Annotated in this window: 58 protein-coding genes and 4 pseudogenes (1 of these 62 running past the window's edge); 15 read left to right on the forward strand and 47 right to left on the reverse strand. The window is 49.0% G+C overall.

The genetic code is table 11. The features are described 5' to 3' along the window. The first annotated feature begins 265 nt into the window (after positions 1 to 265). Entirely contained in the window at positions 266 to 1123 is an 858-nt protein-coding gene (locus tag FE784_RS27410; protein WP_139605445.1) for an ATP-dependent DNA ligase, read from the forward strand. 459 nt (positions 1124 to 1582) lie between these two features. Here the strand turns inward: FE784_RS27410 and FE784_RS42485 are convergent, their stop codons facing one another. Continuing rightward, positions 1583 to 1711: a hypothetical protein gene (locus FE784_RS42485; RefSeq protein WP_281287166.1), complete on the reverse strand. Its 129-nt coding sequence runs from the start codon at positions 1709 to 1711 to the stop codon at positions 1583 to 1585. A 1259-nt stretch (positions 1712 to 2970) separates the two neighbouring features. On the opposite strand from FE784_RS42485, the pseudogene FE784_RS27415 reads away from it, so the two are divergent. Next, positions 2971 to 3345: pseudogene (locus FE784_RS27415) on the forward strand (transposase); the annotation flags it as partial. Between the two features lie 226 nt (positions 3346 to 3571). Here FE784_RS27415 and FE784_RS27420 read toward each other — a convergent pair. After that, on the reverse strand, positions 3572 to 4204 hold the full coding sequence (locus tag FE784_RS27420; protein ID WP_139605447.1) for an NAD(P)H-dependent oxidoreductase: 633 nt from the start codon (positions 4202 to 4204) through the stop codon (positions 3572 to 3574). A gap of 134 nt (positions 4205 to 4338) precedes the next feature. Here FE784_RS27420 and FE784_RS27425 point away from each other — a divergent pair, with 134 nt between their 5' ends. Then, a complete protein-coding gene (locus FE784_RS27425; protein ID WP_139605448.1) occupies positions 4339 to 4695 on the forward strand; it encodes a winged helix-turn-helix transcriptional regulator in 357 nt (118 codons plus the stop codon). 163 nt (positions 4696 to 4858) lie between these two features. Here FE784_RS27425 and FE784_RS27430 read toward each other — a convergent pair whose 3' ends face one another. Continuing rightward, positions 4859 to 5611: a hypothetical protein gene (locus tag FE784_RS27430; protein WP_139605449.1), complete on the reverse strand. Its 753-nt coding sequence runs from the start codon at positions 5609 to 5611 to the stop codon at positions 4859 to 4861. A 441-nt stretch (positions 5612 to 6052) separates the two neighbouring features. Between FE784_RS27430 and FE784_RS42100 the strand changes: the two genes are divergently transcribed. Next, positions 6053 to 6310, forward strand: a complete 258-nt coding sequence (locus FE784_RS42100) for a tyrosine-type recombinase/integrase (RefSeq protein WP_246132210.1) — start codon at positions 6053 to 6055, stop codon at positions 6308 to 6310. Positions 6311 to 6576: 266 nt separating this feature from the next. Then, a complete protein-coding gene (locus FE784_RS27440; protein ID WP_139605450.1) occupies positions 6577 to 6999 on the forward strand; it encodes a hypothetical protein in 423 nt (140 codons plus the stop codon). A gap of 6 nt (positions 7000 to 7005) precedes the next feature. Here the strand turns inward: FE784_RS27440 and FE784_RS27445 are convergent, their stop codons facing one another. Both FE784_RS27445 and FE784_RS27450 read right to left on the reverse strand, forming a co-directional pair. Then, the gene (locus FE784_RS27445; protein WP_139605451.1) at positions 7006 to 8079 is read right to left on the reverse strand and encodes a HAMP domain-containing sensor histidine kinase; all 1074 of its coding nucleotides are present in this window, start codon (positions 8077 to 8079) and stop codon (positions 7006 to 7008) included. After that, positions 8076 to 8750 carry a response regulator transcription factor gene (locus FE784_RS27450; RefSeq protein ID WP_139605452.1) on the reverse strand — a complete coding sequence of 225 codons (675 nt, stop codon included), beginning with the start codon at positions 8748 to 8750 and terminating at the stop codon, positions 8076 to 8078. The genes FE784_RS27445 and FE784_RS27450 overlap by 4 nt, the downstream gene beginning before the upstream one ends. Positions 8751 to 8915: 165 nt before the next feature. On the opposite strand from FE784_RS27450, the gene FE784_RS27455 reads away from it, so the two are divergent. Both FE784_RS27455 and FE784_RS27460 read left to right on the forward strand, forming a co-directional pair. Next, positions 8916 to 9857, forward strand: a complete 942-nt coding sequence (locus FE784_RS27455; protein ID WP_139605453.1) for an ABC transporter ATP-binding protein — start codon at positions 8916 to 8918, stop codon at positions 9855 to 9857. Continuing rightward, positions 9857 to 10558, forward strand: a complete 702-nt coding sequence (locus tag FE784_RS27460) for an ABC transporter permease (protein WP_139605454.1) — start codon at positions 9857 to 9859, stop codon at positions 10556 to 10558. Before FE784_RS27455 ends, FE784_RS27460 begins: the two co-directional genes overlap by 1 nt. 660 nt (positions 10559 to 11218) lie before the next feature. Here the strand turns inward: FE784_RS27460 and FE784_RS27465 are convergent. The 12 genes and pseudogenes from FE784_RS27465 to FE784_RS27520 all read right to left on the reverse strand — a co-directional run bounded on the left by FE784_RS27465 (position 11219) and on the right by FE784_RS27520 (position 23444). Continuing rightward, positions 11219 to 12262, reverse strand: coding sequence for an ABC transporter substrate-binding protein (locus FE784_RS27465; protein ID WP_176706555.1), 1044 nt, complete (start codon positions 12260 to 12262; stop codon positions 11219 to 11221). A gap of 95 nt (positions 12263 to 12357) precedes the next feature. Continuing rightward, positions 12358 to 14103: an AraC family transcriptional regulator gene (locus FE784_RS27470; protein WP_176706556.1), complete on the reverse strand. Its 1746-nt coding sequence runs from the start codon at positions 14101 to 14103 to the stop codon at positions 12358 to 12360. 685 nt (positions 14104 to 14788) lie between these two features. Next, positions 14789 to 15270 (reverse strand): annotated as a pseudogene (gene lspA / locus FE784_RS27475) (signal peptidase II). 68 nt (positions 15271 to 15338) lie between these two features. Beyond that, positions 15339 to 16409 (reverse strand): sensor histidine kinase, encoded by a 1071-nt coding sequence (locus FE784_RS27480; RefSeq protein WP_139605457.1) that lies wholly within the window; start codon positions 16407 to 16409, stop codon positions 15339 to 15341. Further along, the gene (locus tag FE784_RS27485) at positions 16406 to 17518 is read right to left on the reverse strand and encodes a winged helix-turn-helix domain-containing protein (RefSeq protein WP_176706557.1); all 1113 of its coding nucleotides are present in this window, start codon (positions 17516 to 17518) and stop codon (positions 16406 to 16408) included. Before FE784_RS27485 ends, FE784_RS27480 begins: the two co-directional genes overlap by 4 nt. Next, positions 17515 to 18288, reverse strand: a complete 774-nt coding sequence (locus tag FE784_RS27490; protein WP_139605458.1) for an ABC transporter ATP-binding protein — start codon at positions 18286 to 18288, stop codon at positions 17515 to 17517. The genes FE784_RS27485 and FE784_RS27490 overlap by 4 nt, the downstream gene beginning before the upstream one ends. Before the next feature lie 1214 nt (positions 18289 to 19502). Further along, entirely contained in the window at positions 19503 to 19730 is a 228-nt protein-coding gene (locus FE784_RS27495) for a tautomerase family protein (protein WP_139605459.1), read from the reverse strand. Between the two features lie 159 nt (positions 19731 to 19889). Continuing rightward, the gene (locus tag FE784_RS27500; protein WP_139605460.1) at positions 19890 to 20375 is read right to left on the reverse strand and encodes a GNAT family N-acetyltransferase; all 486 of its coding nucleotides are present in this window, start codon (positions 20373 to 20375) and stop codon (positions 19890 to 19892) included. A 268-nt stretch (positions 20376 to 20643) separates the two neighbouring features. Continuing rightward, on the reverse strand, positions 20644 to 21063 hold the full coding sequence (locus tag FE784_RS27505; protein WP_176706558.1) for a M23 family metallopeptidase: 420 nt from the start codon (positions 21061 to 21063) through the stop codon (positions 20644 to 20646). A gap of 409 nt (positions 21064 to 21472) precedes the next feature. Then, entirely contained in the window at positions 21473 to 21673 is a 201-nt protein-coding gene (locus tag FE784_RS27510) for a helix-turn-helix domain-containing protein (RefSeq protein ID WP_139605462.1), read from the reverse strand. 664 nt (positions 21674 to 22337) lie between these two features. After that, entirely contained in the window at positions 22338 to 22784 is a 447-nt protein-coding gene (locus FE784_RS27515; RefSeq protein WP_139605463.1) for a hypothetical protein, read from the reverse strand. A gap of 165 nt (positions 22785 to 22949) precedes the next feature. Then, positions 22950 to 23444, reverse strand: a complete 495-nt coding sequence (locus FE784_RS27520) for a nucleotidyltransferase family protein (protein ID WP_246132218.1) — start codon at positions 23442 to 23444, stop codon at positions 22950 to 22952. Positions 23445 to 24119: 675 nt separating this feature from the next. Between FE784_RS27520 and FE784_RS27525 the strand changes: the two genes are divergently transcribed. Then, complete coding sequence (locus FE784_RS27525; protein ID WP_281287171.1) at positions 24120 to 24407, forward strand: tyrosine-type recombinase/integrase; 288 nt, start codon at positions 24120 to 24122, stop codon at positions 24405 to 24407. A gap of 387 nt (positions 24408 to 24794) precedes the next feature. Continuing rightward, positions 24795 to 25372: pseudogene (locus tag FE784_RS42685) on the forward strand (tyrosine-type recombinase/integrase). Between the two features lie 1192 nt (positions 25373 to 26564). On the opposite strand, the gene FE784_RS27535 reads toward FE784_RS42685, so the two are convergent. The 4 genes and pseudogenes from FE784_RS27535 to FE784_RS27550 form a co-directional block, all read right to left on the reverse strand. After that, positions 26565 to 26786, reverse strand: a complete 222-nt coding sequence (locus FE784_RS27535) for a hypothetical protein (RefSeq protein WP_139605466.1) — start codon at positions 26784 to 26786, stop codon at positions 26565 to 26567. A 197-nt stretch (positions 26787 to 26983) separates the two neighbouring features. Then, the gene (locus FE784_RS27540; protein WP_139605467.1) at positions 26984 to 27610 is read right to left on the reverse strand and encodes a type 1 glutamine amidotransferase family protein; all 627 of its coding nucleotides are present in this window, start codon (positions 27608 to 27610) and stop codon (positions 26984 to 26986) included. Positions 27611 to 27748: 138 nt separating this feature from the next. Further along, a pseudogene (locus FE784_RS42690) lies at positions 27749 to 28422 on the reverse strand (helix-turn-helix transcriptional regulator); the annotation flags it as partial. Positions 28423 to 28477: 55 nt separating this feature from the next. Then, the gene (locus tag FE784_RS27550) at positions 28478 to 29047 is read right to left on the reverse strand and encodes a TetR/AcrR family transcriptional regulator (RefSeq protein ID WP_139605468.1); all 570 of its coding nucleotides are present in this window, start codon (positions 29045 to 29047) and stop codon (positions 28478 to 28480) included. Between the two features lie 147 nt (positions 29048 to 29194). Here FE784_RS27550 and FE784_RS27555 point away from each other — a divergent pair, with 147 nt between their 5' ends. Beyond that, the gene (locus tag FE784_RS27555; protein ID WP_139605469.1) at positions 29195 to 30124 is read left to right on the forward strand and encodes a ketopantoate reductase family protein; all 930 of its coding nucleotides are present in this window, start codon (positions 29195 to 29197) and stop codon (positions 30122 to 30124) included. Between the two features lie 1142 nt (positions 30125 to 31266). On the opposite strand, the gene FE784_RS27560 is transcribed toward FE784_RS27555, so the two are convergent. The 8 genes from FE784_RS27560 to FE784_RS27590 form a co-directional block, all read right to left on the reverse strand. After that, on the reverse strand, positions 31267 to 31497 hold the full coding sequence (locus FE784_RS27560; RefSeq protein WP_176706559.1) for a pepsin/retropepsin-like aspartic protease family protein: 231 nt from the start codon (positions 31495 to 31497) through the stop codon (positions 31267 to 31269). Beyond that, complete coding sequence (locus FE784_RS27565; RefSeq protein WP_218103823.1) at positions 31494 to 31754, reverse strand: hypothetical protein; 261 nt, start codon at positions 31752 to 31754, stop codon at positions 31494 to 31496. The genes FE784_RS27560 and FE784_RS27565 overlap by 4 nt, the downstream gene beginning before the upstream one ends. Before the next feature lie 269 nt (positions 31755 to 32023). Further along, complete coding sequence (locus FE784_RS27570) at positions 32024 to 32425, reverse strand: hypothetical protein (protein WP_139605471.1); 402 nt, start codon at positions 32423 to 32425, stop codon at positions 32024 to 32026. Positions 32426 to 32645: 220 nt separating this feature from the next. After that, entirely contained in the window at positions 32646 to 33314 is a 669-nt protein-coding gene (locus tag FE784_RS27575; protein ID WP_139605472.1) for a zinc dependent phospholipase C family protein, read from the reverse strand. 119 nt (positions 33315 to 33433) lie between these two features. Continuing rightward, on the reverse strand, positions 33434 to 33658 hold the full coding sequence (locus FE784_RS42965) for a tyrosine-type recombinase/integrase (RefSeq protein ID WP_139605473.1): 225 nt from the start codon (positions 33656 to 33658) through the stop codon (positions 33434 to 33436). Then, the gene (locus FE784_RS41160) at positions 33619 to 33846 is read right to left on the reverse strand and encodes a hypothetical protein (RefSeq protein WP_176706561.1); all 228 of its coding nucleotides are present in this window, start codon (positions 33844 to 33846) and stop codon (positions 33619 to 33621) included. Before FE784_RS41160 ends, FE784_RS42965 begins: the two co-directional genes overlap by 40 nt. 118 nt (positions 33847 to 33964) lie before the next feature. Next, complete coding sequence (locus FE784_RS27585; RefSeq protein WP_139605474.1) at positions 33965 to 34306, reverse strand: hypothetical protein; 342 nt, start codon at positions 34304 to 34306, stop codon at positions 33965 to 33967. A 237-nt stretch (positions 34307 to 34543) separates the two neighbouring features. Further along, positions 34544 to 35848 (reverse strand): arsenic transporter, encoded by a 1305-nt coding sequence (locus FE784_RS27590; protein ID WP_139605475.1) that lies wholly within the window; start codon positions 35846 to 35848, stop codon positions 34544 to 34546. Positions 35849 to 36124: 276 nt separating this feature from the next. On the opposite strand from FE784_RS27590, the gene yqeK reads away from it, so the two are divergent. Beyond that, positions 36125 to 36775, forward strand: a complete 651-nt coding sequence (gene yqeK, locus FE784_RS27595; RefSeq protein WP_139605476.1) for a bis(5'-nucleosyl)-tetraphosphatase (symmetrical) YqeK — start codon at positions 36125 to 36127, stop codon at positions 36773 to 36775. A gap of 207 nt (positions 36776 to 36982) precedes the next feature. Here the strand turns inward: yqeK and FE784_RS41165 are convergent, their stop codons facing one another. The 3 genes from FE784_RS41165 to FE784_RS27610 form a co-directional block, all read right to left on the reverse strand. Then, complete coding sequence (locus FE784_RS41165) at positions 36983 to 37318, reverse strand: YolD-like family protein (protein ID WP_176706562.1); 336 nt, start codon at positions 37316 to 37318, stop codon at positions 36983 to 36985. 119 nt (positions 37319 to 37437) lie between these two features. Then, the gene (locus FE784_RS27605; RefSeq protein WP_139605478.1) at positions 37438 to 37809 is read right to left on the reverse strand and encodes a YhjD family protein; all 372 of its coding nucleotides are present in this window, start codon (positions 37807 to 37809) and stop codon (positions 37438 to 37440) included. Next, positions 37806 to 38015: a WYL domain-containing protein gene (locus FE784_RS27610; RefSeq protein ID WP_246132212.1), complete on the reverse strand. Its 210-nt coding sequence runs from the start codon at positions 38013 to 38015 to the stop codon at positions 37806 to 37808. The genes FE784_RS27605 and FE784_RS27610 overlap by 4 nt, the downstream gene beginning before the upstream one ends. Before the next feature lie 203 nt (positions 38016 to 38218). Here FE784_RS27610 and FE784_RS27615 point away from each other — a divergent pair, with 203 nt between their 5' ends. Then, on the forward strand, positions 38219 to 38938 hold the full coding sequence (locus FE784_RS27615; RefSeq protein WP_139605480.1) for an SOS response-associated peptidase: 720 nt from the start codon (positions 38219 to 38221) through the stop codon (positions 38936 to 38938). Positions 38939 to 39255: 317 nt separating this feature from the next. On the opposite strand, the gene FE784_RS27620 is transcribed toward FE784_RS27615, so the two are convergent. The 5 genes from FE784_RS27620 to FE784_RS27640 form a co-directional block, all read right to left on the reverse strand. Next, positions 39256 to 40080 (reverse strand): glycerophosphodiester phosphodiesterase, encoded by an 825-nt coding sequence (locus FE784_RS27620; RefSeq protein ID WP_246132213.1) that lies wholly within the window; start codon positions 40078 to 40080, stop codon positions 39256 to 39258. A gap of 45 nt (positions 40081 to 40125) precedes the next feature. After that, positions 40126 to 41160, reverse strand: a complete 1035-nt coding sequence (locus tag FE784_RS27625) for an alcohol dehydrogenase catalytic domain-containing protein (RefSeq protein ID WP_139605481.1) — start codon at positions 41158 to 41160, stop codon at positions 40126 to 40128. A gap of 321 nt (positions 41161 to 41481) precedes the next feature. Then, positions 41482 to 42270 carry a DUF4184 family protein gene (locus FE784_RS27630; RefSeq protein ID WP_139605482.1) on the reverse strand — a complete coding sequence of 263 codons (789 nt, stop codon included), beginning with the start codon at positions 42268 to 42270 and terminating at the stop codon, positions 41482 to 41484. Positions 42271 to 42385: 115 nt separating this feature from the next. Beyond that, entirely contained in the window at positions 42386 to 43138 is a 753-nt protein-coding gene (map, locus tag FE784_RS27635; protein WP_139605483.1) for a type I methionyl aminopeptidase, read from the reverse strand. Positions 43139 to 43171: 33 nt separating this feature from the next. Next, positions 43172 to 43807: a serine/threonine-protein kinase gene (locus FE784_RS27640; RefSeq protein WP_246132214.1), complete on the reverse strand. Its 636-nt coding sequence runs from the start codon at positions 43805 to 43807 to the stop codon at positions 43172 to 43174. Between the two features lie 185 nt (positions 43808 to 43992). On the opposite strand from FE784_RS27640, the gene FE784_RS27645 reads away from it, so the two are divergent. Beyond that, on the forward strand, positions 43993 to 44508 hold the full coding sequence (locus FE784_RS27645) for a C40 family peptidase (RefSeq protein WP_246132215.1): 516 nt from the start codon (positions 43993 to 43995) through the stop codon (positions 44506 to 44508). A 131-nt stretch (positions 44509 to 44639) separates the two neighbouring features. On the opposite strand, the gene FE784_RS27650 is transcribed toward FE784_RS27645, so the two are convergent. The 3 genes from FE784_RS27650 to FE784_RS27660 form a co-directional block, all read right to left on the reverse strand. After that, complete coding sequence (locus tag FE784_RS27650) at positions 44640 to 45989, reverse strand: sensor histidine kinase (protein ID WP_139605484.1); 1350 nt, start codon at positions 45987 to 45989, stop codon at positions 44640 to 44642. Continuing rightward, positions 45986 to 46693 (reverse strand): response regulator transcription factor, encoded by a 708-nt coding sequence (locus FE784_RS27655; RefSeq protein ID WP_139605485.1) that lies wholly within the window; start codon positions 46691 to 46693, stop codon positions 45986 to 45988. Before FE784_RS27655 ends, FE784_RS27650 begins: the two co-directional genes overlap by 4 nt. A 132-nt stretch (positions 46694 to 46825) precedes the next feature. Next, entirely contained in the window at positions 46826 to 47446 is a 621-nt protein-coding gene (locus FE784_RS27660; protein ID WP_176706563.1) for a phosphatase PAP2 family protein, read from the reverse strand. Between the two features lie 154 nt (positions 47447 to 47600). On the opposite strand from FE784_RS27660, the gene FE784_RS27665 reads away from it, so the two are divergent. After that, entirely contained in the window at positions 47601 to 48467 is an 867-nt protein-coding gene (locus tag FE784_RS27665; RefSeq protein ID WP_139605487.1) for a class I SAM-dependent methyltransferase, read from the forward strand. 61 nt (positions 48468 to 48528) lie between these two features. On the opposite strand, the gene FE784_RS27670 is transcribed toward FE784_RS27665, so the two are convergent. Then, the gene (locus FE784_RS27670) at positions 48529 to 48933 is read right to left on the reverse strand and encodes a MarR family winged helix-turn-helix transcriptional regulator (protein ID WP_139605488.1); all 405 of its coding nucleotides are present in this window, start codon (positions 48931 to 48933) and stop codon (positions 48529 to 48531) included. A 285-nt stretch (positions 48934 to 49218) separates the two neighbouring features. On the opposite strand from FE784_RS27670, the gene FE784_RS41170 reads away from it, so the two are divergent. After that, positions 49219 to 49389, forward strand: a complete 171-nt coding sequence (locus tag FE784_RS41170) for a hypothetical protein (protein ID WP_176706564.1) — start codon at positions 49219 to 49221, stop codon at positions 49387 to 49389. A gap of 119 nt (positions 49390 to 49508) precedes the next feature. Here FE784_RS41170 and gyrA read toward each other — a convergent pair whose 3' ends face one another. The 6 genes from gyrA to FE784_RS27700 form a co-directional block, all read right to left on the reverse strand. Beyond that, positions 49509 to 51953 carry a DNA gyrase subunit A gene (gene gyrA / locus FE784_RS27675; RefSeq protein WP_139605489.1) on the reverse strand — a complete coding sequence of 815 codons (2445 nt, stop codon included), beginning with the start codon at positions 51951 to 51953 and terminating at the stop codon, positions 49509 to 49511. A 169-nt stretch (positions 51954 to 52122) separates the two neighbouring features. After that, the gene (parE, locus tag FE784_RS27680; protein ID WP_281287169.1) at positions 52123 to 54204 is read right to left on the reverse strand and encodes a DNA topoisomerase IV subunit B; all 2082 of its coding nucleotides are present in this window, start codon (positions 54202 to 54204) and stop codon (positions 52123 to 52125) included. 114 nt (positions 54205 to 54318) lie between these two features. Beyond that, complete coding sequence (locus FE784_RS27685; protein ID WP_176706565.1) at positions 54319 to 55317, reverse strand: ABC transporter permease; 999 nt, start codon at positions 55315 to 55317, stop codon at positions 54319 to 54321. Continuing rightward, complete coding sequence (locus tag FE784_RS27690; RefSeq protein ID WP_139605490.1) at positions 55310 to 56329, reverse strand: ABC transporter ATP-binding protein; 1020 nt, start codon at positions 56327 to 56329, stop codon at positions 55310 to 55312. The genes FE784_RS27685 and FE784_RS27690 overlap by 8 nt, the downstream gene beginning before the upstream one ends. Then, positions 56289 to 57089, reverse strand: a complete 801-nt coding sequence (locus FE784_RS27695) for a GDSL-type esterase/lipase family protein (RefSeq protein ID WP_139605491.1) — start codon at positions 57087 to 57089, stop codon at positions 56289 to 56291. Before FE784_RS27695 ends, FE784_RS27690 begins: the two co-directional genes overlap by 41 nt. A 170-nt stretch (positions 57090 to 57259) precedes the next feature. Beyond that, on the reverse strand, positions 57260 to 57671 hold the 3' portion of the coding sequence (locus FE784_RS27700) for a glycoside hydrolase family 18 protein (RefSeq protein WP_139605492.1). Its footprint extends 872 nt past the window's final position; 412 of the gene's 1284 nt are visible here — the last part of the coding sequence; its start codon lies beyond the right edge, outside the window; it ends in the stop codon at positions 57260 to 57262.

A 57671-nucleotide genomic window follows, 5' to 3' on the forward strand; every position in this document is an offset into this window, starting at 1 on the left:
ATTGCCCCCTAGAAAAACAAGGCATAAACGGAAATAACATTTTCAACACTAGTTTCCTATGTGGTGCTATTGTTAGGTTTTAACGATGAAAAGCCTGCAAAAGAAGATTAGAAAATGGGTATGAAGTAATCATGCCAAGTTATTCAACTAACGGTACGATAGTTCAATATAACCCCGCCAGCTTAAACCGAGCGGATTCGATTTCCAATACTTACCTGTCAAATGATACCAGACATACTGCTACAATTGAACGTAGGTGATTACTATGTTCATTTCTCCATTTCTTCTCGAAACGTCGAAATCCGCATTTGACAGTCCTGACCATATTTTCGAGCCGAAGATCGACGGTCATCGGCTTCTTTTATCGCGCCCGAACGGCCAGACTCACCTCTATACTCGCCAGAACAACGAATGCACCCAGCAATACCCCGAACTGTACGACATAGCCCAGGACGATATTCTACTAGACAGCGAGGTCGCTTGCGTGGATCGGGACAGTAGCCTGATCGACTTTGAATCGGTGATGGAACGATTCAGCCCCCGTAAAGCCGACAAGGTGCTCGGTCTGAGCGCTGCGCAACCAGCGAACTACATAGTGTTTGACATATTGCGCTACAAAGGCGAAGACTTGCGCGGCTGGCCACTGATGAAGCGTAAGGAGCTGCTTGCGGGCATCGACTTTGGCAATCCTCGGATCAGCGTAGTGCCCTACATAGAACGTGAGGGTGAACGGTTGTATCAGGAGATCGTTTCCCGCCAGATGGAGGGCAACGTCGCCAAGCGGAAGGAATCCATTTACGTGAGCGACCAGAAAAGTCTAAGCTGGTTGAAGATTATAAACTGGACGTACGTCGATGTCGTGTTAACGGGATGGAGAAAAGACGAGTTCGGGTGGCTTGTCGGGGTGCAGGCGGGCGAACGGATCAGACCGGCGGGCGTGGTTGAGTTGGGCGTTACTGCGCCGCAGCGGAAGGCGTTTTATGCTGCCATTCAGCCATATGTGACGGGCGAGGATAAGCATTATGTTTATGTTCAACCGTTAATTAAGGCCAAAGTAAAAATCCGGAACTGGACGAAAAAAGGACTCTTGCGGAGTCCTGTGTTTGTGAAATTTGCTACTTAACATCGGATTAAGTTCTTTCACGTAATTTTTTCAACTCAGACTCCAACGCAGCAGCACTAGTAGATAAATCAGTTACTAACTGATCATATACTTGTTCTGGTAAAGTAGTTTCAGAACTAAGCAATCTGATTTTGTTATATAAAGAAGACAGCGAGTTGATTGTTCCATCTCCGACTTCTTGTCCAATTAATGTTGAGCATTTTTCCCAATTTGCACTACTTAGAAACTTTATGTAGTCTTTTTACCAGAATAATAATTCTGTCTATTATCCTTTATTAACCTATAGTTTGCATCGAGTTCTACCTTTACTAACCTTAAGACAGCATAATTACCTGCCTGTCCTTTGCTCTTATCAAATTCATGAGTTTTATGAACTTGATAGGCTGCAACAATATAAGCTATGACACCGCCTATAAATCCGCCTATAATATTTCCAAGGCTTCCGATTAGCGACCCAACTTAATCTTTATCTGCAGCTTTTATACTGCCTATAAGAAGGTAGCTAAGGACAATTAAAGCTCCTGTTAATACTGAAATAAGTATTATCAAGAGCAGAGCCAGAAGAGAAAGATCTAACTTTCGTTTCATTTCATTCTCCTACATGTCATTATAGAGCCTCCGAATGTCATCGTCTTCAGAAGAATATTTCTGAACATCAGACATCCGAAGGCTTGATACGTTTCCCTGCTTTATTCCAATAGGTGCGTTCGTTGGAGTTGCGCCCTCATCACCCTTCACGATTCTTTTCATTTTGTGGCGAACGATTGTTTTTGCTGCCGAATCTTGCATTATAGTAAAATGTTGGTAGAAAGGAGGTGTTTGTTATCGCGCATATTGAAACAATTTACAATATCAGAGATTCAATGATTACAGTGTCGTAGTACAAGAATATGACAACGGAAAACTTGATGTAATGATCCTCCCTGTTGATTCCAATGTCGGTCATGTTGTAGAAACTGTTTCGTCCCGTCATCATGTCCTTAAAGGCTCGAAAGGTAGATTTGTAGCGCTATTTGTAGTAGGCGGCATTACTTTGATCATTGGTGGAATCGTCCTTTGGATTTACACTATTTCTTCGAACGTCAATGAAGAATTCGAAAAAAATCAATGCCAGACTAATAGGTCAATCGTTTCAGGGGGGACAAAACAATGACCGATAACTTTTATGTAAGAATCATTAAGCCACTTATTATTTGTGCAGTGCTTTGGCTTTTGTATTTCTTAGGCTTCGTACTCTATACAGTTCTTTTGGGACTAATCGTCGATAAGTTCTTTATGTCTGGTTTGCGGTTTTCTGAAATGAGGGTGTTCGAATTGCTTTCTTGGGGAGCTGTTGCCAGTCTCGTGTTGTCATATATCAATCTTCGAATCTTCTTCCCACTTCTGAAAACCAGACCAAAATGGTTTTGGGTTAACTTTATGATTTTGATTGCTCCCTCGTTGTACTATGCTTCTATCGTCCTTCGGAACTACCTGTGATCAGTAAAATGTCGCGTAGGAGTCCAGCGAGAGCACGATTTGCTTGTCGCTCAACCCGTGTACGAATTTCTTTTCATAAGGCTTCCGCGGCCTCCCCACGCTGTCTCGTAGTATCTGCATCAGGGGCGAACCGTTCAGCTTTCTCGCCTCCCATCAAAAATAATCCTTGAATCTATATAAATTGAAGCATTGAATTTCCAAAAATAAGCAAGGGATTTACTTATCGCCGTCGAACTGGTTTCGTAAGATTCTAGATAAGGCGGTGAACGGGATGACGAGCAAAGGCGCCCTGGCTGAAGTGGAAGAACGGCTGAGATCCACAAAGGACCGCCGGATGTACGGACGTTTGCAAACGATTCGGTTTGCACGAAGATGAGGCCTACAATGCCGAAACGTTTCTGTTTTTCCTCAAGAAGTTGCTCGAAGCGTATCCTTCGGGCGTGATTACGATGGTGCTGGACAACGCCCGCATTCATCATGGCAAATTGCTGAAACCGTTTCTGAACGAGAACAAGCGGCTAAACCTCGTCTTTCTGCCACAGTACAGTCCCCAGCTGAATATTGTGGAAGGACTCTGGAAGTGGCTGAAAGCCGATGTGGTGAACAATGTCTTCTACCACACGCTAGCCGAGATCTGTAAAAACGTCTCTTCTTTCATGAATGCAGTCATGCAGCAACCTCTAACCGTCATTGATCGGCTCTGTGTCCGGATGGAGCCTGATCATGTTGTGGAATTTCTTTAATTCAACTTATATAGATTTTCCTCTGGCACTATAATTTATTGAACCTTTTTTGAATTGGACTCCAACACAGCACTTACAAAAATTCTTTATATACTTTAACACGCCCGAACATTTTCATGTATGAGCGTGTTGTTATTTGTATATATCTCCTCTTGGTCCTATACGAACTACAAATTCGATTAGAGCGTGTCTTCAAACTGAAATGGTGCTTTTGTAACAGCCTCTATTAGAAACGATTGGCGACTTCTTTAGCACGTGCAATTGCTTTTTCTTTTACAAATGGAGCTTGCTCTGATAATGACGTTCCTTCCACAAAAATTGCCTCAATCGATTTAACCCCATAGAACTGTAAAACCTTATTCAGAAAGCTGTATCCCATTTCAAGTGGTACAAAAGGACCTTCCGAATAAACGGAACCGCTAGCTTGAATATGCAAGGCTTTCTTGTCGGGCAACAGACCTACAGGACCATTCGTGGTATATTTGAATGTCTTACCCGGAATTGAAGTCGCATCCGTGTATGCTTTCAAAACCGGCGGGATCGAGAAATTCCACATTGGAGAAACATAAACATACTTAGCAGCAGCCACGAATTGATCTACAATCGCCCCAAGACGATCTATTTTTGATTTCTCGGTATCAGACAGTTGATCGAACGTCGAACCCGACCGAAGCTTTCCCCAACCGCGTAAAACATCAGCATCGAATTGCGGAATATTCTCTTTGTACAGATCCAAATGAACAACTTCATCTGCTGGATTGGCTTCGCGGTACGTTTCGATAAATGCTTTTCCTACCGCGAGGCTAAAAGATTCCTGAGGATCAAGGGGATGTGCGGTGATATACAATACAGTTGCCATTAATCAAAACTTCCCTTCTGTAATCAGAATAGTTACACTTTCAATGGTAATCATATAATATTTACTTACTTATTTTAAGTAGGCACAATAATGTGGTATAGTATCAAAAAAGGTACTGTAAGGGAGGCTGATGTATGCAAAAGAACCTTGACCAATGTCAATTCGCTGTGGCGATGGATTCGATCGTTGGCAAATGGAAGCCGATTATCATTCATCATTTGCTGCAAGGTAAACCTTTGCGGTTCAATGAATTAAGAAGATTGCTGCCCGATATCACGCAAAGAATGCTTACGCTCCATCTGCGCGAATTGGAGGAAGAAGAGATCATTACACGAGTCGTTTATCCTCAAATTCCGCCGAAAGTGGAATATTCCATCACGGAATACGGCATGAGCCTGACCCCGATTATAGAAGCCTTACACCAATGGGGAGCGACCCATATCGAACGAAAAAAGCTCGGAGAAGCGAAAAAACAAATAGAACCTGACTAAGCGCCGGTTCGTATATCTAAGCTGGACAAAGCAAAATTATGCGAAAACAAAGCACAAAAAGCGAAGTGAGGAAACAAGGAAAACCCTTGATGCACAAGGGTTCAAGGCATTTCTGAGAGATCTAAAAATGGTTCGCATAATATTATGCTAGGCGAAGTCAAGACTACCACTTATCTTCACTCATTATAAAATATAATTCTTCAATATCCTGAAGATCGTTAATCTTATTTCTGTATAAAAATCCTGCCATACAAGACCCTGTTTCGACTCCAAAATGGTTTTCCTTAACCCCCATCTCACGCTTGATGACGTTCTCAATATACCTTGCAAAGCCTTCCTTCCATTCTTGCCAAACCATATATTCAACTTGCTCGCTAGTTAGATAGGCTTTTATCTCTTGTCTAAGGATGCAGAGTTCTTTCCTATCGTTGGCGACTAATGCTTTAAATAAGTCATTTACATACTTAACAAATTCTGTGTCCTCGTATGGGAATGGATACTGAAGTTCCCAGAAATAATCTTTGGTATTCACTGATTTTTGGGCTAGTTCAATCTGGGATCTAAGTTTCATCTCGCATGTCTCAAATTGATAACAATGCACATACTCATGGAAAACAATAATCTGATTTGCTATACTTTCAAAAACTTCCCCTGTAACTACAACAACTGAACGATTTTCGTAACACTCCAATGGAAAGGCAGCTCTTACTCCCATCGGTATATTCATGTAGTCTTTCTCCACATGTTTTAAAACGAATTGTTTGTTATCTTTATTGTAATCAAATATATTTATATTTCCTTCCTCCACAATGGCTATTGGATAATAGTTATGTAGTAGAGGGTGAACATGGTTTACCCTAATCTGAAGATCTTTTAGTCTTTTAAACTGATCTTTATACTTCTGAGAAATACTCAAATAACCCCCATCCCTTATGTCTTGATTTCGCCTACGTTCTTGCATTCATGAACCCGAAAGGCTTAAGATCCCGTCAGGAACCGGGTGGCTCTGTCACTTAGCCTTGCAGGGTTGTCCGCTGAATACGATCCCCGAAATCATCCTGCTGACCAAGGGACAGCAAAGCTGGACCGCAGCGTGAATTAGGTGTTATACGAGCCATCAGCAGAAAATCAGATCCTCCGAAATGCCGATAAACCCTTACGTATCAAAGGATTCGGTCGATTTCGGAGAAGCAGGAACACCCTGCAAATAACCCGGGTTATCTTGCATGTTTCACGAAACGGTATAACCGATTGTTATCCCTTCCGCTTTGCATATCCGCTTTGGTTCGCATAACTCCATAAGGAGGAAATGCGAAGTGCCGCACAAAAAGCTTCAAGCTGAACTCAGCTTGGAACGATGCCGTACAGTTGTTTCTTCAGGATTACCGGTATTCGGTTAAAGGAACTGTCGAATCTGCAAGTCACGGGTGTTTTACTGGATGAGGGTTCCCTGCGAATTAATCAGGGCAAAGGAAGGAAAGCACGACTTATTCCGATTGAGCGGATTGCCATGGGTAAATGGAGACGCTATTTGCTTCAGCGCGGCTCACTCGATCATAGCTATCTCTGGGTGAATTTAGACAACAATCCTTTTTACCTGGCGGCATTCGAATGATGATTGCACGCTATTACCAATTAGCCAATATTCAAGGTATTCAATGTTCCTGCCCCACTTTCCGGCATACATTTGCCAAGAAATACTTATTGAATAGTGACGACATCTTTAGCTCAAAACCATAATTGGCCACGTACACATCGAGACGACTGAAATGTACGTCGAATTGTTTAGCTGCGACTTGCAAACTCAGCATGAAAGGTTCAGCCCCATTGAGCATCTGGCCGGGGAATTTCCTTTGCTTCGGAAAGTGAGGTGAAGGACGAGTGAGCATCAGGCGTCGGCAAAACAAGCTGGAAAGTGCAGAAAATCCAAGCCTGGTCAAACAACAACTCAGCTTCGATGCTCTGCTTCATTCTTTTTTTCTCGATTGCAAGGCCAAAAACCTTTCGCCGCTGACCCTTCGTTTTTACCAAGACAGTGCAAAGCAAATGAAAGAAGCCTTTCAGGCGCAACAATTCCCGTTCAATGTTTATAAAGTGACGACGCGTGATGTCAAAAATTACTTTATTGCCTATCTGTTCGATCAAGGTAAATCAGACAATACCAAGGAGAACGAACACAAAGAAACTCATGCTTGTGAACCTCTCCCATCCATCTTGTTTAAAAAAAGAAAGCCATTGGTCTCTCCGTTGGTTGTTCGTCATCAACCATCCTGGGAGAACCAATGGTGTTTTCTTCTTTATTAGCTGCTATTACGCATTTACTTGTGTTTCCAAAGGCAGCTTGATCGTAAAAGTGGAGCCTTTTCCGAGTTCGCTTTGCACCTCAATCGAACCTTCGCAAAGATCGACAATTCTCTTAACCAGCGCCAGCCCCAGTCCGTTTCCCATCATGGAGCGTGAGGTGTCACCCTGATAAAACTTATCAAACATGCGCCGCATCGTCTCTTCGCTCATCCCGATCCCATCATCCTCAAGCCGAAAGGTCGCTCTCCGCCCGCTCTGCCACAGCCCGACTTTGAGCGTTCCGCCGCTTTCTGTATGTTTAATCGCGTTGTCCAAAAGATTGATCCAAACCTGCTGTATCAGGTTCTTGTTTCCACTCATTTCAATTTCTTCTTCCAAGGCAATATCCAAAGAAAGATATTTGGCACTCCACTTCGGCTCCAACATTAAAATCGCCAGTCGAACTTGTTCGTCCAAACGGTAGAGCGTCTTGTCGCTCACGATTTCAATATTTTCCACCTTTGACAAGTTGAGAATGCTGGTGGAGAGGTCAACCAGACGTTCGGACTCCTGAATGATGCTATTCAAGTATTCCTGTGTTTCCTCGTCACTGACATCCCCATTCTTCAACAATTTCGCAAAGCCGCTGATGGAAACAATAGGGGTTTTGAATTCATGAGAGAAATTCCGCACAAAGTCGTTGCGCAATGTTTCAATCCCTTTCAGTTCCCGCACCATTTTGTTAAAACTCTCGGCCAACGCATCCAGTTCAAAAACAACACTTCCTTTCACTTCCACCTCAGCCGAAAAATCGCCTTTGGCCACCTTATGGGTAGCCTCCATCATTTCCCGGATTGGTTTGACAGATCGTCTGCTCAGCAACGCGGCGATGACAACCCCTAGAAAAATACTGATGTATATCAGTACATAAATCCCCCGCTGCGGATAAGGCTGATTCATATCAAGCACACCCACCCTATTTAATACAAAGGCAATCAGACCTGCAGATGCGATAGAGAGCGCCATGACCAGAAAAACCAGAGCCACCAACGTAAACGCAATGCTGATTTTTTGTGGAAATATCTTTTTCATCCATTTCATACGCGCTTCACCACCTTATACCCCAAACCACGGACCGTCGCAATCTCAAAGTCAGGGTTGTCCCTGAATTTATCGCGCAGCCGGTTTATATGCACATTTAGGGTGTGACCGTCGGTTTCCGTTTCCAGGCCCCAAATTTCTTCAATCAATTGAAGGCGGGTAAAAATCTTGTCGGGATAGCTCATCAGCTTAAACAGAAGATAAAACTCCTTTTGGGGCAGGAAGGTTTGCGCCTCTCCTCTTGTAACCGTAAGGGTGTTGTAATCCAATGTGGTTTCACCCACCACAAGTTTGTGCTCACTGGCGATTTGCGCCCTGCGCAGCAGCGCCTTGATGCGATACAGCATCTCCTGCTCATCAAACGGCTTTGTCATGTAATCGTCCGTACCGGCAAGGAAGCCATTGTGCTTATTCCTGATTTCATGAGTAGCGGTGACCATCAGAATCGGAATATTGTCTCCCACGCTGCGCAATTCCTCACACAATTGATAGCCGTCCATCCCGGGCATCATCAAGTCCAGCACAATCAAATCAAAACGACGCGTCTCCATCCTGTTCAGCGCCTCAAGCCCGTTCTTGGCGATATGGGCATTGAAGCCCCCATGTTTGAGCACGGCGCACATCAGCTTTTGCGTATTGACATCATCTTCGACCACTAAAATATCAAACACCGCGCATCCCCCCTCTTTCCACATTATACTGTCCATAAATAAACGGAACATCAACTACAATTCGACGCAACATTTGAGGTTCAGTTGATGTTCGGAGATTAAAGTACAAGCTAACCTCAATTGAAGCCATTGTCCAACACAGATTTGAAAAGGAGTGGTTATACGGTGAGAAAAGGAAAACCAGGCGGCTCCATAGCCATACAATTGGAGGATGTGAGCAAAATTTTCGGCGAATACCGCGCCGTACGCAACCTTTCGCTTGAGGTGAACCGCGGGGAGATTATTGGCTTCCTTGGGTTGAACGGAGCCGGCAAGACAACGACCATCAAAATGCTTTTGTCGTTGCTCAAACCCTCCTCCGGCAGCATCTACATGTTGGGGAGCAAGGTTGACGCCGGCAATTATAAGCTGTGGGACAAGGTAGGTTATTTGGAGGAAGCCACCTTCTATCCGGAACTTACCGTAATGGAAAATCTGGACATTGCACGCAGAATGCAATTGATATCCGACCGCAAGTCCATTGATCGCGTAATTCAGAAGCTCGATCTGGACGCTCACAAAAATAAGAAGGCCAAAAAGCTTTCTTTGGGAAATAAACAGCGGCTGGGATTGGCGAAGGCCATGATTCACAACCCGGAGATTTTGATTCTGGACGAACCGATCAACGGGCTTGATCCGGCCAGTGTCGTGGAAATCAGGGAGATGCTCTTGGATTTATCCAGAAACTTCGGCGTCACGATATTCATTTCCAGTCATCTATTGGAAGAACTGGCCAAATTGGTCGACCGAATCGGGATCATGCATGAAGGACAGCTGGTCCAGGACATTAAAATGGATCAACTGGAGCAGTCGCTGCAAAAAAGTTTGGTTTTGGATGGGCGTAATAAAGGCGCCATTACGCGTATTCTCACGGAACATGGGTACAACTATGCGGAAACCACGGACGGGCGTTTGGCACTGACAGAAGGTTGCGCGATAGCACAGCCTGAAAAGCTCGCGGAACTACTAGTACGATCCAACCAGCCGCCAACACATCTGAGCGTTGTTACGGAAGACCTGGAAGGTTATTTTCTACGGACCATCCGTACATCAAGGAGGATGCATTAATGAAGATACTTTCTTTTGTTCATAACGAAGTGCGTAAAGTATGGCGTTCCACGGTTTTTTGGGTAGTCCTTGCAGTGTTTACGGTGTTGCCTTTAATGGTCGGGTTTTTCAACAGTCCCGGCGTCAATTGGGAGACCTATTTTTCGGACTTGCTCGGTTCCATCGCCTCCTTGCTGGTCGTAGGGTTCTCATTTACCTCCGCATGGGTGTTCGGACGTGAGTACACGGACAACACCATCAAGGATCTGCTCGTTAAGCCGATTTCGAAATCATATAGTGTATTGTCCAAATTTATCGTAATCACGATGTGGAATACGCTGATGGCCATTTTTACATTTGCGGTAATCGCAGGCGCCGGTGCTCTGATTGGCGTCAGCGGCGGTTCGCTATCCATCTTACTGAATATCTTCTGGACATTCATGACGACATCGCTGTTGATAATGGTGGTCAGTACAACGAGCGCCTTATTAGCCAATATCACCAGAGGTTACCTGGCTCCGATCGGGGTGACATTCGTTATTGTGATCGTCTCCAATGTTGTCGTGCAGCTAGGAATCGGCCCTTATTTTCCGTGGACAATTCCGGTACTGCTGCTAACAGGAACAGATATCGGTTTCATCAGCATAATGATTCTTGCAGTCACGGGAATAGTAGGGTTTGCCGGAACGATTGCTTGGTGGAGATTTGCTGAACACAAGTAATGTGAACGTGAAGAATGGCGTTGGCTGTCGTTGCGCTCAACTTTCCGCGTACGCTGAGTCCACCTCAAGGAAATACTCGTGCAGCAGGTCGGAGGAATACCGCTTTTCGCTGGGATTGTCCCACACATGGCAAACAACCTTGTGGGACAAGGGATTCCGGCAATATCAATGGTCAAAAAATGGTTCCCGACGCTCACTGACTTCATGCCGGAAGGACTGGCTGCGACGCGGTTAGTCGGTGCGATCCGCCGCTGGAGGGCTATGAGATGCTTCAAGATATGGATCTAACCGGTAAGACTGTGATTGCCGACCGAGGTTATGACATGAACACCATCTTGGAATTAACATATTCTTCGAGATCCTCGCTTCTTTTCCTTCAGACATTAGTATTTTCATAGTGTTAGAGGAATACGACATCTTCCACGATTATACATCTGACAATCAAGAAGCTAAGCCCACCAACGTATCAATCAAATAGCCCCCACCTAGCGGCGGGAGCAGACTTCGACTATGCAGTTGTTACGTATTCCGTATCCGCCAATCGGCCGGAAGCGAGGGGGAACAAGGCAAGAACGGCTCAAGTCATCCTTTTCTCTCTTTAAGTTGAGTGTTATGAGCGAGGAGTGGCAAGCGCTTCTCAAGTTTCACTCCTGCGTGATTCTACTTCAGCAGTGCTTTCAATACATCGTCCACTTTCATGCTGTTTGCGATCGGGCCATCGTTCATCCAGTGAAACATTTCGACTTCGTGCAGGTTTCCCTTTTTGACAGCAGGGATATTTCTCCACAAGGGATGATTTTTGAATTCCTGGGCGTCCTCATTGGTCGGAGTGTCATACGTTATGAAAATATGATCGGCATCGAATTGCGATATAAGTTCAGCCGAGATCACAGGAGCGGAATTCTCTTCGCCCCACGCCAATTTCTTGACCAATTCGGAAGGCTTCAAGCCCAGATCCTGGTAAAGCACATCGGCGGAGAAGTTGCTCGGTCCCCCGTAGATTTGAATGCGTTCGGCTCTTGTAAAGCGAATGAACATGACGGTTTCATCGCCAATCGCTTTCTTTAACGAATCGCGGGCGGCAGCAACCTTGCGTTCGTATTCGTTCAGCCAGGATTCGGCCTGTTCCGGTTTGCCGATCACGTCGGCCACTGTCAGCAGCGTTTGTCTCCAATTATCTTCCCCTGTGAATACATAGGTGGGGGCTATTTTGGAGAACAATTCATATCTTCCTTCTTGGGCATAAGTCGGATAAGCCAGCAAAATAAGATCCGGGTTCTCCTCGAGAATCAATTCCAAATTAATGCCCCCCGGACTGATCACCGGCAGGTCGCCAATTCGATCTTGCAAATAGGGCAAGTGACGCTTTCCGTACATCGTTTGCGTCAACGGCTTGACACCGAGGGCCAACAAGAAATCATCCATATATATCCCCACTATGCGCTTGGGGGTGGCCGACACTTCGATCGTGCCGAAGTTATGCGTATAGGATCGTTTCTGCTCCGGCGATCCGACTTTTTCGTTTCCGGGCTTCCTGTCGGTACCCTCCGTCTGCTGCCTGGAACCATCGGACGTTGTGGCTGTCGACGAAGCTGAGTCGCTCTGAACTTGTCCGGCTTGTTCCTTCCCATTGTCGCATGCCGCCGCCCAAACGATGAGCAGCATCAAAACCAGATGAATCCCGATACGTTTGGTTATGTTCATGTTGCGCATGGTGCTCCCCTCTCTCGTTATTGATTATCATTATCAATGAGAGTGTAACACAGACGGGATATCCAGAACCATGACCGATTGTACGTTCATTTATATACGATTGTTGGCAAAGCCCGACCGGGTGGCACAAGAAAGCGCAGCACATCCTGCAGCTTCAACCGATGGGCGATGATGCCGAAGGTCATCCAAATGTCGAAGCGAACCTCGTAGCAGCGATTGGCTCTCACACAAGGCAGACGGCCCCACCGGGGATCGCCTGCAAGCTGGTTCCAGTAAGATTGGCCTGCCGGATCCACGACGATAAACAGGTGCTCCGCATCCAATTCGTACAGGACATCTGGAGTGACAGACACATAGCCGGAAGGCTTGTCCCAAGCAAGCCGCAATACGGAAGCGGACGGCTTAAGACCGAGGTCCTGATACAGCACGCCCCCAGAATAGCCTTCCGGTCCCCCATACAAGCGAATGCGCCGATCATTGCAGATTCGAATCAGAGCGACCGTTTGATGGCTTACGATCGCAAGCTGCGTTCGGGCTTTTTGCAGCAACTGTTCGTGATACGTGATGATGGCTTCGGCCTGCGGAAGCCGGTTCAACAATTGTCCAATAATACGGACTCCATGCTCCCAGTGATGCAATCCTTTGCGTATACTGTAGGTCGGAGCAATTTCGGAAAAGCGGGCAAATCTGCCGTTACCGCCGTATTCGGGATGTCCAAGTATGATCAGGTCAGGCTTGGCGTCGGCAATCACGCTGAAATCAAACGAGAGGATCGACCATTCCTCGACACCGTTCAAATAAGCATTCAGGTAGCTTTGGCGGAAATTGTTTCCCACGCATTTCAGGATCGGCTGGACCCCCAATGCAATCAAAAAATCCTCGACATACAGCCCTACAACTTGAATTCGGTCGTTTGAGCGATCGGATGAGCCGGATGTCAGACCAAGCGATTGCATATGCAGCGGAAACGGATGGGAAATCTCTACGTGCTTGGCAAAATGCCGGTGGGCAAACTCCTTGGGGGAAACGCCGGTCACCTGCTTGAATTGTCTGCTGAAGTAAAACTCGCTGCGATAACCGACACTCTCCGCAATATCCCGCAATTTCCGATCGCTGAACAACAGTTGCTTCTTGGCATGACGAATCCTGATTTCCGTCAGCTTCTCCATCGGACTCTTGCCAATCTCTCTTTTGAATACGAAGGAATAATGCGAGGCACTCATATTCGCCAGCTTGGCGAGTTCCTCCCGCGTGATTTGCTGCGCGTAGGACTGCTCCATCAGCAGTACCGTTTTTTGAATCGCTTCCCGCAAATCTTTACTCTCCTGACGTTCTGTGCTGGATTGCAGTATTTTCAAAAGAACATCCAGAAAACGAATCGAAAGGGAAAAAGTCCGATGTTCTTGCGATATATCCGTTTGTGCGCTGGAGTCCATCCACCGCCTGACCTCGTGGGCGAGATGATGATCCAGCAGACCGGAAAACGGAAAAATCGCGACCTCCAAAGCAGCCGGCGCCATTTCGCTAACCGCATCATTCTCCTCCGCCTGTCTGACGCGCCAAACATCAAACACCACCGCACGGCAGCGAAGCGGCGGCTCTCCTTCGTCGCAAATCCGAATACGCTCGCCGGGGAGCAGCAGCCAGCAGCTATCCGGAAACAGGACAAAACCGGCATACTCTCTTTCCAGTCGAGCCCGGCCGTCCTCAACCAGCACAAGCAGATGATGCTTCAATCGTCCTTCCGGGAGCATCTCGCCCGGTAGCTCCCCCGTGTGCACCACTGTTGCGTATAATACGCCGCTACGCTGCTCTGCCAAACAGGGACTCATGCTCTCCATTCACCTTCACCGGCCTTGAAAGAATCTCTTCATCTCCAGTATACGCCGGGTCGAAGGCGGTCTACAACCCGACTTCGACAGTCCGTAGATGTTAAACCGCTGCGAGCCCAGTCAAGGCATGGGATGCAACGGTTTGGTTTATCTTATTCAATTCCCGAACCCTCACTGACCTAAGGCAGAAGGCCGACCACCATGCGGTAAGCCAGTGCAGAGTTGTCTGTTTGAAGCCGCTTCCTTGAAAAGCCTCTTTCAGACCAAAGAGCCGCTAGGCCCGCCGCGAATGGGCTGGCCTTGATGGGAAGCGGGGGGTCTGCCTGTCTCCACTTCCTCGAAATCTTATTGGCGGACCGAGGACCATTATGCCCGCTGCGAGGAGTCTGGTGTTATACGTGCCGGAAGGAGGTGAGTCCATCCCTCCAAAATAACGAAAAACCCTTTTATATTAAGGGATTCGGGCATTTTCATAATAACTCCAACAAACTGCGAATATCTCGGTTTTTCGTGAAAGTTATACGAAGCCGTATATCCATTTGTTATACGAAGCCCTCTCTCCTACTTCGTATATCCGTTTTGGTTCGCATGGCTCCATAGGGAGGTAATGCAAAGTGCAAATTTTTTTACAACGAACTCGCCCCTCATAGCTATCTTGCTAATCTTGACTCGCAGCTGCCGGCGTTTACTTCTTATTAACCAGTTCCTTCAATTCTTTATCCTTATTAAGTGACTCTTTCAAAGAATGAATCATCACAATAATGACGCCAATGCATAAGAAGGAATCAGCTACATTAAAAACGGGGAAGTTGAAAAAATGAACTTGAACCATGTCCACAACTTCCCCTTTAAAAACTCGATCGATAAAATTGCCCAGTGCTTCGCCTAATATAAGGGCTAAACCATAAGGCAAAATCGGATTTCACGGCGCGCTTTGGGTAAATAGAGCATAATTCCGATAAGGACAACTGTCGTCGCGATGATCAAAAACATGATCTGTTCTTGCAAAATACCAGAAGCAGCTCCTCTGTTTCGGATCGATGCAAGTCCAAGAACTCCAGGTATTAAGGGGATTTCATGTCCGATTTTCATGTAAGTCGACACAAGCCATTTGGCCGCATGGTCCGCAATAATCACGCACAAGGCTATAAAGTAGTAACGAAACACGAGGTGAACTCCTCTCCCGTTTTGGATGAAAGCGCCAGTAAACTTGTCCTTAACTTGCGGTCAGGGATTCAATCCTCTTTGCCAACCGGCAATATCAAATAAAACTCGGTACCCATCCCCGGTTTGCTCTCCACCCCAATATGGCCGCCATGCTCTACTACGATTTGTTTGCATATGGCAAGGCCCAATCCGGCTCCTCCGAACGCTCGGGAACGCGACTTTTCTCCTCGGTAAAAGCGTTCGAACAAGTAAGGAAGATCCTCTTCGGAGATTCCAATCCCATTGTCTTTGATCACAATCCGAATCCAGTCCCCTTCGTCTCGAGCCGAAATTGTCATTTCAGCGGGATTGCCGGCATATTTTTTCGCATTTTCGATAATATTTTCAAACACCTGCGCCATGCGATCGCTATCGACTTGAATGGATCTGGAGGGGAAGGGTCGTTCAACAGTCAATACAACCGTAGAATCATGAAACTCCATTTCGAATGGGGCTATCATCGCTTCGAGGAACTCGCGACTGTCTATATCCCGAATCTCCATCACCAGTTGTCCTGATTCTATTTGTGAGAATTGAAAAAGATCTTCAATTAAGCGGTCTAGCTGATCGGTTTTGTTTTTGATAACCGCAAGATATCGGGTGACCTTCTGTTCGTCCCGGGCTATGCCATCCTGCAAACCTTCGACGTATCCACGAATGGATGTAATCGGCGTCCGTAAATCGTGGGAAATATTCGCGATCAGCTCATTGCGTGACCGCTCGTAAGCAGCTTGCCGATCCAGAGATTCCTTTAACCTGGCTCGCATGACATCGAAAGCGGAACTGAAACGGCCCATCTCGTCATGGTATCGATTTCGAATTTCAACATCCAAGTTGCCGTTCATAATCTGTTCCGCGGCGGCATTCAATTCCTTAAGCGGCAGGAGGATACGTCTTGTGATTACCCGCGCTAATATATAAGCGCATAAAACAAACGCCACCGCCAGAAAACCGATCACGAACATGAAGTTTATACCGGGAGCCCCTTCGATTGGATCTGTATGCTTTTCTCTAACTCCGGATATGCTCATCAAAATAGCAGGAACGATGAAAATCCCGGTCAGCGATGCGATCAGCTTGAAGCGAATTCCGAACTTCATCGCGGACCACCGTCGAGCTTGTAGCCGACTCCCCACACCGTTTTGATCATCGTCGGATTGGCGGGGTCGATTTCGATTTTTTCCCGGATTTTCTTAATATGAACGGTTACGGTATTCAAATCCCCACGTTCGCCGAGCCCCCATACATGTTGAAAAATTTGTTCGCGAGTCAATACCTGATTCGGATGAAAGGCGAAAAAACGAAGCACTTCGAATTCCTTAGCCGAGAATGGGACAGGTTGACTCCGGACCGTCACTTCATAAGCCTTGATATTGAGCTCCAGATCTTGATATCGGACGATTTCCGACGTCTCCGCAGGAGACGAAAGCTGATTTGCCCTTCTGAGCTGCGCTTTGACCCTTGCGATAATCTCGGCCGGACTAAAAGGCTTAACGACATAATCGTCTGCGCCGATCCCCAGTCCGACAATTTTATCCACATCGCTTTTCTTGGCGCTAAGCATGATGATCGGTATCGACGATTCCGATCGAATCGTTCGACATACTTCCATCCCATCAAGCTTGGGTAGCATGATATCCAAAATCATCAATTGCGGCCGGTACTCTCTGTATAGGAGTGATACGGCAATGAACATCACAATCATTCCACAAGCCATGTACGGCAGGAGCATGGAGAAGGTCAGGTAAAGCGTCAGCCAAACGCCCTCTGTCTGCGTATGGAGCGTTCCGGCATAGAGTGTTTGTTCGCCCCAACCGAATGCGAGCGTTCCGATCGCGTATTCCGCTGTGATGGAGAAAACAAGCAGTACTGTCATGAATACGAATAATGAAACGAGCTTGGCGTTGAGCCATTCGATTCGCCGCACTGGACGCAGTAACGACAATTTTAACGTGCCGGTTTTCACTTCGCCTGTTATCAGGTCGGCAACATAGATGGGGATAAATACGGTCATAAATTGAGCCATACTGTTTAGGAGCGTCAGTGGGAGAGACTGGCCGTTAGGCATCATAATCACCGACTTCCAATCCCCGCCTGCGTTATAGAAATGGACGGTTAGCCAGGCATGCACGGCCAGGATAGCCATGAAAATATAAAGCTTCTTTAATCTGAACATTTTGTAAAGCTCGTTTTGGATCAGCCTGATCACGGCCCGCCATCTCCTTCCGTTATGTCGAAAAAGAATTGCTCAAGCGTCCGGGTCCGGCGGCTAATGGATCGAACGTGGACGCCGCTCGCCATGAGCAGTTGATTCAGCTTGAACGAGCAATCGCCGTTCGTTCGAACGATGAGTTGGTTTTGGGAGCGCGAAACGGAAATTACCTCGGATGCTGTTCGTAGAAGCTGCTCCGCCTTGTCCGGTTCCGAAGCGACAATCTCCACGGTTTCCTCTCCCGAAGCGAGCAGCTGCCTGACCTTGCCTTCCGCAATCAACTGTCCTTTCCTGATAACGCCTGCCTTGGTACATATTTGTTCGACTTCATGAAGCTGATGGCTTGAAATCAGAAAAGAAATGTCTTGCTCCGCCGCGAGCTGCGCAATCAATTCCTTGATTTCTTTCATTCCTTGTGGATCCAGTCCGTTCGTAGGTTCGTCCAGAATGATCAGCTTCGGACGGTTCAGAAGCGCGCCCGCAATGCCAAGCCGCTGCTTCATGCCAAGCGAGTAAGTACCGACCTTGTCTTTAGCCCGATCGGATAGTCCAGCGATTTCAAGCACTTCATCCACCCGCTTCCGGATTACCCCCGGCAAAAGGTTCGCAGTCAACTTGAGATTGTCATAAGCGGAAAGATAGGTGTAAAAAGCCGGATTCTCAACAATGGCGCCTACAAGAGAGATAGCAGCCTTAAACTGCGATTTCAGATGAAACCCGCCAATCGTAACCTCGCCGGCATCGGGATGGACGAGGCCCGTTATCATGCGGATTGTCGTCGTTTTTCCAGAACCGTTCGTGCCGAGGAACCCGTTATATCCCCTTTCTCAATTCGAAGATTCAGACGATCCACGACAGTCCTGGAACCGAAGGTTTTCGTCAATTCCCGCACTTCCAGCAGTATCTTGTTTCCCATAAGCTTTTCCCCCGAATATCTTCGATGATTACCTTGTCTTTCATCTTAACCACTGAAAATTAAAAGCTGCCTTTATAAAAATAAAAGATTGATATTGAAATAATTAAAATTCGATAAAGAGAATTACGGATTTACCGTTGTCGGCAGTGCGTTTAGACAACTTGCCGCTGCCCTGGTGCGCTCGCCCCGATCCAATCATTCCTTATCTTTTATCTGGAACGAATGCAGTGTTGTCGTTGTATAGCAAAAAGGAGTGTCTCAATAGTCATTGAATAATGACCTTAAGGCACCCCTTTTTGCTCCTAAGTACCGCTACAAACATTTAAGTTCATAATGGGTTAGATTAATGACTAGAGTGACATTATACTTACCTGCATTCGAGATTAGGGTTGAAGTAGGGAAATGGCGAAAAGCATTTCTGGAAAAGGGATTTCGGCATTTCTAAAGGGTCAAAAGCGAGTCGTATAATCAGGTGTTATACGATGCCTCGGACTTCCTTAAACTGCCAAACATATATTTAGAGCTTAATTTTCTGCAAAATTCTCCTTGACAAACTGAATCAGTTTACTCCAATTCTCATGATAATCTTCCAGCCCCACTCTGTACCATACATTAAAATTGGTATGATCTGATCCATCACATTGTAGAATATAAACAAAATCTCTCTTACTGAAAATTATGATTTGCCACTCCTGTCCGCAACCATGAAACGGAGAATCGATCGTACCTAGTGGAATGTCTCTCGACTCGAAATTTACCACTTGTCTATCTACATGATCCCACCATGGAAATGAAGACAATACTCCAAATTGTTTACTATAATAATTCAAATGATTCCCCGACCATTTTGATTTCCCATACTTCAAAGCCAACTCAAAGTCAGTAATCAGAGGAAACTTTTGCAAATCGTCATGCGAGAAACTAGGCCTTCCATTTATTTGAAAACCCTTTTTGTTTTTATAATACTTTCCCTTGATATGACACTCCCCGCTGAGAGTTCCATATATTTTTATAACCCTCACCTCTGAATTCTCAAAGAATTAGAAACCTTCTGGCTGTACGAACCTACTGCTGGCCGGTTTCGGAAGCCGTTTGGCTTGTATTTTTTTTATACTCGTCCGTTAATACCCCCGAAAAACCCCAATTTTCTTCCACAATTTCCTGAATGACGATATGAGTGTGCTCCGGTTTCTTTCCAAGCACCCTTACTAAAGTTTCTGTAAATTCCTTTACAATTTGTTCTTTTTGAACACGAGTTGCACCCTTGGTAATTTGAAGATTAATGTAAGGCATACAGCAGAACCCTCCCGTTAATTTTTGTAAAGAAACTCGCCATCCAAATATCCCGTCCAACGAGTCACCTTCCAATATTATACATCTGACAACCAAGTAGCGAAAACCCCACATCGTGATTATCGTGTTAGCTGAAGTCGTGTCTTATTCTGGTTAACTTCAAAATCGAATTGCTCTCGTAAACTCTTGCATCGGTCCTTTATCATCTTTTCTTCTTGTTTCTTGATAGTGATTATTCGTATATTCCTGCACTACCTTCCTCCAAAATACTTGTGCCGGTATATTCCATTCAAATTGACTGACTCTCCACTTCCCTTCATGCTTATTAAATGCCATCTTTGCCGCTTCCTTGCCGATTTGTTTCCTTCTATGTTTCCTGACTACAAAAAAATGGTTCAAATAATAGGTAGAGTCTTCTTCTATGTAACGAACTACAACAAATCCCGCCAATTCTCCATCCACTCGAATAAAGTAAAGTTCATAATTCGGATCATCCAACCATTGTTGACATGTATTATTCTTAAAATAGGTTCCGTTCTCACTGATCCTAGCTCCATTGAGCTCCGATAAATCATACGTCGCCAACATACATAAATTAGTTAACGCAACAAAACCACTGTCCGTGATTGGCTCTATTTCGACCATTTCAGTATCACATCCAACTTGATTTTTATATTTACGACGATTTCAAATAATGTTTTGACATTTCCAACGTCCCACTCCCCTAGGCCCCAAAGGCACCGGCCGCGACGCGGTTAAAGAGTGAGGGTGTGTCCGTCTCCCACTTCCTCGAAATTCCTCGAGCGGACCAAGGGAGCGCCTGCCCTGCTGCGGGAAGGCGGTGTATATGCTGTCGGTGCCTTCATGAAACACTCATAAAACCTTTTATTTTCTTGTTTTTTCTTTTTTCACCTTAGAGCAAGTACTCCTCGTCTCCTAATTGCTTTAATTGCTCTCCCATTGCCCTCAAGTCAAATCGAATCTGTAACGGCTCCTTCCCTCTCCATGCTCCTACATGAATATGCGGATGACGAGAGTATCCGTTATTCCCCACTCTACAAACAACATCTCCAGCTTTGACTGCATCCCCAATATATACACCGACCTCTCTTACATGTGCGTATACCACCTTCACACCGTCTTCTCGACTAAATACAATACTGCTAGATCGGCTATGGTCGATCATCCCGGGTTCATTGGTTTTGGGATTGATGTATACATCTTCTACTTTTCCTTCAAATGGCGCTAATACATCAGTATTCCAACCAAACCAATCTTCATTTCGCTTTCCATCCCCTGCGTACGCTCGCGTCCAGCCATCTACAAACTTCATTGCTACACAATCTCTTCCCAGAGCATCCCGTAAATACGGCAATTGTCCTTCTGGGTGCTCTGAACTCATGAAATATCAAGCAAAAACAGGATGAATCAAAATTTCTTCAATCTGTGACATACCTCTCCTCCATTGCTCAATCTTATAGATAGCTCTTGCACCGGTTGCATATAACGCTCTTGAATTCACGAACCTTTAGTGGCTTAAGGCGCGTACGCGCCGGGTGGCTCCGCCACTTAGCTTGTAGGGTTGTCTGCCTGAATCAGCTTCCTCGAAATGCTTCGGCAGACCGTTAGGCCCGAAGTGGGAATGCTGTGTTATCCGAAGTTCTCCTTTCCATAGCCCAACTTTCTAATATTCACTTTAATTTCTTTAAATTTACATTCCACTTATTAAAAAATACCCGATTTTACTCAGGTATGTACTCCAGTATATCTCCAGGTTGACAATCAAGGGCTTTGCAAATCTTGTCAATCACTTCCAGAGATACATATTCATTCGTGTTTAACTTCGCCATTGTCGCGGATGAAATGCCAGCTAATTTCATTAATTCTTGTTTCTTGATCTCTCGGTCAATCAACAATTTCAATAGTGGCTTGTAGCTAATCATTTCAAATTTCCTTTCAATATCTAAATTTTTCTTTAATTATAAAGATGTTATTTCAGTTTATCAAAATTATCTTCAAGATCCCCTTGACAACAATATTCAATTTAGTTAAGTTATATTTAACTTATTAAATTTTTATTTTCCGTTACAAATATAATTTTATTCCGGAGTGGTGACAAATGAGCGATTTCCATGAAGCATTCACCAAATTTATCTTTCAGCGGACCATCCACCATAGTCCTCTGATCGCAAGTAGACATGTAAGCTACACAGATTTATCTACTACCTTATATCAAATGTTCGATGACATTAAACACCAACTTCCGGAAGAGTACATTGAACTTTTGTATGAACTTGAGAGTACTATCAATCACTTACAGAGTCTTTCTGAAGCATATATGTATGAGCAAGGCTTAAAAGACGGATTAGTTCTGTCGAAGATTCTGTACGAATAAGAGTTACCTTTCGGATTATGGGAATTCCGGATAAGGTTCCCGCATTCACGAACTCGAAGGCTTAAGGCGCTTCAGCGCCGGCTGGCTTAGCTACTTAGCCTTGCAGGGTTGTCTGCCTGATCCACTCCCCGACTATTTTCCGGGCAGATCGAGGGACTTGGCCCCGACCGTGAATATTATGTTATACGGTGCCTCTGCCATCTTCGAATCAACTACTCCAAAGGTTTACTTGCTTCTATTAATTCATCATTTGAATCTAAATATAATAATGTTTTTTCAATATCTCCGTGATTCATTGTTTTTGTTATGATTAAATGTCTTATATTCATTCCAGGTGGTTCCATTTCTTTGTTGAAGTGTTTTACTAATCTCTCAGGTGTAGTCACAAGGCACCAACGTTTACTTCCATTCGAAAAAGTAAGAGTTATCTCCGCTAAATCAAATATATTTATATCATCATCGATTTTCCATGTTACCAGTATAGGTACTTCTATATTCCCTTCAATAAAATATCCTTTACAAATCCAAATTGCCTTTCCATGATTTCCAGTGATTCTGTATTTGTCTTCATCTTCATTAATAATGATGTACTTGTTTCCCCTTGTAAGAGCGTGGCCATATACTCCAACGACTCTACAAGTAATTAGTCGCTCCTCCATAAAATCACTTCCACATAAGGATCTATAGTCGTGCAAAGGTTTCGCATAACGTTCTTGTGTTCCCGACGCCTCTGTCTGCAGAATTTACTTTCTCGAACCCCCTCTTGTAGACTAAGGTCGGCACAGAGGGAACACGGTGTTATGCGAAGGATCTCTGTATGATCCTCAAGAAATTACTAATCTTGGCCAAGTCTCTTTCCAATTTTTCTTGTTAATTCTAGATCTATAGTAAGTTTCATCCTTAAATAATGGACTTTTTCTTACCCTATATTCAAATAGGTCTTCTAGTCCGTAAGGGCTTATAATTGAAATGTTATCATCTCTTTCCAATCTAATTCCTACGGCAGTCACTGTTTCCGGCCATTGACTTATTGCATCCTCTATTGATTTATAGGGCTTATCTCCATTCCTAATGTGCATTCTAGCTTGATTCTTTACTGACCAGATCGAAATTCCAGTCTCTCTTTCTAGTTTCTGCTCATACTTCTTTTCGATTTCTTCATCAAGCTCATCAGGATTGTAGTAAATGACGTCAATATCATTTAATGGGGTTCTGTTCGGGTAACTATGTAAAGTATCCCAAATATAATTACGTACATAACCGGCAGCAACGTACCAATTGGGCAACTCTAGCTCTCTAAGTATGGATAGGTCTTTCATGATTTCCTTATTGGTCCTTATTAGCTCTAAAAAAGCACTTGTGTATTTAGACACAGAATGGTCTCCCTCTTTATTTATTTTAAGATCTCTTCGATCTTTCGTACAATGTTCCCGCATTCACGACGTCAATCCCCCTTAGATAGCTCTTATCTTAGAAGGGATTGATGTGTCTGCCATATCTGCATCTTCGAGTAGCGTCAGGCAGACCGAGGTCCGAATGGCCCGTAACGTGAATGCATTGTTAGCTGAAAAACCGCATTTTAGATTAAGCTAAATTCTCTGTCAGATATTGATCTCTTCCCAATTCATCAAAATATAAAATGCTACAAAGATTACAATGATCACATAAGAAATGATTATTATACAATTAATTTTTGTCTTTCTTATATAATCTTTATATGCCTTCTGATCGATTTCATTATTCTTATAGCTCAATTTCCTATTCCATAGTTCTTTAAATTGTATGAGAATAAACATCTTTATTCCTATTAAACTTAAGAATGGTATACGTAATAAGAGTGATACTTCCTCGGAATGCCTCGAACGAACCAAGGGCCGGTAAGCCCGCAGTAGGAATATGGTGTTATAAGAGCCACTCTGCGAAAACCTCTGACCTTCAAAACACCCAAAAACCCATATGTTTCAAAGGATTCCGGCGATTTTTGAGGAACGCGAATATCCTTCAGCACGATGATTGCCCGCTATTGCGAATCAGCTAAAATTAAGGGCATTCAATGCTCCTGCCATACGTTTCGACATACATTTGCCAAGAACTATTTATTAAATGGAGGCGATGTCTTCACGCTCAAGAGCATAATGGGGCACACGCAAATCGAGACAACAGAAATGTATGTCGAATTATTTGCCAGTGACTTGCAAGCTCAGCATGAGAAGTTCAGTCCTATTGAACACTTAGCCGAAGCCCTTCACCTGCTGTCAGAAAGTGAGGTTGATGGTTTATGAATGTTCGTCGTCGACAAAAAGTTGGAGCACGCAGAAAATCCAAGCCAAGCCCAACAACAACTCAGTTTTGAAGATTTGCTTCATTCCTTTATTCTCGATTGCAAGGCCAAAAACCTTTTACCGCTCACACTTCGTTTCTATCAGGACAGCGCCAAGCAGATGAAGGAAGCCTTTTGGGCGCAACAAGTTCCCTTTAATATCTATACGGTATCGATACGTGAAATCAAAAATCATTTTATTGCCTATCTGTTTGACCAAGGCAGATCGGACAACACGGTAAATGGACGAATCAAGGCAATAAAGCAGTTTTTCAAGTACTTGTTTGAAGAAGGCTGGCTAACAGAGAATATCGCCAACGATCTCCATGTGGTCAAGGCCAAGAAGCTAATGATTCAAACGTTTACGAAAAAACAAGTGGTCTCCATCTTTGAGCAACCGGATAAAAAAACGTTCACTGGCTACCGGGACTTTACCATGATGATGGTGTTACTTGAAACGGGGATGCGAATCAGTGAGCTATGTAATTTAAAGACAGGTGACATTTTTTTAAAGAGTTGGAGATTCGAATCACGAAGGGTAAAGGTGGGCGGGCACGTAGAGTTCCGTTCCAACAAACCTGCGGGAAAATCATTCGCAAATACTTGGACTTACGAGGCGGCCTAGAGAGCGATGCCTTGTTCGTCAACATGGATAACGAACAAATCAGTACAAGAGCCTTGCAGGACAAAATGCAAGCTTATAGTTGTGCGGCAGACATTACCGGCGTCAGAGTCTCACCGCATACGTTCCGACATACGATGGCGAAATTTTATAACTTGAACGGTGGAGATCCTTTTACTCTTAGACGAATTCTTGGTCATGCTTCATTAAAAATGGTTGACTATTATATTGAGTTGTTCAGCAGCGATATTAAGCAACAGCACAAGAAGTTTAGTCCCGTGGAAAATATGAAACGCATTTTATAATCTCAATAGGAGGGGCTCATTCCCCCCTCCTTGTTTATATTCTGTAATGTTACTCGACTAACGCTTAGAATTTCCACTATGTTTTTAACTTCGAGGAGGCCATTCCGAATTGTCTGATTCAATTTGCAGAGCACTTCTTTTCTTAGCCATTATTCTAGGAAATGTCTTTCAAACGAGCCGTTTGTAATGGAGGCAAAAAAAGGTTGTTTGATCCATTTCTAGTTTAATTATCTATAATTTGATCGAAACGGCAAAGCAGAACGGGCTGTATTTCGCTACCGGGCCTATCTGTTCGATAAAACTACTCCACCAACCTGAAGGATCCCGTTGTATTATGGCCTTATTACTATACGTTGTAAGCTCTCGAGCAAAGAAGAATTTATACTTGATTTCCGAACAGGGTCGAACTACCAACAATAGGCATCCACTCACGGCTACTGATGAATTGGTCAGCTGGTATGAAGAATTAGCTCTTAATTGGTGATAATGGTCTGAGTGAAGGCTCAACATACTGATCAGTGCTTATTTTAATCGAGTCTTCCATCATCAAAACGATATGAAGCGTGAGAATAGCCACGTTCCAGATCAATACGGAACGTGTGACCTCTCATGCCGATTTGTTGCTGATCCCATGTTCTCAAATTCGCTTCGTAAAAAACAGAATACCGGATTGTTGTGTACATTACCAATTTAAAGGGGCTGTCCGAAAAGCCGTTTTTTAGCACAAAACCTTACAAAAAAAGCCCAAGAATGCCGTAAAATCAGTGTTCTTGGGCTATTGATCTTGCTACAAAATACTCAATTAGACAGCCCCGTTGTTGGTTAATAATCGCTAGCCATATCTACCCATTTCGAATGTAACACAACCGAAACTTTAGTCGTATCTCGCAACATCTTATTTTTATAGTCACTGTCACCCTTCACAAATGAGGAATACTTCGCCGAATACTGATACTTCTAGGTATCGACTGGACATATCCCCACCACGCACTCCACATGCCTTGAAGGGCTATCACGGATGAGTATATAAATCTATCAAAACTAAAGACGCCGCGGCTTAAGTAAAAAAAACCGCCTCAGAGGTGGAGTATATTAAATATCCGATCATTATCTTCCGCTTCAATTCCAGTAAACATTCTCACGCTTGTGCTTAATCCCGTATATTCATACCTTCGCTATATCCTCATTAACCTCAAATACCATGTTCTGATAGAGTCCAAGCATTCTGTCTATGCTCGAATTCTTTTACCTTTGCCTGCAAATATTCAAGTCCGCCTTCTCTTCCATACACACGCCCTTGCTCACGATCCTCGCGGCTGTGCTGCACCTGCCGGATCAAATCAGGGTCCTCCGACAGCGCTGAAATATCCAATGACGAAGCATCGTCTTTTTCCTCTTCTCGAATGACCGCCATTATCTCCAACGCCTTATCTACGGATCTAGATTTTTACAATCATTATACCATAGAATTTCAATAGCCATTGGCCGCTAATGGCATAAAACCAACTTCTTCCTTGGCGGACAATCATCAAGCATTTCTATCCACCATAGAAATTGGCAGGATTCTCTGTCTGCGGTGAGGGCTGTGACTGTACATCTATCCCTATACTGTCATTGGATTGAATTCATTAACTCGTAGAAATATTTAGGTTCATGAGTTTTATTAAGACGATACCAAGCGTCTAATGTTTTTGGAGAAAATACATCTAGCGCTTTTAAAACATGAACAGAAAATTCTAATGGAGCTACTCCGGATGCGGTGATCAATTTCCCATCGGTTACAGCAGATTCCACTTTGTAATATTCTTCGCCCGTGTAAGAAGGGCAAATCATTTTAAGGTAGGCCAAATCATTGCTTGTGTGCCAACGTGAATCTAATAATCCTGCTTGAGCAAGTCCTAAGGTAGCACCGCAAATTGCTCCAACTACTATCCCTTCCTTTAAATTCATCTCGGCAATTTTTAATATGGGCACGTGAATAGCTTCTGTCCATGTATTTCCACCAGGTAAAATCAGTGCATCTGCGCTTTTCATGCTGCACTCCTCCACTGTAAGGTCAGGCATTATTTTCAATCCGCCCATTGTAGTGACTGGATTCTTTTCGATCCCAACGGTGACTATTTTTGCTGGAGCCAGCCCCTGTCTGAAGTATCTTCCCGAGTTCAGTTCCGCGGCTACATAACCGATTTCCCAATCGGACATGGTATCAAACACATAAAGATATACGGTAAGATTCATTTTCTACGTGCTCCTCATCAAGTTTAGTAGGTAACAGCAGCCATTCATCTGCAATGAGTGGGTATCCTTATAATAAAACAACTTCACTGACAACTGCTTTCAGTGAAGTTATTAAGCTTGATAATATTCCATTAACTCTAAAAAAAGTACGCGCTGAAAAATCATAGGGACGCCTAAATGAGAATGGCGTGCGTGTGATGTTCAGAATCCGTTCTACCCGAAAGCTGCGGATCTCATTGCGCAGGCGGCAAAATGCAATGGTGTACCACTTATTGTTCCAATTCACCACGCCATAGGAGTCTATTACCCTATTGGGGGATTGCTCTTCATGACGGTTGCGATACGAAATGTTTACAGACTCTTCATTTGCTACATCGTGATCTAATTCCTGCAATACCGGCTGAACAGCGGGATATCCCCCTGCGGTTGATTACTTCAAATCCGGCTACATGATGGCTTAATAACCTTTCCTGCTCCTGATTCGAATACATCTTCAACTTGGATGTGGCATTCTCTAATGCCTCACTCGAAGGATATCCGGCTTCTTTGGCAAATTGGGCAGCATGAAGCAGTGTCTTTTTTTCATCCGTACTAAACAGCAGCGGAGATTTAATAAAATGGTGCAGCAAGCTTTACCCGCCATTGTGCCCGGTGTCGGATATGATCGGAACACCACTGGCACATAGTGCATCCATATACCGATAAACGGTTCTGATATGTATCTCTAGCTTTTCCGATATTTCCTTGGCAGTCCATTTCTCTCCCGAATTCAACATCCATAGAATGGTTAGCATATTATCATTTTTTGGCATAACTAACCCTCACCTTCGATTGCCACATGTGTATAGAATACCATTTGATCCGCTTTTACTCTTCATTAACCGTGCCAAAGATATGATACGGCGTTATCCCATTTGCGAATAGGCTATTTATCAGCTTGACCAATTCTTCCGACGATAAATCTTTGCCGTTGCGTATCCAAAGGCGAAACAAAGATATTAATGTTGATATGTAAAACTCAATTAAGTATGGCGCTAAGATATCATTTGTTGGAAGGTCCACAATCAATCTCTCAAAGGGAATTTCTCTTTTCAGGCGTTCAACAAAATGAACAGAACCATAGTCACCCAAGAGGGCTTTAAGGACTGAAATTTCTTCTGTATTTTCCAAGCATTGAAGTGCATCTTGGAAAGTATGCGTAGAAAGCTCCCTTCTTGCCATTTCCTGGTTAATGGATTTCAAAACATTCTCTTCAACATAGTCCAACAACGCATAGATATCTGTAAAGTATTGATAAAATGTACTGCGATTATATCCTGACTTGTTAGCAATCTCTTGAATAGATATTTTTTCAATTGGTTTTTGGCTATATAAATCACAGAATACATTTATAAATGTTTGCCTTGTTTTGTCCGTAATTTCAGGTTGCTTGTTCATTATTTGCCTCTTTTCTGTTCAATCGATTATCCGACAGATATTAAAAATCTGATGGTTGATGACCGTATAGTGAATGCATACAATATTATTATACAACACGTTGTCGGATCATCAACAAGGATTATCAACTATTTTTGGGAGGCTAACATGAGAATTTTATTCTTCGGTAGAGGTGTAATATCGACCCAATATGCGTGGGCTTTTGAACAGGCAGGGCATACAGTTGAGTTTTACGTTAGAAAAGGAAGAAAAGAAACCTTCGGAAGCAGTATAGAGCTTGAAATGTGGGACGCACGAAGAGGGAAAAAGCTCATAAAAGAAAGCTGGAACGTCAAACTACATGAGGAGATGCTTCCAAATTATGATCTCATTATTGTGAGCGTCAACACGGAACAACTTCCGGAAGCAGCACAATTCCTATCAACTGCTACAAGAAATTCCCCTATCCTCATATTCAATAACATTTGGCAAGATTTGAAATCATCGATCGCACCATTGTCTATGAACAATGTTGTCTTTGGCTTCCCCGGAGCAGGAGGCGGCATCGCGGACAATAGGCTTAGAGGTGGCTTTTTGAAAATGGTATTTCTTGAAAAACCACGGGTAGGCACTGAGCATATTAACCAATTGGTCAAAGAATGTTTTGAAAGTGCCCATTTTAAAATTAGTTGGGTAAAGGATATGCAAAACTGGCTATGGAATCACTTTGCCATGAATGCAGCTATGGAAACCGAGGTGTTAAAACGGGGAAGTTTTCCAGCGCTCATGAACCATAGTGACTCATTTTCCAATGTTGGGTTGAATATGAGGGAAATGATCCCTGTACTTAAAGCAAGAGGTGCAAAGCTTGATACCATTTCTCTTTTGTTGACTAAAATTCCACCGGCACTTCTCGGCACACTTTTTAACAAGGTTATTTTTGCAAAAGGCAGCTTACCGCGACTTTTTGTGGAATACAACAATAGTAAAGCAGGTTTTGCGGTACTTGAAGTTGTGAGAGAAGCAAAAAAGGTAAGCATACCTTTGCCACGTCTTACGATGGCATTTGAAAATACTGAATATGCAAAAGAAATATAAAGAAGCCTTCGATGGTTTCGAGCGTAAGCCGAATCTGCTTCTTGGCCTAAAAAATACACCCCTTAGCATGCATCGGATTACCCACGGGTTTTTCCAATGTCTATTCTAAGGGGTATTTGCAACGAACTTAGACACGCTCAAGCAAGGCCACCGATTCCACATATGCGCCATTTGGAAATGCATATTTCATGCTTGCAGCCATCATTAAATCTGGCAGTTCCAACAATAACAGCAACAATTTTATCAGCACACATTATGCAAAAAGATAAACTTCTTTGAAAAAGTGATCTATACTTTGCCAAGACGCCAGTATTCGTTCAGTAATGAGCTCTGGATTTTCAATGTTTGTCTCCCTTATTAAATTCCAAAATTCATGATTAACTTCATGCATAGAATACGGCTCAGGCAGATTCATAGGACCAGGGTATTTCCCCTTTTTATATAGTGAAACTCTTTTTCGAAATGTATTTCTTTATATGCAAACATCTTCAAGATATGTTCTCTTAAGTCACTTTCTCTCCTCCACTACTGCATGTTGTAAATAAACGAGAAAGGTGCTATACACGTATGAGCAACACACAGCACTCCACATGAATCGTATGCAGTAACATCCCCCCATATTCCATGGCTACACAAAATCGTGAATTTATTTGCTATACTCCATTATCAGTAATTTTCAGGCAAAATAACATGTCAACACTTTGCTAAATATTTGACTACTAAACTAAGTCAAGTTATACTCTCATCATCAGCTTCGTATATCACGTAAAAATTAGGTGCGTATATCCTTTTCAGCGCATTACCAACAAACGCCTGGTTCGTATATCTAAGCTGAAAAAATCAAAGTTATGCGAAGGCAAAGCGAGAAAAGCGAAGTAGGCGAACGAAAAAAAACCTTATGGGACAAGAGATTCCGGAATTTTCGAGAGGTCAAAATGTGGTTCGTATCATATGGTGTTATACGAGGGTCCACAATTCCTGCTATTGCTTGCAAATCAATATTAATTCATTCAGATCAATTATTCCTTTTGCTTGCAATAGAAAGTCCATTCCTACAATTCCATCAATGTTAATTCCATAATTCATCGTTCCAATGTCTACTTGAAAGTTCTCAATGCGAAATCCACTCACTTCAATGGCATCTACTGTTTGAAAAATACAAATTCACTTCCGCCAACTCCACTAATTGTTCCTAATACATCATCAAGTTCTACCGTCAATCCAATTTCTTCAACAACATCCAGTTTCAAAATTGTACTTGAAGAACCCGTATCAATTAAAACTTGAGGCAGCCTTATGCTTTGCTTGTTGTAATAAACCGTAAGTTCGGTGAAAGGTAGATCACTATTTGAAAGATGAATTGCCGATTTCATATCCGAACTCCTAACCATTTGCGCTCGATTATCTCCAGTTCAGTCTTACTTGTATGAGCTACATAGAGTTCTCGATGTGGTTCTTTCTTGTGAATTACTTTATACTCCTCCAATGCTTCTTTGCCTTGTTCATAGTTGTTAATGACTGAAATTCGGTCTACCATTCTTCTTCCATTATCGGAGTGAGCCTCTATAGCTTCAAATAATACCCACTGATCTGGAAAATGATTTCGAAGTGTTTCCCAGTTCATTTTCATCCCTCATCTCGTGAGTTTATGATGAAATTATACCATAGTTCTTTTTAAGCCTTTTGTGGACTTTCGTATAACATTACAGCATTCACGACGCCCCACCACCTTAAGACCGGAGGCCGGTCGCGATGCGGTTAGGTGGTGCGGGTGTATCGCCTGAAATCGCTTTCCGAAATACCTCTGGCGACCAAGGGACGGCGCAGCCGGGCCGAAGTGGGAATACGGTGTTATATGCTGTTGGGCCATCCTCGAAACACTTCCATAACCCTATCTTCTTACTTCCTATGAGATAACCATCCGCCCCCAGCTGTCCCTTTCTTAGTTGGATTGATTTGTTCCCTTATCGGTTTGTTAATAAATAATTCATTCTTACCTTTCATCTTTGTAATATAGTTCTCAATAGTCTTATATTCATCAATACTTCGTAAGAATAATGTTATCAGCACATCTCTAAGTTCACCGTTTGCCTTGATAAGGTGACAGACAATGTTATATCCATTAATGTTATTTTCAATATAATCAGTGTACAAATACTCAGTACGTTTTTTTAATTTCATCTCTATATGCATTTCTTCACCATTAAGTGTAATTACTTTTAAAGCATCGGCTAAGAATTCTAAGTGGCCCAACGTTCTTGAGCTACCTACCCCAATGTAACCAATTGTTTTTTCTATCATCTCAGTACACTCCAAAATATTCTGAATGTTGTTCAAAAATTTCAAAGTTATGTTTTCGCTCCAATTGCATATAACGCTCTTGCATTCCCGATGCACCACTCCCATAAGGGTCCGCAAGGCGACGCGGTTAGGGAGCGCGGGTGTGTCCGCCTGACTCCGCTTCCTCGAAATACCACGGGCGGACCAAGGAAGCGCCAGCTCCCGACTCGGGAATGCGATATTAACTGATGTTGCTGTCTTCTTCGAGTTCTCCTTCCCAATCCTTCATTATGAATTTTATTTGGGGAACGATATCTTCTAAAAATCCAGCTACAATACGTTCTGTTATATATGTAGGCTCTAGTTTTGGTTCCTTTCCAATTAAATCAAACCAGTGTATCGTTCTATATCTCCAATAATTTACTTCATCAACTGTTAGTATTGGTTGGATTGCGAATGCTTGTGCACGCAACAACCTTGACCATATCTCCTTACACCACTGTGCATGATTGTAAATATTAAAATCTATTTGTTCGGTTTCTTGATAGTAAATTTTCTTTAACTCTTCCGGTCTTTTCTTCTCTTTCAACATTACATCCCTGAGTTTCTTATTCAAATAATCAAACCAATAATGATCTGTCAAAAGATGTGTAAAATATCCTCTGACAAACCAGTTCCATTCTTCATTCGTCGACAGTCTTAGATAATTCAAAAAATGTTCCTTTAATGTTTCCAAATTAAAGAGTTCGGTCTCAATATTAAAATGCGTCTTCATTTTATCTACTTTACTGTGACTCTTCCTGATATGAATTGCATCTGGTGCTATGCTTCCTAATAAAAACGTATCAGGAACATCTTGTGAATCAAAATATTTAACTGCGAAGCTAAAATGAACCATTGGTAGTGGCATCTTATTTATATCGCCTTTCTTAGAGTATTTATTACAGCAACTTCACTAACACTTTATCTATTTCACAAAACATCTTCCCGCAGCAAATTTCCGTATTTCGTATAACATCAAGCCAACTTTCACCCGCCACTCTCCGAATCGGCTCGTCCAACAGCTCGTCCAAAGGACTGCGGATACACCGAATGTCCTTGAACGCTGACATTCGTGTACCGCTCTGTGGTACTGAGGTACCGGTGACCGAGCAGTTCCTGAATGTACTTGACGTCGGTTCCACCTTCCAGCAGATGAGTCGCAAACGAACGTCTCAAGGAAATGCATGCTGACCTTCTTCGCGATACCGGCATGCAATACCGTTTGCTCGAACACCTTCTACCGCTCGCTCGGTCAAATGCCGGCCGGGGTGTTGTCCCGGAAATAACCAGGTGTCCGACCGTTCTTGCTGCACATATTGCTGCAAGTTCCCGTAGGCTACTACGGCAGCACGGTGATCCGGCTCTTTTTTCTCCCCTGCCGGATATGAATCGTCCTGCATTCGGGTCCAATCCTGCATACGCAAGCGCACAACCTCGCTTACGCGCAGCCCGGAGGCATAAGTTGTATACAAAATCGCTTATGCTTCGGATTTTCGACTAGCCGCTACCCTCGGTCCTTCAACTCTTGCTTTCAGAAGTCCTTCCTCCGAGCTCCCCATTGCAGTCGAGAGGGGGCGCCGCATCGTCTGCTTGTTCGGCCGACTCCTCTTTGTTTTCCCCGAACCGCTCGACCAAAGGCTCGCACTCCTGCCCCAGCTCGCTATCCACCGTAACCGGGCAGCCGTCAAACAAGTCCATAAACCGCTCCACGTTCAAATACGTGTAGCCGATTTTCCAAGCCCGATTGGGCTTGTCCCAACGAGCTCCGGGGATTTGGCGCATGTTATCGATGTATCCGGCATCGTACGGAAAACGTATGAACAAATGGTTCTCGCTTGCTTTGCTGATGTAGATTTCCACAGCATCGCCGCCTCTCCAATTATACCATCGAATCCCAATATAAGGGTATATGGGAATAAAAAAAGGAGACCTGCGCCCCTTGACGGGTGACGCAAATCTCCGATGCTTTCGGAAACTTAACCTATCGATGAAGAAAATAATGCCTCATGGTCGGGCGAGAATACAATACCTTCGCTTCTTCTGAAAAGTCCAATTCTCGATTCTGTTGGCCGTACGACCCCAACAACGCCCCGCCCGTCATCCCCCATACAGCACTCTCAACCAGACGTACAAGCCTCCCAAAGTGATCAACAAAGTCGGAATCGTCAGAACGACGCCGATTTTGAAATAATAGCCCCAGGTGATGCGGACGCCTTTGCGGGAAAGGATGTGCAGCCACAGCAGGGTGGCGAGCGAGCCGATCGGGGTCATCTTCGGGCCCAGGTCGGTGCCGATGACGTTGGCATAGATGAGCGCTTCGCGAAGGATGCCTTCGGTTGTCGTTCCGTCGATGGCGAGCGCTCCGATCATGACGGTCGGCAAGTTGTTCATGATCGAGGAGAGCACGGCCGCGATCAGGCCCATGCCCATCGTGGCGGCGAACAGGCCGGAAGCGGCCAGACGCTCGAGCACGCTCCCGAGCACATCGGTCAGGCCCGCGTTGCGCAAGCCATAGACGACGACGTACATGCCGATCGAGAAAATAACGATGGACCACGGCGCCTCGACGATTACTTTCTTCGTCTGGACGACCCGGCTGCCCCGGGACACGAGCAGAAACAGGAGTGCCACGGCCCCTGCAATGAACGAAACCGGCACGGCGATCCACTCGCTGGCCAAGTAAGCAGCCAACAGCACGCCCAAAATGAGCCACGAGAGGCGGAACAGCCGCTTGTCCTTGATCGCCTCGGAGGGCTGCTTCAGCTCGGCGATGTCGTAGCTTGCCGGTACGTTTTTGCGGAATACGGCGTACAGGACGGCGACGCTGGCCGCCAGCGAGAACAGGTTCACGGCGAACATGCGCGAAGCGTATTCGACAAAGCCGATGCCGAAATAGTCCGCCGACACGATGTTCGTCAAGTTGCTGATAATGAACGGCAGCGATGTCGTATCCGCGATAAAGCCGCTCGCCATGACGAACGGCAGGATGCGGGCCTCCTCCAGCCGGAGCGCCCGGACTTGGGCCAGCACGATCGGCGTCAGGATAAGCGCCGCCCCGTCGTTGGCGAAGAAGGCCGAGACGCCCGCCCCGAGCAGGATGATGTATACGAACATCCGCTTGCCGTTGCCCCCGGCGAGCCGGGCCATGTGCAGCGCGGCCCATTCGAAGAAGCCGATTTCGTCCAATATGACTGAAATGACGATCAACGCAACGAAAGTAAGCGTCGCGTTCCAGACGATACCCGCCACCGTCACTACGTCGTGCCAGCCGACGACGCCGACCAGCAGAGCCAACAGCGCTCCGCCCGATGCCGACCAGCCGATGCCGAGCTTCTTCGGCTGCCAGATGACGAACGTCATCGTGATGATAAAAAGAACTATGGCCAATACGGTTGTTACCACTTTGTGCAAATCCCCCTGAAGCCCTATTGGCGCCAGCCGTTCTCCCCAGTCGCGCAATACGCCCGTTCACGCCCTGCAACGTTTCTCATCCGTTCGGGTCCTTCTCTCTCTACTATAGGACCAAAGCATCGCAGCTGTAAAGAGTCTATGAATCTGCAGGTCGGCACGTGCAGATTCGATAGCTTCTCGTTATTTAAATCGAACTTTCTCTACCGGGAGATGTCCGCTTTATGGTAAGTTAAAAACCAAATAGATCAACAAAGGAGACGAGAACATATGCATCCTTTCTTCGCAAACGAATCCGGCTTCCGGCTGAGCGGCGACTTGGCCGCCGACGTCCGGCGCTTCCTCGAATCGCACGGCTGTCCGAAAACGGCGGAGCATTGCATGGCCGTCGGCGCCGAGGCCCGCTCGCTCGCGCTCCGCTTCGGGGGCGATCCCGAGAACGCGGAAATCGCCGGATGGCTGCACGACATCAGTGCGGTGTATCCGAACGCCGATCGGATCCGCATCGCCAGGGAGCTCGGCATCGAGGTGCTGTCGGAAGAGGAGACGTTTCCGATGATCATTCACCAGAAGCTGTCCGTCGAGGTGGCCCGCCATCTGTTCGGCATCGAACGCCGGGACGTGCTGGACGCCATCGGCTGCCATACGACGCTGAAAGCGCCCTCCACTCTGCTGGACCGGATCGTCTTCGTCGCCGATAAAATTTCATGGGACCAAAACGGCACCCCGCCGTATTTGACCGAGCTGAACGCACAGCTCGACCGGTCGATAGAGCACGGGGCGATGGCGTATATCGGCCATCTGTGGGCCCAGCGAGACAAGCTCAAGGTCGTGCATCCATGGCTCGCGGACGCTCATGCCGATATGCAGGAGACGATTGCTCGCGCGGACGTTACTCCGCCGGTTCAAGCCGATCGTTGACACTCGCCGGCCGCCGATGCGAGACTGCGGGCCGCCGCCCGGGCAAATGCCGTGACCGCCCAGCAAGCAAGCTGGCGACCCTTGCCGTTCATGCGGCGAACGCACGACGAACAACGGGTTTCCTTCCGGCCTCCCGTCGCGGCGCTGCATGACGGCGGTTTAGTCGCCTTTTCCCGACAAGCCCGGCCCCCGCCATACTGACGATACTCACGCCCGTGCGACATTTACGATATCGGCAAACCGGATCGACACGGTTTCCGTGGCGCTCGCCAGTTTGACCCGCTGCAGCGTAAAATCGATCTTGACGACCCGCCCTTTCACGACATCGTCCCGGACGGGATCGAACACGCTGACGGCCACCTCCTCCTGCCGCTCCATCGATTCCAGCAGCAGCAATGCAAACTGCTCGAGCGCCTGGTCGTCCAGCACCGGGCGCCGTCTGTGGCCGAGCTCTCCCTGCTTGCTCACGAACTGTGCCTTATGCTCGGGAAGCATCATGCGCGACGATTCGAACAGACCGTTTCCTTCCAGTTTCTTGCCCATCCGTGTGTCCTCCGATCTTATTCGCCCGGTCGCCGCCTGCCGGAATCGGCTCGCACGATCGAAGCATTTGACGTATATAGTTGTTTGGGCCGTATGGCGCGCCTCGATGTACGGCTGCTCTACTCGGCCAGATCGAGCTCCAAATAGGCGCACAGCTTGCGCTCCACCTCGGATTTCACCAGCCCCCACAGCATGGAGCATTTGCGGTGGTAGCCGCGGCAAAGAAAATCCGCCTCGACCTGCTCCTTCGTCCGGCGCTGGTCGTACACCCGGATTCCCCGGCTCCTCAGCTTGCCGCGCACCGCGGCCATTTCCGCGCTAACTTGATCCTGTACGCGGCGCAAGCTTCTGATGTAAATGACCGGCATTTTCAATTTGAGCGTATCGAGCATCCGGATGTCGCGCTCCAGCACGTCGAGCACGATCGGGAGCAGCATGTAGTCGAGTACCCACTGCAGCTCTTCTTCGGTTTCGAGAGGGGTCCGATTCATCCCGTTCGCCTTCCCCCCGGCAGCGAAACGGCCAAGATGCGGTCGAGCCTGAACAGACGATGCTCCCGCTTCCGCGTGCAATAAGCCCGGACCGCATCGCCCCGAATGCCGAGAACGACGACCGTACGCTGCGTGATCCGATCGCGGCGATCGATATAGACGATTTCGACATGCCTGCCCACGTGTCGTTCCAACCTCGCTGCCATCAACATCCCCTCCGCCAAAGACAAGAACACTTGTTCCCTACTAGTATATACAATAAGCGAACATACATTCCTGTTTCAAGAGGAAAAATTTTGCACCGCGCAAAAATAGGCAACTGCCGCAACGGGTGGCGACGCGGCGGATAAAAGCGTACAATAAAGCTATTCACGCATGAACGGACCATGAGAAGGAGGAACGCATACGCATGTGCGGCAGGTATACGATAACGATTTCGCTCGAGGAGCTGCTGCTCCGCTTTCATATCGACCCGGCATTTCCGTTGTATCATCGCCCCCGATATAACGTCGCCCCGGGCCAGCTGGTGCCCGCGATCGTGAACGACGGAGAACGCAACCGGATCGGCGAATTGAAGTGGGGGCTCATCCCGCAATGGGCCAAGGACGAGTCGATCGGCTCGAAAATGATCAACGCCCGGGCCGAGACGGTGGCGGAGAAGCCGGCCTACCGGATCCCGCTCGAGCGTAAGCGGTGCCTCGTACCCGCCGACGGATTTTACGAATGGAAGAAGAAGGACGACGGCAAAACGAAGCAGCCGATGCGAATTACGCTGAGGAACGAAGCCATGTTCGCGATGGCCGGCCTGTACGACATATGGACGACCCCGGACGGACGGAAAGTAAGCACGTGCACCGTCATTACGACCGCTCCGAACCGGCTTATGGCCGACATCCATGACAGGATGCCGGTCATTTTGCGGCCGGAGCACGAGTCGGTCTGGCTGGATCGCGGCATGCGCGACACTTCCCGGCTGCTCGACATGCTGAAGCCGTATCCGGCGGAGGAAATGAGGGCGTATCCGGTTGCCGCTGGCGTCGGCAATGTAAGCAACGACGGACCGGAATGCATCCGCGAGCTGGACGATGCGGCCGGAGCCGCGAAGCGCCGGGAAGGCGCGGGAGAGTAATCTCGCGTGTCGCCGTCGATGAAGATTTACCGAATCGCGACGCCATGGCGTTACGCACCATCTCCGTCCAAGAGCGCCCGGACGTAAAGTTACTCGTCCAAAGCGTTCCCCATACGTTCACTTTTGTTCATTTAAGTTCTTTTATTCTCATATATATCTTATTATTGGCAAATATTACAGTAAATGAATTTGATTTTAAATAATATTGAGCATATTTATGCAAAAGCGACATTCTATAACGGAAAAGAGCAAACAAAAGAACCGGAAACCAATTTCTCCATCCGGTTCTTGTTTCGGTTCTTCTTTCGGTTCTTCGTCTACTTGTCTAGTCCTGGCCACGAATGGACGCATTGCAGAAATCTCGCCGGCTCGTCGGTAGCGAACCAACGGATACCCAAATCGAGCAGCATATGAATGGAACGGTCGTCGAACCGGAACGGCAGCACTTCCAGATCGACGCCCGCGGCACTCGTCTCCGCGAGGGCGAGCTTCAGAAATTCGCGGTCGATGGCGTAAGGCCAATCGGCATTGTCGGCATTGGCGTTCAAGTGCAGCTGCACCTGGTCCAGCCCGTCGAATTGCAAATCGCGCGCTTGCTGGGCATACGTTTGCTTGATGCGTTCCGCGCTTCCGCCGATCCATAGCATGCTTTTGACGCTCGCCGCAATCTGCTTCATCTCGCGGCAATTCGCCTGAACGTTATGGGTGAAGATGACCTGCTCATTCACCCCGTACCGGTCGATCAATTGACCCAACTGCCGTAAATCGACATCCTTCAAATCGAGGTACACCAATCGTTCCGGCTTCCCCTTCATTTCCGCGAACAGTTCTTCCACGGCAGGAATTTTCTCTCCCGCGAACTTGGCGTCGAACTTGATTCCCGCGTCCCAGTCCTTCGTTTCTTCGAAGTCGAACTCGGAAATGCGGCGATCTTTCACGGAATCCGGGGCGGTAGTCGTCCTCGCCGGAGTCGCGTCGTGCAGACTGACGATGACGCCGTCCTTCGTCGTCCGGATGTCGGCCTCCGGAATGCCTCCCAAGCTCCACGCATATCGGTTCGCCGCCATCGTATTGTCCGGGGCTTCGTAGGCGCCGCCTCCGCGGTGCGCCTGCCAGTACACTTTATCGGGTATTCGCGTCACAATTACCACTCCAATGGAATAAGAGTATGAATGCGTCCGGTCGCTTTACCAGTGAAATTCCATGACCGTCTTTTTCCAGCCCCGGTGCTCGGCCGTATCGTCCATCGCAGCTTGAAAATCTTCAACCGAACGGACGATCCAATTATGCTCGGGCAAAATGCGCCGCAGCGTAGCTTGGCAGGAAGGCTCCTTCATCGCTTGCATGACGCTTGCGAAATCGGAGCGGGAGCTGCGGCTGCTGCCGAGCAGCGTAATTCCTTTCTCCAACACATCCCGCGTATTGACCGGAACGCGCTCCTCGGTCACTCCCATCAAAATGAGGCTGCCTCCCGGCTTCAGCAGGTCGATCGCCTGGTTGATCGCGCTTTCGCTGAACCGGCCTCCGGTGCATTCGATGGCAATGTCGACGGGCTCGGCCGCCGCAAAGTCATAGTCCTGCACGAGGGCTACGCTCGCGAACTCGAACTGGGCGATTTTATCCGAAATCGCTCCGAATACGCGCAGCCGGTCCCGCTGCAGCCCATACACATGATGGAGCATCGCGGCCGTGAAATAGCCTACCGGACCGTCGCCGAAGACGGCCACGGTCGCGCCGGAAGCAAGCCGTTCCCGCACGCGGGAGACCGCACGGTAAGAGACCGAGCAGAGCTCCGCCAGCACGGCGATTTCATCCGGCACCTCGTCCGGAATCGGAAGCGCGCATTCCGCGGGAACGACGAGGCGATGCTGGGCGATCCCGTCCATGCTGCTGCCGAGAAAGCGTCCCCGGTGGCAATAGTTTTCTCCCGCTTCGCCGCGGCATGCCGGGCAGCAATCTTCAGGCCGGATCCTTTCGCGAACGAAGCCGGGGATGTTCGGAACGATGACTACGCGTTGCCCCGGCTCGGCTCCCGGCGCCCTGCCGGATACGATGCGGCCGATCCCTTCGTGGATAAGCGACAACGGCAGCTTGCGCGCCAGCGCCTCGGGACGCCTCTGGCCGGTATAGTAGCGCAAGTCCGCATGGCAAATGCTCGCGAGCGTCGGCTCTACGACGACCTCCCCGTCATGCACGGCGCGTTCCAGAACAATTTCGCACATTTCACCGGGCTTTAACAATCTGAAATTTCTCGAATCGACGGTGTATGCTGTCGCTTCCGTTTTCAATTATGAAGCACGCCCTTTCCAGTCCGTTTCCGCAAAATCGCGGCGAACCGCGTTTAGCAATATCAACCAACTAAATGCTCGATTTTGCTCGTTTGCGTTCATTTAGATTATGTTCCATTGTTCATTTCTTGTCAATACAAACAAAAGCCATTCGCCCGGAAGGAACGAATGGCTCGTATGCACATTTTTGCAGCATAATCAGACTTTTGGCATTGCCGCAATAAAATCGTCAGTCGCAAACCGTCGGCGGACCGATTATTTCACATTTCCGCTGAAGCTCCCCGGCGACCGATGGCGCCCCGCATGAACGACGGAAGCGGCGAGCAGGCCGACGACAGCTCCGGTTAACGGCGCGACGGGTATAATGAACAGAAGGTGCCGATAATGGCTGGAAGGGTGAATAAATAGAGCGAAGGCGGTAATCGCAAACGTCGCGAGCAGAACGACGGACCAATACGTCCATTTCATCCGCCCGGGCACTCGCGGTACGTTCGAAGGGATCCTTAGCCTGCGAAGCAGGAAAACGGCCAACAGCAGCAGCTCGATCGCTATCAACAGCACCGACAGGCCAAATTGGAGCAGCATGGCGGGTGAGCCAGCCCAAGGAAACAGCCGCTCCACGGTGGATGTGGCAATCGGATACATAATCCCTCCACTGTGGGAGAATCCGTCCAGAAACAGATGACTGTACATCCCGAGCATAATCGACAATACCAAGACGACCCAAGCTTTTATTCCCGCTATGCGCCACCCTTGCTCGGCATAATGGTAGGCAATCCGGTTGATAGGCGCGGGAAGATGAATCGCCGCGGCCGGCAGAACGAGCCGGTGGAACGCAAAGGCAAGCGCGATCGATGCGGGCAGTCCGACCGCGAGCATGCCGATATGGGAATGGCCGAAGGTCGTATCCGTAGGGCGAAGCAAAACAAAATTGAGCAAATCGGGGGCGATCGACCCGAGCACGAGACCCGTTTTGTTGAATTTGTTCGGAAACAGCTTATTGATCACGATAGCCGTGATCGGATGGGCGGGGGTATAGGGCATATGGCACCTCCTTACTCTGCATAACGTATATGTCGGCTAAACGATGGCCCGCCGTTTATGAAAAAAGCCCTAGATACAAATTGTATCTAAGGGCGATGCCTTTGTCAAACTTGCCCTACACCGTCATGATAACAGGTCCGTCCTTCGTCACGACGACGGTATGCTCGAACTGCGCGACCAAGCTGCGGTCAGGCGTCCGAATGGTCCATCCGTCCTCTTCCTCGAGGACATATTCTGCGCCTGTCGACAAAAACGTCTCGATCGCAAGCACGACGCCGTTTTTCAACAGACGACCGTCTTGTTTGTTCTCGAAATTCGTAATATCTCCGGGCTCTTCATGCAGCTTTCTCCCGACGCCATGGCCCGCCAAATTGCGGATAACCGCAAAGCCGCGCGAACGGGCTTCCCGCTCGATCGCCTTGCCGATCCGGTTCAGCTTCGCTCCGCTCCTCGCCTCGGCCATCCCGGCGTCCAGCGCCTTCCGCGAGCTATCCACGAGTCTTTGCTTCAGCTCCGTTTCCGGCGAGTCGCCCTCTACGACGATGGTCGCGCCCGTATCCGCATAATACCCGTCCAACTCGGCGGATACGTCGACGTTCACGATATCGCCTGCGCGTATCGTCCTTCTTCCCGGAATGCCATGGGCGGCCACGTCGTTAATACTGATGCACGTCGCCCCGGGGAAATTGTATACCTTTCTCGGCGCCGGAGTCGCCCCGTGCCGCTTCAGCATCGCTTCCCCGATCCCGTCCAGCTCCGCGGTCGTCATTCCGGGCACGATCGAACGAAGCATCTCGTCTCTGGTTCTCGCCACGATTTGGCCGATTCGGCGCAGCCCGGCCCAATCCTTTTCGTTTTCAACGGTCATCCTCATCTCTCCTTGTATGAAGCTGTATGATCCTCATGATTCCCTTCTGCGGACTAGCCTGTATCCCTTGCGCAGCATATTCAGCAGCGGCCCCGGCAAAGGAACGGGAAATCGCAGCAGCAGCGGCTTGTATAACGCGTAATACGATTTTTTGAAATCGCTCCACATGATGCAATATTCGTCTTTCAGAAAATCCGACACGTCTACGACGACACCGCGCCCTTCGATCATCATGACGTTTTTGCCATGCACGTCGTGCGGATTCAAGCCCCGCTTCCGGGCGTATTCCAACGCCGCGTCGATATCCCGGATGACCTTCTCCGGAATGCGGATCCCGCGCCGCAAGCATTCGTAAATCGTCACGCCGGTCAACCGCTTCAGCACGAGAAACGTGTCTCCCGCCCCATAGCATTCCGAATAAGCCGGGTGCCGCCCCAATTTGCGGTAAACCTCCACTTCTTCACGCAGTCCGGGCCTGCCCTCCGCATACACCTTCACGACCTTGTCCGGCTCCTCGGGATGCAACACGACCGCCGCATAATTGCCGGCGCCGACAAGACGCCACGGCTTCGGCACCGATATAACCTCGACCGGTTCCCGGGGATCCGCGCTGCGTATTTCAAGCCGCGGCAAAAGCCCTTTTTGCACCATTTCCATGAACGTTTGCACGGCTTTTCCTCTCCCCAACCGCTCCGGCGGACGCTTACCGGACTTTTTTAATGTTATTTTAATAATTGCCCCGAATGTCAGGCGGCTCTAGGGTTTGTTTTTTGACTGGAACTAACATCCATATTTTACTCTGCTATACTTGTTTGTAGGTGGCCGCCATATTAAGTAACAATCGGGAGGTACGAATGGTTCAGCAACAGAAATCCAAATGGTACAAGCCTGTTATTGGCGCTTCTATCGCACTAACGATAGCATTATCCGGTAATTTCGGATTCATGTCAACGCCGGCTCATGCCGAAACCGTTTCCGTTTCTGCAACGCGTGCGGATCGCATTATTTCCAACGGTTTGAACTTCAAAGGCACGCCGTATGTTTTCGGAGCCAAATCGGGCCGCACAAGCGCATTCGACTGCTCTTCTTTCACGCAATATTTGTACAAAAAGCAGGGCATCTCGCTTCCCCGCTCTTCCAAGCAGCAATCCAAAGTAGGCAGTTATGTTTCGAGAAGCAATTTGAAAAGGGGCGATCTCGTCTTTTTCTGGACAAGCCGGACAGGAAGAGGCAACGTAGGTCATGTAGCGATTTATATGGGCAACGGCAAACTGTTGCATACGTATAAAAAAGGAGTCGGAGTGACGACCTCCAGCTTGAACTCCAGCTACTGGAGCTCCCACTATATGACGGCTCGCCGAGTTTTGTAATCATCGCCGCAATCGCAGCGATGAGCGACCGCGACACGGCGGTAACGAGAGCCACTCCACATGACGCGACGCCCTTCTATATGAAGGGTTGTTTGCGTTTGGAAGCGCTTCATCCCGCCGCCGGTAGCGGATCAGCTCGGCAGCGACACGGTTACGATCGTTCCCCGCCCCGAACGACTGGCCATCCGGATCGTGCCTCCGTGACGTTCCACGATGCTCTTGGCAATCGCCAGCCCGAGTCCGAACCCTCCGGTTTGACGCGTTCTGGCCCGGTCCGTTCGGAAAAAACGGTCGAAAATGAACGGAAGCATATTCTCCTCCAGCCCGATCCCCTGATCGATGACCTGAATCCGTACCGTACCGTCGCCGGGAACGACCCGGATGCGTACGGGCTTGGAGCTGTACTTGATCGCATTGTCGAGCAGGATGAGCAGCAGCTGCTTCAGCTTCTCCGGATCGCCCGCAATCGGCACCGAGTCGGCCTCGCTTTCCACCCGGATCGTCCGGTCGAATGCCAATTCCATGGCCGAAGCGGCGGAACGGATGACCGCCATCAGCTCGACCGGGGCAAATTGAAGCCAGTCCTCCTGTTCGGATTCCGCGAGCTGCATCAATGTTCCGACTAGTCCTTTCAGCCGATTGGACTCCCCCAAAATCGCCTCGATCGCTTCTTTTCTGATTTCCGGATCTCCGCCCCCCCACCGCTTCAGCATATTGGCATAGCTTTCGATAATCGTCAGCGGCGTCCTCAGCTCGTGCGAAGCGTCGGCGACGAATCGTTTCTGCTTCTGCACGAGCTCTTCGAGCCGGGATATCATCTCATTGAACGTAATGCCGAGTTTGCCCAACTCGTCGGTTCTCGCCGTGAACTCCCGATCGAGCTTGCGGAACGTGCCGCTCTGCTGGATCAGCTGCATCGTATTGTTCAGCTGGCGAAGCGGCTGCAGCAAAAAACGGGTATAGAACAGGCTGCCTATGACCGATATCGTGACCGCCCCGATCGTCATCAATACCAAGGCCGAGGTGAGAACATTTATGTATAAACTCCATTTGGTCAACACGCGGGCAATTTCCAGCACGCCGATCTGCTCGTTGCCGGCAAAAATCGGGACTTGCACGTATAAATAACGGGTTTTCTCGATGCGCTTGATCGCGTAGCTTTCGCGAGTCGTTACATGGGGCTGCTGAACGCCAAGGATCTCGTTGCTCTCCACCTCTTGCCTGATCAGACCGTCCATGTCGATAATGCGGATCATCTCGTCGCTGACGAGAAAATCTTCGAGCAGGTCCGAAGCGCCCCAGTAGCCAGGATCATGGATTTTTCGGTTTTCCAAAATCGACTGGGCTTTGCCGAACAGCAGCTCCTTCTCGCTCTTCGCGGTAATGTTGACGATTAACCAGTACAGAAGCGTGTTGAACAAGACGAGGATGAAGATGAGCCACGCCGTCGACAATACGATGAGACGGACGCGCAAGCTCATGTCTGCTTATCCTCGGGAGACGAATGCTTCAAATAATAGCCCACGCCCCGGCTCGTCTGGAGGAGCTTCGTTTTATAGCCTTCGTCGATTTTTTGACGCAAATAACGGACGTAGACGTCGACCAGATTCGTGTCGCCGGCGAAATCGTAGCCCCATACGTCGGACAATATTTGCTCTCTAGTCAGTACCACGCCCGGATGCTTCATAAAGTAGAGCAGCAGCTCGAATTCGCGAGGCGTCAGGTCGATCGGCTCCTCCGCGCGCTTTACCGCTCTCGATTTCTCATCGAGCACGAGGTCCGCAGTCCGGTATACGCTATCGTCCCCGTCCGGCCTTAGTCTGGACAAGCGGATTAATCCGCGGATTCTCGCCATCAGTTCCTCGATCGCAAACGGCTTCGTTACATAATCGTTGGCCCCCAGATCGAGACCGGTCACCTTGTCGGGAACCGAATCGCGCGCCGTCAGCAAAATAACCGGAACCGTACGATTCGTTTCCCGGATTTTCTCCAGCACCTCGAGCCCGGTTATGCCGGGCAGCATAATATTCAGCAAAATAACGTCCCAGACGCTTCCCCGCGCAAGCTCCAGCCCGTCCGGACCGTTCTTCGCAAGCGTCACCCGGTACCCTTCATGGCGCAGCTCCAGCTCCAGCACCCGGGCAATTTTCTGCTCGTCCTCCACCAGCAACACATTTCCGCTCATAGCTCCTCCGTGACGGGGATAATCGATTCGGGCTCATAAAAAGTACTCGGAATCGGCTTCGAAGCTCAGCTTCACTTTTTGGGGTACAGTATAGTATCCCCCGTCACGGGTGTCTGTAATCGGACGCAGCCGCTATTCGCGACTCGCCGCCACGCCGGCGCATACGAGCATCCACGCGCCGCCGATGGCGAAACCGGCCAATATATCGCTCGGGTAATGCACCCCCAAATAAATGCGGCTCACCCCGATAAGCGCGATGAGCGCAATGCCGGCCGCAGCTACCGTCCAAGCAACGCCCGGCTTACGCTTCTTCCAATGGCGGACTAGCAAAATGGCGACGAGACCGTAAAACGAAGCGGACATCAACGCATTTCCGCTCGGGAAGCTGAAGCCGGTCGCCTGTATGAGTGCGTCTGCCGATGGCCGAGGCCGCTCGAACACGCTTTTCAACCCTTTGTACAGCCCGAAAGCAACGGCAAGGTTGACAATGAGCAGCAGCGGCTCGAGCCGTTTCTTGAAGCCGAAGACGAAAAGCGCCGCGAATGCGACGAGCAGCACGGCGAATACCGTCGTGGAGACCAGCGGGGACAACGCTTTGAAAAACGTCGTGAGACCGTCCGTCCGCAGACCGCGTATCCAGCTGCCGACCGATTCGTCGAAAGCGGTAGGACCGTCTTTTTTCATCGTAGCGGCCAGCCCGCCGAAACAAATCAGCAGCAGAACGGCTCCGACCCAGTACTTCATCTTGTTCATGTTCGATTCCAGCATCCCTTCCGTAAAATTATGCCAAACTAATGCTACCACAAAATACGCGATTATGGATACAATCCCGCGTGAAAAGTGGATATCGCCCGGTCATTTCATGTAGAATAGAATGGATAACGAGACGAAAGAAGGACTATAGCGAATGTTTTACGCCGATGATTGGAAAGACTACGAATGTATCGACACGGGGGACGGAGATAAGCTGGAGCGTTGGGGAGACGTCGTGCTGCGGCGGCCGGACCCGCAAATCATATGGCCGATCCGCAAAGAAACGTCGGCCTGGAAGCAAGCGGACGCGCATTATCACCGCAGCTCGGCTGGCGGCGGACAATGGGAAATGAAGCGCGAGCTTCCCGAACGCTGGGTGATCGGTTACGATAAGCTGTCGTTTTATATTAAGCCGACCGGCTTCAAACATACCGGGCTATTCCCCGAGCAGGCGGTCAACTGGCGCTGGATGATGGACAAAATCGCCGCCGCCGGCCGACCGGTCAAAGTATTGAATTTGTTCGCCTATACGGGGGGAGCCACTGTCGCTTGCGCAAGCGCCGGTGCGGAAGTATGCCACGTCGACGCGTCCAAGGGCGTCGTCCAGTGGGCCAAAGAGAATGTGCAGTTGTCCGGCTTGGGACAGCGCCCCGTTCGCTTCATAACCGACGACGTGTTCAAATTCGTGCAGCGCGAGGAACGCCGCGGCAGCAAGTACGATGCCATCATCATGGACCCTCCTTCATACGGCCGCGGGCCGAGCGGCGAGACGTGGAAGCTGGAAACGAACCTGTATCCGTTCGTCGAATTTTGCGCCGGCATTTTGACGGACAACCCGTTGTTTTTCCTTATTAACTCTTACACGACGGGACTGTCTCCTACGGTCATGCACAACATCCTGTCGATGACCGTAGCCCGCAAGCACGGAGGGCAGATCACGTGCGGGGAGATCGGATTGCCGATTACGTCATCCAAGCTGTTCTTGCCGGCCGGAATACTGAGCCGTTGGGAAAGCGAATAAACAAGCAAGAAAAGAGCGCAGAGAGCGAAATCTCTGCGCTTTTGGTTTCGTATGGCGACCGTCAATTGGCCACTTTGCCCAGCAAGTATACGAGCAGCTGTTGGTTATGGGACGATATCCGGTCCAGCTGGGAATGGATAAATTCATCGCGGATGTCTACGCCCCGCACGCATTCTTCCAGCCCCTTCTCGGTCGGGATAATCCAGACGATACGGCGGTCTTTCTCGTCGCGCTGCCGCACGATCAGCTCGTTCTTCTCCATCCGGTCGAGCAGCGTCGTTACCGCCGCCGGAGTCGTGTGCAGATGATCGAGCAAGTCCGACGGCTTCATCCGTTCCTGGTTCAGCAGTACCTCCAGTACGTTCAGCTGCCCTTCCGTCAAGGCCGGCGACAGCTGCGTTTCCATGTGCGACTTCAAGTCTTTGCTGATCTTGCTCCACAGTTTCGCGAATTGATTGGAATACAACCTTTACACCTCCTGAGAGCTTTTCGAAGAAAAGCCGCTTCGTAAGCATTGGCAAAGCTTTCGCGGAGAAAGCCGCTGCGCCAATCGCTCGGATACTGCTGTGCGTCAGCCGTATCCTTTCCTATTTCTATTATAACAATCGCGGTTGTCGGATTAAAGGTTAATACTATTAATATTTTGCAACATAATGTGGGAAACCGTTTAACGTTTTGATAGGGTTCAACATATATTGCATTATACGATGCGGAACTTGACGACAAGACCCGATTGAGGAGGATGAACCGTATGGATCAAGCCGGCAAAGCGGAAATCGTGAAAAGGGCATTAACTGCGGGCATCATAAACGACCCACAATGGCTTCATAAGCTGGATGAGCCTATGCCGGCGTGGGCCGTTATCGAAATGCTCGTAAAGCTGCTGGAAAAGCTCGATCCCCCTTATGAAACATACGATTAAGGAACTGTCGCGCGGATGCCGTTACTTCTATCCGGCAATAAAAGCGCAACAGTTCCATGGGGGATACGGCGCAATCCGTTCGCCATCTAAACCGACGCCAGCCCCGCGGGAGCGGAATGTTATACCGGGGACGGACGTTTGACGATGACGGCAACGGAATCCCCTTTGGCCAGGGGCACAACCGATTTGCCTGTGGACTTGCGGTCTTCGATCGAAGCTTCTTCGGTCGAGAACGTATGCTGGCCGCCGCTTTTCAGGATGGCAGTCAATCTGAGCGCATGCTTCACGAAGTACGCTTCCTGCAGGACGGACCCGTTCGGCTTGACGCGCTTGCCTTCCTTGAACTCGAACGTGATGATGCCTTTGCCGCCGCGGCCTTGCACCGGATAATCGAGCAGAAGCGAGCTTTTGGCGTATCCGAGATCGGAGACGACCCAGATCTCGCCTTCTTCTCCCTCCACCCACTCGGCGGCGACGACCTCGTCCTCGTCCCGAAGCTGAATGCCTCTGACGCCCGCTGCCGCTCTTCCCATCGGGTTGACTTCCATTTCCTTAAACCGGATGCTCATGCCGAGCTTGGTAACGAGCAATATTTCTTTCGTATTGTCGCTCAAGCGGACCCCGATCACTTCGTCCTGTTCCCCGAGCTTGATCGCTACAAGCCCGCCGGAACGGTTCGTCTGGTATTCCTTCAGCTCCGTCCGTTTGACCTGCCCCCGTTTCGTTACGAACACGAGCGACTTGCCGGGCTCGTCGAACGTTTTGATCGGAATGACGGACACGATCCGGTCTTCCTTCGCAATCGGGATGACGTTCACGATCGCCGTCCCGTTCTCTTTCCATTTGTATTCCGGAATCTGATGGACCGGGAGCAGGAAGGACAGCCCCTTCTGGGTAAACAGCAGCAGGTTGTCGATCGTATTGACCTCGAGCAAATGCCGGATAAAGTCGGTTTCCTTCACCCCGGAGCTTTCGATTTCCCCGCCGGATCGGGTAAACGACAGCATGCTTGTCCGCTTCAAATAACCGTCCTGGGACAGCGTGACGAGCACATCCTCCGGCGTAACCATCACTTCGAGGTTCACCTTCAGCTCTTCGATCTCTTCTTGTATGGCCGATCTGCGGTCGATGCCGAACCGGTCGCGTATTTCGATAATCTCCGTTTTGATCACGTTCATGAGCTTCGTTCGGCTCGACAAAATGCCGCGCAAATATTGAATCGTCTTCTGTACGTCCTTCAGCTCCTTTTCGAGCGAAGTGATTTCCAGATTGGTCAGCCGGTACAGCTGCAGCGTCAAGATCGCGTCCGCTTGGCGCTCCGTGAAGCCGAACTTGTCGATCAAGTTTTTTTGCGCGTCTTGACGATTTTTGGAGGCACGGATCGTTTCGATGACCGCGTCGAGAATGTTGAGCGCTTTGACGAGCCCTTCCAAAATCTCCTCGCGGTCCTCCGCCTTCTCCAGCTCGTATTGTGAGCGCCGCGTCACTACTTCCCGCTGATGCTCTACGTAGGCCTCCAGCATTTCCTTGATGCCGAACTGCTTCGGCGCTTTATTGATGATCGCCACCATATTGAAGCTGTAGGCGACCTGGAGGTCGGTCTTCTTGAGCAAATACGTTAAAATGCCTTGGGCGTCGGCGTCCTTCTTCAGCTCGATAACGATGCGCAAGCCGTTCCGTCCGCTCTCGTCGCGCACCTCGGCAATGCCCTCGACCTTCTTCTCGATGCGGATCGTCTCCATGGCCGTTACAAGCTTCGATTTGACGACCTGGTACGGAATTTCGGTGACGACGATTTGCTGCCGTCCGCCCTTCATGTCTTCGATCGCCGTTTTGGCGCGTATGTAAATGCGGCCTTTGCCGGTCCGGTAAGCTTCCTTGATCCCTTCCTCGCCCATGATGATGCCGCCCGTCGGGAAGTCCGGACCTTTGATAACCTGCATGAGCTGTTCCAGCGAAATATCGGCGTCGTCGATCAACGCGACGCAAGCGTCGATAACCTCCCGTAAGTTGTGGGTCGGTATTTCCGTGGCGAAGCCGGAGCTGATCCCGCTGACGCCGTTGACGAGCAGGTTCGGGTAGCGCGAAGGAAGCACGACCGGTTCCTTCGTCGTATTGTCGAAGTTATCCTTGAACAGGACCGTACGCTTGTCGATATCCCGCAGAAGCTCCATCGCGATGCTCGACAATCTCGCTTCCGTATAACGCATCGCCGCCGCCGGGTCGTCGTCCATCGAGCCCCAGTTGCCGTGTCCGTCAACGAGCGGATGCGCCATTTTCCACGGCTGAGCCATCCGCACCATACCTTCGTAGATCGAAGCGTCCCCGTGCGGATGATAGTTGCCCATGACGTCCCCGACCGTTTTCGCCGATTTGCGGTACGGCTTGTCCGGCGTATTGCCGGCTTCGTACATGGCGTACAAAATACGCCGCTGCACCGGCTTCAGACCGTCCCGGACGTCGGGAATGGCCCGGTCTTGAATAATATATTTCGAATAACGTCCGAAGCGGTCTCCTACCACTTCTTCCAGAAACGCGGGCAAATGCTGCTCGGATGTGCTCAAGCTTTCGTCACCTCAATTAATTTGTTTCCCTAAGGCCCGCTTATGGGACCGATTAGGAAACCCGCTTCCATACGGCGCTCTTAAGGTGCGGCGTCGGTCCGAAGCGGGCAGGGTGTTTGTATCGGCTTCAAGAATCGACGGCGGGAAGGCCCCGTTCGCTTCGATTCGTTTATTGCTCGTATTCCGTAAAGTCGACGTTCTCGATAATCCACCGTTTGCGCGGATCCACCTTGTCGCCCATAAGCGTCGATACGCGGCGTTCGGCTTTCGCGGCATCCTCGATCTGTACCTGAAGCAGCGTCCGCGCCTCGGGATCCATCGTCGTCTCCCACAGCTGGTCGGGATTCATCTCGCCAAGCCCTTTGTAGCGCTGCAGCTCGACCGATTTGCCCAGCTCCTTCATGATCTGGCCGAGCTGCTCGTCGGAGAACGCATATTTCATCACCGTGGACTTGCCGGCCTTCTTCGTCGCTTTATAGAGCGGCGGTTGGGCGATGTACACTCTACCGGCATCGATGAGAGGCTTCATGTACCGGTAAAAGAACGTCAGCAGCAGCACCTGAATGTGCGCCCCGTCCGTATCGGCGTCGGTCATAATAATGACTTTGCCGTAATTGATTTCCTCAAGCTCGAATTCGGAGCCTACCCCCGCGCCGATCGCGGCGATAATCGCTTTGTATTCGTCGTTTTTCAAAATATCGACGAGCTTCGCCTTCTCCGGATTCATCGGCTTGCCCTTGAGCGGCAAAATCGCCTGATGGCGGGAATCGCGCCCCTGCTTGGCCGAACCGCCCGCGGAATCGCCTTCCACGATGAACAGCTCGTTGCGCATGTGATCCTTCGACTGCGCCGGGGTCAGCTTGCCGCCCAGGTTCGAGCTCTCGCTCTTCCCCTTCTTGCCGTTGCGCACTTCCTCGCGCGCCTTGCGGGCCGCTTCCCGGGCTTTCGCCGACTGCACCGCTTTTTTGAGCAGCAATTGGGCCACCTGCGGGTTTTCTTCGAGGAAGACGGCCATCTTCTCGGAGACGACCGCGTCGACCGCGCCGCGAGCGGATGCGCTCCCGAGCTGGTCCTTCGTCTGTCCGACGAACTCGACCTCGCCCATCTTGATATTGATGACGGTCATCATGCCTTCGCGGAGATCTACGCCTTCGAGATTCTTCTCTTTCTCCTTCAACAGACCGGCTTTTCTCGCGTACTCGTTCATCGCTCTCGTGTAAGCGGTCTTATAGCCCGTCTCGTGCGTACCGCCTCCGCGGGTCGGAATCGAGTTGACGAACGAGGCGATCGTCTCGGTATACCCGTCGTTATATTGGAACGCCACTTCCACTTCGATATCGTCCTTCTCGGCGACGAAGTGAATGACATCGTGCAGCACCGTTTTGTCCTCGTTGAGAAATTGCACGAACTGCCTGGCGCCGCCCGCATATTCGAACATTTCCTCGTTGCCCGACCTTTCGTCCTTCAAGGTCACCTTAAGTCCCGAATTCAGAAAGGCGATTTCCTGCAGCCGCTCCGACAGCGTATCGTAATTGATCGTCGTGCCGCTCTGGAACACCCGCTTGTCCGGCTTGAACGTAATCTGCGACCCGGTACGATTCGTGTTGCCCAGCACCTCGAGTCCGGTGACCGGCTCCCCTACATGCTCCTTGCCGTCCTTGTCCACCCAATACTCGAACCGCTGCCGATGCGTCTTGCCGTCGCGCCAAATTTCCGCCTCTAGCCATTCCGACAGCGCGTTCGTAACCGATGCGCCGACGCCGTGCAATCCGCCGGATTTTTTGTATCCGCCGCCGCCGAACTTGCCGCCAGCATGCAAAATCGTAAAGACGACCTGAGGCGTCGGAATGCCCATCTTGTGCATGCCCGTAGGAATGCCCCGGCCGTTGTCCCGTACGGTAACCGATTGGTCTTTATGTATAATGATGTCGATTTTGGAGCAATGCTTGGCCAGATGCTCGTCGACCGCATTGTCGACGATTTCCCATATAAGGTGATGGAGACCCGAAGCGCTCGTGCTGCCGATATACATCCCCGGCCGTTTGCGTACGGCTGTCAAACCTTCCAGAACCTGAATATCGTCCGCGTCGTAACCGGTAGAAGGCCCGTTCGCAGCCGGCGCCTCCGCCGCCTGCCGTTCGACGGTAAGCTTGCCGTTGCCGGCTGCCGCTTTGCCGTTTCCCGATGGGCTTGCCGATTTTTTGCCGTCCGATGATGCCGGTCCCGAAAATAAGTCCAACTGTTCTGCCAATCCGCGCGCCCCCTATTCTCCGACTAAGTAGTAACAACTATTATGCATTATACTCAAAGCGGTATGCTTTTACCATGCCCCCAGCCGAAAAGCTCGAGATTCCGGCCCTATTCCTCAATTTAAAATGTCTTTTCTCGTAAAAACCAGAAACGAAACGATCAGCGAAGCGAGTCCCCACCCCGCCAGCACGGTCATGGAAAAAGCGAGATCCATGCCTTCGATCGGCGGCATCCGCCCCGACAAATAGTCGGTCAACGACAAGTTGACCATGAATAAATATTTCGCCGTCTGCCACGACGAAACCATATTCGTCAAAATGCTTCCGGCAATCAGCACCGCCAGCATGATGCCCATCCCCGCTGCCGTGCTCCGTACGAGCACCGAGACCATAAGCGACATCAGGCCGACGATAAGCGCCGAGAACCAGACGAGTCCGAGCTGCATAAGAACGTACAGCCATTGCGGAACGGGGTGCACGTAGGACAAATCGACCTCGGAGCCGACGATTTTGAAGCCGGTGAAAGAGGGAAGGTTCCAGCCGCCGTAGCCGAAGACCAGCCCGGATATGAGATAAGCGAGCGCCATCGTCGCGAATACGGTCAAGGAGATGTACAAAATGAGCGCGATATATTTGCTCGCGAGCACCTTCCATCGCTGGACCGGTCTTGTAAGCAGCAGCTTGATCGTGCCGGTCGAATGCTCGGAGGAGACGAGGTCCGAGGCAAGCACCATCACCATGAGCGGAATGAACAGCCCGATCGCGTTCGCCACGAACGTGCTCGTAAAGGTGACGCCGTTCGGCGCTTTCGGGTCGACATTTTTGTCCAAATAATATTGCAGCACCTTGACCTGCACGCGCATATATTTTTTCCACTCTTCGGGAACGCGGCTGCTGGCCAGGCGGTTCGTATAGTCGTTGATCTGCTGCTGGGTTACGAGTCTCCAGTCCTGGGAGCCGAATTGCTTCTTGTTGTTTTGCGCCACCTTCATTTGCGCATAGGTGAACATCGGTATAAGCGCGGCCAGAATAAGCAGGATGACGAGAAACCGCCGTTTTTTCCATAATTTGATCGTTTCGTTTTGCACCAGCGGGTAGAGGCCGATATTATTCAATTTTCTCCCCCTCCGTCACGCGCAGGAACAGCTCTTCCAACGTCGGATTGACGATTTGGATGCCGTATACCCGGATTCCTGCCGCGACCAGCCTTTCATTCCATTCCGGAATAAGCTCCTGATCCATCTGCACGGCCACGGAGCGGCCGCCCGATTCGTTCTCCATTCCCGGCTCCGAGCCGGCTTCGACCGTTTTCAGCAGCTGCACTTCCTCCGACTGCGACAGCAGCTCGCGAGCCCGTTCATAAGGCTCCACGCTCCATTTGACCGTACTGCCGGACTGACGCAGCAGCTCGTCCACCGCGCCTACGGCGATGACGCTTCCGTGGCTGATGATCGCCACCCGGTCGCACAGCTGTTGAATCTCGCTCAGCAAATGGCTCGAAACGAACAAGCTCAGCCCTTCGGACGCCAGCTTGCGGATAAAATCGCGCATTTCTTTAATGCCCTGTGGATCGAGCCCATTCGTCGGCTCATCGAGAATGAGCAGGCTCGGATTGCCGAGCAGCGCTTGGGCGATACCGAGCCGCTGGCGCATGCCGAGCGAGTAGGTGCGGACTTTATCGAAAATACGCTGATCCAGACCGACGATCCCGGTTACTTCGCGGATCCGTTCGACGGTTACGCCGGGAATCATGCGGGCGAAATGCTCGAGGTTTTCCCATCCGGTCAAATACGAGTACAGCTCGGGATTTTCGACGATACAGCCGACATGGCGGAGCGCTTCGGTCGGTTTCTTCGTAATGTCGTGGCCGCCGAGCGTAATCGAGCCTTCCGTCGGCTTGATCAAGCCGACGAGCATGCGGATCGTAGTCGTCTTGCCGGAGCCGTTCGGACCGAGGAAGCCGAATATTTCACCGCGCCGCACGTCGAACGATACGCCTTTGATAATGAGCTTGTCTTTGATTTTCTTCTTCAGCCGGTTAACGGACAATACGACGGACGGATCACTGGACACGCTGTACCCTCCCTTATTCGAGCGCCTGCACGACGCGGTCGGCGATCCGGACATACCCTTCCTGGTTCGGATGGAAGTGATCGCTGTACATATATTTGTCGAAGTTGAATTGGAATAAATCGAACGTAGGCACGTAGACCATATTGCCGAACCGGCCCGCAATCTTGAACGCCTGATCGTTCCATTCCTGTACATGAACGGAAGCCGGCCTCATGTCCGGAATGTCGTAGAACGGGTTGTAAACGCCGACGTAGACGATCTTCGCCTTCGGATTCAGCTCGGCAAGCTTCGTCATAATTTGCTCCAGCCGCTTCAACGGCTCCGGCATTCTCTCTCTTACCTTGCCGGGATCCAGCTCGTCCGACTGGGAATTCAGCACGTTCTGGCCGATCGCGAACAAATCGTTGCCGCCCATCGTGAACAGCACGACGTCCGCTTTCTCGATCCCGTACGGAATCCCTTTCGCATTTTGCAAAGCCGTCAGCAGCTGCTCCGTGCGGTATCCGTTAACCGCATAATTGCCGATGACGTTAACCTGTTTCTGCGTTACTGCGGCCAGCTTTTCCCGGACGTTCTGCACATAGCCTTTGCCGGTTACGTCTCCCGTCCCGACCGTAAGCGAATCGCCGAGCGCCACGATATCGATCGTCGTCTTCGTCTCCCGTGCCGGCTCCGGCTCCTCCGACTGCATATAATCGGCCGGCTTCGGATTGATGACGTCATTGACGGCGTAGACGAGCCCGCCCACCATCAGAAGCGTCGTCAACAGCGCGGCGGCGCCTACCGTCCTCCATAGCGTTCGCGTCGATTTCACAAGCTGACCCCTCCCCAACCTGCAAGCATGAATGGCAACTAATTCTAGAGTAAAGGTTCCGTCCGTAATTTGCAAATCCGTCAACTTTGGCTCTGCCGCTCGCTTTTCCAGAGTCGGGAAGCAGGAAAACAAAAAGCCCTTCCGGCAAAATCCGGAAAGGCCGCAATCGTTCATTTGTATTTTTTGATATTGAAATTCGCCTCGAGCAATACCCAGTTTTGCGGGAAGCTTTGGCCGAGCACCCAGTAGCTGATGCCGCGAAGTCCGTACTCTTTGATCAAATCGAACTTCGCCTGCATGCTTCGGGCGTCCTCGAACCAGACGATGTGCTCCTTCCCGTCGTTGTCGTAGTAACTGAAATGCGGCGCTTGGGCCGTAGAATCGAACCGGATATACGCGCCGACGTCACGGGCCAGGTCGACGGCCGCCTTCGGACTGAGCGTAGGAGCGAACTTGCCGCCTGGCGTGAACGGCAGCGTCCAGTTGTATCCGTACAAGGGCGCTCCCATCATAATTTTATTTCGGGGGATAACCGATACGGCGTAATCGAGCACCTGCCGCACCTGAGGAATCGGAGCGACC

It is taken from the genome of Paenibacillus hemerocallicola (assembly GCF_006265175.1).
Taxonomy (GTDB): domain Bacteria; phylum Bacillota; class Bacilli; order Paenibacillales; family NBRC-103111; genus Paenibacillus_AB; species Paenibacillus_AB hemerocallicola.

Bases quoted from the DNA above. Each gene is read 5' to 3' on its own strand.
- FE784_RS27420 (WP_139605447.1), bottom strand. From the start codon at position 4,204: ATGGCAACTGTATTGTATATCACCGCACATCCCCTTGATCCTCAGGAA.
- FE784_RS27665 (WP_139605487.1), top strand. From the start codon at position 47,601: ATGTTTTACGCCGATGATTGGAAAGACTACGAATGTATCGACACGGGG.
- FE784_RS27480 (WP_139605457.1), bottom strand. From the start codon at position 16,409: ATGAAGTTCGGAATTCGCTTCAAGCTGATCGCATCGCTGACCGGGATT.
- FE784_RS27650 (WP_139605484.1), bottom strand. From the start codon at position 45,989: ATGAGCTTGCGCGTCCGTCTCATCGTATTGTCGACGGCGTGGCTCATC.
- FE784_RS27645 (WP_246132215.1), top strand. From the start codon at position 43,993: ATGGTTCAGCAACAGAAATCCAAATGGTACAAGCCTGTTATTGGCGCT.
- yqeK (WP_139605476.1), top strand. From the start codon at position 36,125: ATGCATCCTTTCTTCGCAAACGAATCCGGCTTCCGGCTGAGCGGCGAC.
- FE784_RS42485 (WP_281287166.1), bottom strand. From the start codon at position 1,711: ATGAAACGAAAGTTAGATCTTTCTCTTCTGGCTCTGCTCTTGATAATA.
- FE784_RS27445 (WP_139605451.1), bottom strand. From the start codon at position 8,079: ATGAAATGGATGAAAAAGATATTTCCACAAAAAATCAGCATTGCGTTT.
- FE784_RS27575 (WP_139605472.1), bottom strand. From the start codon at position 33,314: ATGCCACTACCAATGGTTCATTTTAGCTTCGCAGTTAAATATTTTGAT.
- FE784_RS27560 (WP_176706559.1), bottom strand. From the start codon at position 31,497: ATGAAATCGGCAATTCATCTTTCAAATAGTGATCTACCTTTCACCGAA.
- FE784_RS27500 (WP_139605460.1), bottom strand. From the start codon at position 20,375: ATGGTCGAAATAGAGCCAATCACGGACAGTGGTTTTGTTGCGTTAACT.
- FE784_RS27540 (WP_139605467.1), bottom strand. From the start codon at position 27,610: ATGAATCTTACCGTATATCTTTATGTGTTTGATACCATGTCCGATTGG.
- FE784_RS27510 (WP_139605462.1), bottom strand. From the start codon at position 21,673: ATGATTAGCTACAAGCCACTATTGAAATTGTTGATTGACCGAGAGATC.
- FE784_RS41170 (WP_176706564.1), top strand. From the start codon at position 49,219: ATGGATCAAGCCGGCAAAGCGGAAATCGTGAAAAGGGCATTAACTGCG.
- FE784_RS42965 (WP_139605473.1), bottom strand. From the start codon at position 33,658: ATGCCGGTATCGCGAAGAAGGTCAGCATGCATTTCCTTGAGACGTTCG.
- FE784_RS27465 (WP_176706555.1), bottom strand. From the start codon at position 12,262: ATGAACATAACCAAACGTATCGGGATTCATCTGGTTTTGATGCTGCTC.
- FE784_RS27605 (WP_139605478.1), bottom strand. From the start codon at position 37,809: ATGAATCGGACCCCTCTCGAAACCGAAGAAGAGCTGCAGTGGGTACTC.
- FE784_RS27550 (WP_139605468.1), bottom strand. From the start codon at position 29,047: ATGAACAAGCAACCTGAAATTACGGACAAAACAAGGCAAACATTTATA.
- FE784_RS27690 (WP_139605490.1), bottom strand. From the start codon at position 56,329: ATGTCCGGATCGCCGACCGCGTCGTGCAGGCGCTCGAATAAGGGAGGG.
- FE784_RS27470 (WP_176706556.1), bottom strand. From the start codon at position 14,103: ATGAGTCCCTGTTTGGCAGAGCAGCGTAGCGGCGTATTATACGCAACA.
- FE784_RS27660 (WP_176706563.1), bottom strand. From the start codon at position 47,446: ATGAACAAGATGAAGTACTGGGTCGGAGCCGTTCTGCTGCTGATTTGT.
- FE784_RS42100 (WP_246132210.1), top strand. From the start codon at position 6,053: ATGCCGTACAGTTGTTTCTTCAGGATTACCGGTATTCGGTTAAAGGAA.
- map (WP_139605483.1), bottom strand. From the start codon at position 43,138: ATGACCGTTGAAAACGAAAAGGATTGGGCCGGGCTGCGCCGAATCGGC.
- FE784_RS27615 (WP_139605480.1), top strand. From the start codon at position 38,219: ATGTGCGGCAGGTATACGATAACGATTTCGCTCGAGGAGCTGCTGCTC.
- FE784_RS27410 (WP_139605445.1), top strand. From the start codon at position 266: ATGTTCATTTCTCCATTTCTTCTCGAAACGTCGAAATCCGCATTTGAC.
- FE784_RS27535 (WP_139605466.1), bottom strand. From the start codon at position 26,786: ATGGCGGTCATTCGAGAAGAGGAAAAAGACGATGCTTCGTCATTGGAT.
- FE784_RS27520 (WP_246132218.1), bottom strand. From the start codon at position 23,444: ATGAAAGACCTATCCATACTTAGAGAGCTAGAGTTGCCCAATTGGTAC.
- FE784_RS27570 (WP_139605471.1), bottom strand. From the start codon at position 32,425: ATGATAGAAAAAACAATTGGTTACATTGGGGTAGGTAGCTCAAGAACG.
- FE784_RS27425 (WP_139605448.1), top strand. From the start codon at position 4,339: ATGCAAAAGAACCTTGACCAATGTCAATTCGCTGTGGCGATGGATTCG.
- FE784_RS27610 (WP_246132212.1), bottom strand. From the start codon at position 38,015: ATGGCAGCGAGGTTGGAACGACACGTGGGCAGGCATGTCGAAATCGTC.
- FE784_RS27490 (WP_139605458.1), bottom strand. From the start codon at position 18,288: ATGATAACGGGCCTCGTCCATCCCGATGCCGGCGAGGTTACGATTGGC.
- FE784_RS27630 (WP_139605482.1), bottom strand. From the start codon at position 42,270: ATGCCCTATACCCCCGCCCATCCGATCACGGCTATCGTGATCAATAAG.
- FE784_RS27460 (WP_139605454.1), top strand. From the start codon at position 9,857: ATGAAGATACTTTCTTTTGTTCATAACGAAGTGCGTAAAGTATGGCGT.
- FE784_RS27565 (WP_218103823.1), bottom strand. From the start codon at position 31,754: ATGAAAATGAACTGGGAAACACTTCGAAATCATTTTCCAGATCAGTGG.
- FE784_RS41160 (WP_176706561.1), bottom strand. From the start codon at position 33,846: ATGCAGGACGATTCATATCCGGCAGGGGAGAAAAAAGAGCCGGATCAC.
- FE784_RS27655 (WP_139605485.1), bottom strand. From the start codon at position 46,693: ATGAGCGGAAATGTGTTGCTGGTGGAGGACGAGCAGAAAATTGCCCGG.
- FE784_RS27495 (WP_139605459.1), bottom strand. From the start codon at position 19,730: ATGCCTTACATTAATCTTCAAATTACCAAGGGTGCAACTCGTGTTCAA.
- FE784_RS27555 (WP_139605469.1), top strand. From the start codon at position 29,195: ATGAGAATTTTATTCTTCGGTAGAGGTGTAATATCGACCCAATATGCG.
- FE784_RS27515 (WP_139605463.1), bottom strand. From the start codon at position 22,784: ATGGAGGAGCGACTAATTACTTGTAGAGTCGTTGGAGTATATGGCCAC.
- FE784_RS41165 (WP_176706562.1), bottom strand. From the start codon at position 37,318: ATGGGCAAGAAACTGGAAGGAAACGGTCTGTTCGAATCGTCGCGCATG.
- FE784_RS27505 (WP_176706558.1), bottom strand. From the start codon at position 21,063: ATGAAGTTTGTAGATGGCTGGACGCGAGCGTACGCAGGGGATGGAAAG.
- FE784_RS27625 (WP_139605481.1), bottom strand. From the start codon at position 41,160: ATGTGCGAAATTGTTCTGGAACGCGCCGTGCATGACGGGGAGGTCGTC.